Origin of the sequence: Micromonospora sp. NPDC006766, assembly GCF_040636055.1 — a bacterium.
GTDB lineage: Bacteria > Actinomycetota > Actinomycetes > Mycobacteriales > Micromonosporaceae > Micromonospora.
On the sequence record NZ_JBEYIX010000007.1, the window covers coordinates 110,045 to 165,652 of the forward strand.

Annotated in this window: 54 protein-coding genes and 2 pseudogenes (2 of these 56 only partly in view); 17 read left to right on the forward strand and 39 right to left on the reverse strand. The window is 71.9% G+C overall.

All coding sequences use genetic code 11. From position 1 onward, the window contains the following. Both ABZ671_RS10760 and ABZ671_RS10765 read right to left on the reverse strand, forming a co-directional pair. Positions 1–444 carry the 5' portion of an HAD family hydrolase gene (locus ABZ671_RS10760; protein WP_357854666.1) on the reverse strand. Its footprint begins 252 nt before the window's first position, so the window shows 444 of its 696 coding nt (coding positions 1–444); it begins with the start codon at positions 442–444; its stop codon lies off the left edge, out of view. After that, positions 441–1,403 (reverse strand): EamA family transporter, encoded by a 963-nt coding sequence (locus ABZ671_RS10765; protein WP_357854669.1) that lies wholly within the window; start codon positions 1,401–1,403, stop codon positions 441–443. Before ABZ671_RS10765 ends, ABZ671_RS10760 begins: the two co-directional genes overlap by 4 nt. Positions 1,404–1,488: 85 nt before the next feature. Between ABZ671_RS10765 and ABZ671_RS10770 the strand changes: the two genes are divergently transcribed. Beyond that, entirely contained in the window at positions 1,489–2,034 is a 546-nt protein-coding gene (locus ABZ671_RS10770) for a CGNR zinc finger domain-containing protein (protein WP_357854672.1), read from the forward strand. Here ABZ671_RS10770 and ABZ671_RS10775 read toward each other — a convergent pair. The 4 genes and pseudogenes from ABZ671_RS10775 to ABZ671_RS10790 all read right to left on the reverse strand — a co-directional run bounded on the left by ABZ671_RS10775 (position 2,001) and on the right by ABZ671_RS10790 (position 5,528). Beyond that, positions 2,001–2,600 carry a GNAT family N-acetyltransferase gene (locus tag ABZ671_RS10775; protein WP_357854675.1) on the reverse strand — a complete coding sequence of 200 codons (600 nt, stop codon included), beginning with the start codon at positions 2,598–2,600 and terminating at the stop codon, positions 2,001–2,003. The genes ABZ671_RS10770 and ABZ671_RS10775 overlap by 34 nt on opposite strands. A gap of 150 nt (positions 2,601–2,750) precedes the next feature. Then, positions 2,751–2,873, reverse strand: coding sequence for a DUF397 domain-containing protein (locus ABZ671_RS10780; protein WP_357854873.1), 123 nt, complete (start codon positions 2,871–2,873; stop codon positions 2,751–2,753). 35 nt (positions 2,874–2,908) lie between these two features. Further along, positions 2,909–3,622 (reverse strand): annotated as a pseudogene (locus tag ABZ671_RS10785) (helix-turn-helix transcriptional regulator); the annotation flags it as partial. Positions 3,623–4,118: 496 nt separating this feature from the next. After that, entirely contained in the window at positions 4,119–5,528 is a 1,410-nt protein-coding gene (locus ABZ671_RS10790) for a class II fumarate hydratase (protein ID WP_357854678.1), read from the reverse strand. 145 nt (positions 5,529–5,673) lie between these two features. Between ABZ671_RS10790 and ABZ671_RS10795 the strand changes: the two genes are divergently transcribed. After that, positions 5,674–8,106, forward strand: a complete 2,433-nt coding sequence (locus ABZ671_RS10795; RefSeq protein ID WP_357854681.1) for a hypothetical protein — start codon at positions 5,674–5,676, stop codon at positions 8,104–8,106. 66 nt (positions 8,107–8,172) lie between these two features. Here ABZ671_RS10795 and ABZ671_RS10800 read toward each other — a convergent pair whose 3' ends face one another. The 3 genes from ABZ671_RS10800 to ABZ671_RS10810 form a co-directional block, all read right to left on the reverse strand. Then, positions 8,173–9,840, reverse strand: a complete 1,668-nt coding sequence (locus ABZ671_RS10800) for a fumarate hydratase (protein ID WP_357854684.1) — start codon at positions 9,838–9,840, stop codon at positions 8,173–8,175. A 66-nt stretch (positions 9,841–9,906) separates the two neighbouring features. Beyond that, positions 9,907–11,340, reverse strand: coding sequence for a PQQ-binding-like beta-propeller repeat protein (locus ABZ671_RS10805; RefSeq protein WP_357854876.1), 1,434 nt, complete (start codon positions 11,338–11,340; stop codon positions 9,907–9,909). Positions 11,341–11,486: 146 nt separating this feature from the next. Beyond that, positions 11,487–11,972 (reverse strand): Lrp/AsnC family transcriptional regulator, encoded by a 486-nt coding sequence (locus tag ABZ671_RS10810; RefSeq protein WP_357854687.1) that lies wholly within the window; start codon positions 11,970–11,972, stop codon positions 11,487–11,489. A gap of 140 nt (positions 11,973–12,112) precedes the next feature. Here ABZ671_RS10810 and hppD point away from each other — a divergent pair, with 140 nt between their 5' ends. From hppD to hisC, 4 genes are read left to right on the forward strand one after another with little or no spacing between them, the layout of a single operon-like run. Further along, entirely contained in the window at positions 12,113–13,318 is a 1,206-nt protein-coding gene (hppD, locus tag ABZ671_RS10815; RefSeq protein WP_357854690.1) for a 4-hydroxyphenylpyruvate dioxygenase, read from the forward strand. 10 nt (positions 13,319–13,328) lie between these two features. After that, the gene (locus ABZ671_RS10820; RefSeq protein WP_357854693.1) at positions 13,329–13,541 is read left to right on the forward strand and encodes a hypothetical protein; all 213 of its coding nucleotides are present in this window, start codon (positions 13,329–13,331) and stop codon (positions 13,539–13,541) included. A gap of 22 nt (positions 13,542–13,563) precedes the next feature. Beyond that, complete coding sequence (locus ABZ671_RS10825; protein ID WP_357854696.1) at positions 13,564–14,517, forward strand: RDD family protein; 954 nt, start codon at positions 13,564–13,566, stop codon at positions 14,515–14,517. Continuing rightward, positions 14,514–15,617, forward strand: coding sequence for a histidinol-phosphate transaminase (gene hisC, locus ABZ671_RS10830; RefSeq protein ID WP_357854698.1), 1,104 nt, complete (start codon positions 14,514–14,516; stop codon positions 15,615–15,617). The genes ABZ671_RS10825 and hisC overlap by 4 nt, the downstream gene beginning before the upstream one ends. 78 nt (positions 15,618–15,695) lie before the next feature. On the opposite strand, the gene ABZ671_RS10835 is transcribed toward hisC, so the two are convergent. The 5 genes from ABZ671_RS10835 to ABZ671_RS10855 all read right to left on the reverse strand — a co-directional run bounded on the left by ABZ671_RS10835 (position 15,696) and on the right by ABZ671_RS10855 (position 20,060). Next, complete coding sequence (locus tag ABZ671_RS10835; RefSeq protein WP_357854701.1) at positions 15,696–16,946, reverse strand: PQQ-binding-like beta-propeller repeat protein; 1,251 nt, start codon at positions 16,944–16,946, stop codon at positions 15,696–15,698. A gap of 66 nt (positions 16,947–17,012) precedes the next feature. Then, positions 17,013–17,495: an SRPBCC family protein gene (locus tag ABZ671_RS10840; RefSeq protein ID WP_357854704.1), complete on the reverse strand. Its 483-nt coding sequence runs from the start codon at positions 17,493–17,495 to the stop codon at positions 17,013–17,015. A gap of 122 nt (positions 17,496–17,617) precedes the next feature. Further along, positions 17,618–17,827: a DUF397 domain-containing protein gene (locus ABZ671_RS10845; protein ID WP_357854707.1), complete on the reverse strand. Its 210-nt coding sequence runs from the start codon at positions 17,825–17,827 to the stop codon at positions 17,618–17,620. Between the two features lie 176 nt (positions 17,828–18,003). Then, a complete protein-coding gene (gene fahA, locus ABZ671_RS10850) occupies positions 18,004–19,203 on the reverse strand; it encodes a fumarylacetoacetase (RefSeq protein WP_357854710.1) in 1,200 nt (399 codons plus the stop codon). Beyond that, positions 19,200–20,060, reverse strand: a complete 861-nt coding sequence (locus ABZ671_RS10855) for a hypothetical protein (protein WP_357854713.1) — start codon at positions 20,058–20,060, stop codon at positions 19,200–19,202. The genes fahA and ABZ671_RS10855 overlap by 4 nt, the downstream gene beginning before the upstream one ends. 94 nt (positions 20,061–20,154) lie before the next feature. On the opposite strand from ABZ671_RS10855, the gene ABZ671_RS10860 reads away from it, so the two are divergent. Together ABZ671_RS10860 and ABZ671_RS10865 are read left to right on the forward strand one after the other, a co-directional pair. Further along, the gene (locus ABZ671_RS10860) at positions 20,155–21,321 is read left to right on the forward strand and encodes a homogentisate 1,2-dioxygenase domain-containing protein (protein WP_357854716.1); all 1,167 of its coding nucleotides are present in this window, start codon (positions 20,155–20,157) and stop codon (positions 21,319–21,321) included. A gap of 130 nt (positions 21,322–21,451) precedes the next feature. Continuing rightward, on the forward strand, positions 21,452–22,003 hold the full coding sequence (locus ABZ671_RS10865; RefSeq protein ID WP_357854719.1) for a hypothetical protein: 552 nt from the start codon (positions 21,452–21,454) through the stop codon (positions 22,001–22,003). Between the two features lie 45 nt (positions 22,004–22,048). Here the strand turns inward: ABZ671_RS10865 and ispF are convergent, their stop codons facing one another. The 4 genes from ispF to ABZ671_RS10885 all read right to left on the reverse strand — a co-directional run bounded on the left by ispF (position 22,049) and on the right by ABZ671_RS10885 (position 24,817). After that, entirely contained in the window at positions 22,049–22,531 is a 483-nt protein-coding gene (gene ispF, locus ABZ671_RS10870; protein WP_357854722.1) for a 2-C-methyl-D-erythritol 2,4-cyclodiphosphate synthase, read from the reverse strand. 63 nt (positions 22,532–22,594) lie between these two features. After that, positions 22,595–23,032 carry a hypothetical protein gene (locus ABZ671_RS10875; protein WP_357854724.1) on the reverse strand — a complete coding sequence of 146 codons (438 nt, stop codon included), beginning with the start codon at positions 23,030–23,032 and terminating at the stop codon, positions 22,595–22,597. A gap of 549 nt (positions 23,033–23,581) precedes the next feature. After that, complete coding sequence (gene ispD / locus ABZ671_RS10880; protein ID WP_357854727.1) at positions 23,582–24,277, reverse strand: 2-C-methyl-D-erythritol 4-phosphate cytidylyltransferase; 696 nt, start codon at positions 24,275–24,277, stop codon at positions 23,582–23,584. Positions 24,278–24,331: 54 nt separating this feature from the next. After that, positions 24,332–24,817, reverse strand: a complete 486-nt coding sequence (locus ABZ671_RS10885; RefSeq protein WP_007073334.1) for a CarD family transcriptional regulator — start codon at positions 24,815–24,817, stop codon at positions 24,332–24,334. 328 nt (positions 24,818–25,145) lie between these two features. Between ABZ671_RS10885 and ABZ671_RS10890 the strand changes: the two genes are divergently transcribed. Beyond that, positions 25,146–25,868, forward strand: coding sequence for a hypothetical protein (locus tag ABZ671_RS10890; protein ID WP_357854730.1), 723 nt, complete (start codon positions 25,146–25,148; stop codon positions 25,866–25,868). 7 nt (positions 25,869–25,875) lie between these two features. Here the strand turns inward: ABZ671_RS10890 and ABZ671_RS10895 are convergent, their stop codons facing one another. Genes ABZ671_RS10895 through ABZ671_RS10910 form a run of 4 tightly spaced genes read right to left on the reverse strand, consistent with a single transcriptional unit; the run spans position 25,876 to position 29,525 of the window. Beyond that, entirely contained in the window at positions 25,876–26,433 is a 558-nt protein-coding gene (locus tag ABZ671_RS10895; RefSeq protein ID WP_357854733.1) for a hypothetical protein, read from the reverse strand. A 36-nt stretch (positions 26,434–26,469) separates the two neighbouring features. Continuing rightward, positions 26,470–27,519, reverse strand: coding sequence for a type III polyketide synthase (locus ABZ671_RS10900; RefSeq protein ID WP_357854736.1), 1,050 nt, complete (start codon positions 27,517–27,519; stop codon positions 26,470–26,472). Between the two features lie 40 nt (positions 27,520–27,559). Then, entirely contained in the window at positions 27,560–28,726 is a 1,167-nt protein-coding gene (locus tag ABZ671_RS10905; protein WP_357854739.1) for an acyl-CoA dehydrogenase family protein, read from the reverse strand. A 37-nt stretch (positions 28,727–28,763) separates the two neighbouring features. Then, positions 28,764–29,525 carry a methyltransferase domain-containing protein gene (locus ABZ671_RS10910; RefSeq protein ID WP_357854742.1) on the reverse strand — a complete coding sequence of 254 codons (762 nt, stop codon included), beginning with the start codon at positions 29,523–29,525 and terminating at the stop codon, positions 28,764–28,766. 45 nt (positions 29,526–29,570) lie between these two features. On the opposite strand from ABZ671_RS10910, the gene ABZ671_RS10915 reads away from it, so the two are divergent. From ABZ671_RS10915 to disA, 4 genes are all read left to right on the forward strand, one after another. Then, positions 29,571–30,410, forward strand: a complete 840-nt coding sequence (locus ABZ671_RS10915) for a UbiA family prenyltransferase (protein ID WP_357854745.1) — start codon at positions 29,571–29,573, stop codon at positions 30,408–30,410. 142 nt (positions 30,411–30,552) lie between these two features. Further along, complete coding sequence (locus ABZ671_RS10920; protein WP_357854748.1) at positions 30,553–31,299, forward strand: hypothetical protein; 747 nt, start codon at positions 30,553–30,555, stop codon at positions 31,297–31,299. Between the two features lie 105 nt (positions 31,300–31,404). Beyond that, a complete protein-coding gene (gene radA, locus ABZ671_RS10925) occupies positions 31,405–32,856 on the forward strand; it encodes a DNA repair protein RadA (protein WP_357854751.1) in 1,452 nt (483 codons plus the stop codon). Between the two features lie 142 nt (positions 32,857–32,998). Continuing rightward, on the forward strand, positions 32,999–34,183 hold the full coding sequence (disA, locus tag ABZ671_RS10930) for a DNA integrity scanning diadenylate cyclase DisA (protein ID WP_357854754.1): 1,185 nt from the start codon (positions 32,999–33,001) through the stop codon (positions 34,181–34,183). Between the two features lie 25 nt (positions 34,184–34,208). Here the strand turns inward: disA and ABZ671_RS10935 are convergent, their stop codons facing one another. The 3 genes from ABZ671_RS10935 to ABZ671_RS10945 all read right to left on the reverse strand — a co-directional run bounded on the left by ABZ671_RS10935 (position 34,209) and on the right by ABZ671_RS10945 (position 36,169). Continuing rightward, entirely contained in the window at positions 34,209–34,949 is a 741-nt protein-coding gene (locus tag ABZ671_RS10935) for a hypothetical protein (RefSeq protein ID WP_357854757.1), read from the reverse strand. A 150-nt stretch (positions 34,950–35,099) separates the two neighbouring features. Then, a complete protein-coding gene (locus tag ABZ671_RS10940) occupies positions 35,100–35,660 on the reverse strand; it encodes a peptide deformylase (protein WP_357854760.1) in 561 nt (186 codons plus the stop codon). Beyond that, positions 35,657–36,169, reverse strand: coding sequence for an ACT domain-containing protein (locus ABZ671_RS10945; protein ID WP_357854763.1), 513 nt, complete (start codon positions 36,167–36,169; stop codon positions 35,657–35,659). Before ABZ671_RS10945 ends, ABZ671_RS10940 begins: the two co-directional genes overlap by 4 nt. Before the next feature lie 97 nt (positions 36,170–36,266). Between ABZ671_RS10945 and ABZ671_RS10950 the strand changes: the two genes are divergently transcribed. Continuing rightward, the gene (locus ABZ671_RS10950; RefSeq protein ID WP_357854879.1) at positions 36,267–37,172 is read left to right on the forward strand and encodes an A/G-specific adenine glycosylase; all 906 of its coding nucleotides are present in this window, start codon (positions 36,267–36,269) and stop codon (positions 37,170–37,172) included. A gap of 70 nt (positions 37,173–37,242) precedes the next feature. Here the strand turns inward: ABZ671_RS10950 and ABZ671_RS10955 are convergent, their stop codons facing one another. From ABZ671_RS10955 to lysS, 3 genes are all read right to left on the reverse strand, one after another. After that, on the reverse strand, positions 37,243–39,780 hold the full coding sequence (locus ABZ671_RS10955) for an ATP-dependent Clp protease ATP-binding subunit (RefSeq protein ID WP_357854766.1): 2,538 nt from the start codon (positions 39,778–39,780) through the stop codon (positions 37,243–37,245). 521 nt (positions 39,781–40,301) lie between these two features. Beyond that, positions 40,302–40,652 (reverse strand): Lsr2 family protein, encoded by a 351-nt coding sequence (locus ABZ671_RS10960; protein WP_357854768.1) that lies wholly within the window; start codon positions 40,650–40,652, stop codon positions 40,302–40,304. A gap of 112 nt (positions 40,653–40,764) precedes the next feature. Beyond that, on the reverse strand, positions 40,765–42,273 hold the full coding sequence (lysS, locus tag ABZ671_RS10965; RefSeq protein ID WP_357854771.1) for a lysine--tRNA ligase: 1,509 nt from the start codon (positions 42,271–42,273) through the stop codon (positions 40,765–40,767). 93 nt (positions 42,274–42,366) lie between these two features. Here lysS and ABZ671_RS10970 point away from each other — a divergent pair, with 93 nt between their 5' ends. Continuing rightward, a complete protein-coding gene (locus ABZ671_RS10970) occupies positions 42,367–43,107 on the forward strand; it encodes a class I SAM-dependent methyltransferase (protein ID WP_357854774.1) in 741 nt (246 codons plus the stop codon). A 58-nt stretch (positions 43,108–43,165) separates the two neighbouring features. On the opposite strand, the gene ABZ671_RS10975 is transcribed toward ABZ671_RS10970, so the two are convergent. The 7 genes from ABZ671_RS10975 to ABZ671_RS11005 all read right to left on the reverse strand — a co-directional run bounded on the left by ABZ671_RS10975 (position 43,166) and on the right by ABZ671_RS11005 (position 49,844). Continuing rightward, on the reverse strand, positions 43,166–43,924 hold the full coding sequence (locus tag ABZ671_RS10975) for a type III pantothenate kinase (RefSeq protein ID WP_357854777.1): 759 nt from the start codon (positions 43,922–43,924) through the stop codon (positions 43,166–43,168). Between the two features lie 17 nt (positions 43,925–43,941). Next, the gene (gene nadC, locus ABZ671_RS10980; RefSeq protein WP_357854780.1) at positions 43,942–44,838 is read right to left on the reverse strand and encodes a carboxylating nicotinate-nucleotide diphosphorylase; all 897 of its coding nucleotides are present in this window, start codon (positions 44,836–44,838) and stop codon (positions 43,942–43,944) included. Further along, the gene (locus ABZ671_RS10985) at positions 44,835–46,523 is read right to left on the reverse strand and encodes an L-aspartate oxidase (protein WP_357854783.1); all 1,689 of its coding nucleotides are present in this window, start codon (positions 46,521–46,523) and stop codon (positions 44,835–44,837) included. The genes nadC and ABZ671_RS10985 overlap by 4 nt, the downstream gene beginning before the upstream one ends. Positions 46,524–46,584: 61 nt before the next feature. Beyond that, a complete protein-coding gene (locus ABZ671_RS10990) occupies positions 46,585–47,472 on the reverse strand; it encodes a septum formation family protein (protein ID WP_357854786.1) in 888 nt (295 codons plus the stop codon). Between the two features lie 95 nt (positions 47,473–47,567). Beyond that, complete coding sequence (panD, locus tag ABZ671_RS10995) at positions 47,568–47,996, reverse strand: aspartate 1-decarboxylase (RefSeq protein WP_357854789.1); 429 nt, start codon at positions 47,994–47,996, stop codon at positions 47,568–47,570. Between the two features lie 25 nt (positions 47,997–48,021). After that, positions 48,022–48,870 carry a pantoate--beta-alanine ligase gene (gene panC, locus ABZ671_RS11000; RefSeq protein ID WP_357854792.1) on the reverse strand — a complete coding sequence of 283 codons (849 nt, stop codon included), beginning with the start codon at positions 48,868–48,870 and terminating at the stop codon, positions 48,022–48,024. Next, positions 48,867–49,844, reverse strand: coding sequence for a Rossmann-like and DUF2520 domain-containing protein (locus tag ABZ671_RS11005; RefSeq protein ID WP_357854795.1), 978 nt, complete (start codon positions 49,842–49,844; stop codon positions 48,867–48,869). Before ABZ671_RS11005 ends, panC begins: the two co-directional genes overlap by 4 nt. Before the next feature lie 131 nt (positions 49,845–49,975). Between ABZ671_RS11005 and ABZ671_RS11010 the strand changes: the two genes are divergently transcribed. Together ABZ671_RS11010 and ABZ671_RS11015 are read left to right on the forward strand one after the other, a co-directional pair. Further along, the gene (locus ABZ671_RS11010) at positions 49,976–51,046 is read left to right on the forward strand and encodes an SAM-dependent methyltransferase (protein WP_357854798.1); all 1,071 of its coding nucleotides are present in this window, start codon (positions 49,976–49,978) and stop codon (positions 51,044–51,046) included. A gap of 152 nt (positions 51,047–51,198) precedes the next feature. Beyond that, on the forward strand, positions 51,199–52,365 hold the full coding sequence (locus ABZ671_RS11015; RefSeq protein ID WP_357854801.1) for an NADH-quinone oxidoreductase subunit D: 1,167 nt from the start codon (positions 51,199–51,201) through the stop codon (positions 52,363–52,365). 51 nt (positions 52,366–52,416) lie between these two features. Here the strand turns inward: ABZ671_RS11015 and ABZ671_RS11020 are convergent, their stop codons facing one another. The 4 genes and pseudogenes from ABZ671_RS11020 to ABZ671_RS11035 form a co-directional block, all read right to left on the reverse strand. Then, positions 52,417–53,574: a hypothetical protein gene (locus ABZ671_RS11020; protein ID WP_357854804.1), complete on the reverse strand. Its 1,158-nt coding sequence runs from the start codon at positions 53,572–53,574 to the stop codon at positions 52,417–52,419. A 58-nt stretch (positions 53,575–53,632) separates the two neighbouring features. Further along, a pseudogene (locus tag ABZ671_RS11025) lies at positions 53,633–54,761 on the reverse strand (glycine betaine ABC transporter substrate-binding protein). Positions 54,762–54,835: 74 nt separating this feature from the next. Next, positions 54,836–55,558, reverse strand: coding sequence for an ABC transporter permease subunit (locus ABZ671_RS11030; protein ID WP_357854807.1), 723 nt, complete (start codon positions 55,556–55,558; stop codon positions 54,836–54,838). Beyond that, positions 55,555–55,608 carry the end of an ABC transporter permease gene (locus ABZ671_RS11035; RefSeq protein ID WP_357854810.1) on the reverse strand. 633 nt of this gene lie beyond the right edge of the window, so only the last 54 of its 687 coding nucleotides appear in the window; the start codon falls outside the window, past its right edge; it ends in the stop codon at positions 55,555–55,557. Before ABZ671_RS11035 ends, ABZ671_RS11030 begins: the two co-directional genes overlap by 4 nt.

The window sequence follows — 55,608 nt, forward strand, 5'->3', positions numbered from 1 at the left end:
GCCGTTCTCGTGCGCGTACAACTCGAACGAGAACTGGCCGGCGAGCCCGCAGCGCCCGGCGCGGCTGTTGCCGTTGGTGGCGAAGCCCAGCAGGTGGTGTGGGCGCAACGCGGCGAGCGTGGGCACCGCGTCCGAGAACGGCCGGCTCAGCGCGAACCGACGGGCGAAGAAGAGCGCCGCGAACCTCTCCAACTGGTCGTCGAGCCCGGCCCGGGCCAGCGATCGGGCCAGCGCCGCCCGTCGGATCTCCAGCACCGGCGCGGCGCTGAGCGCCGCGAAGACCTCATGCCAGTCCGACTCCAGGTCCGCGAGGGAGATGCCCACCGCCGGGCTCCACCGCCGCATCTCCTCGAGTACGGCCACCAGCGCACCGGTGACCGCTGGCCGCAGGTCGATCAGGGTTTCGTCGGCATCGAAGACGACTGCGGTGCGTGATCCGTTCATCGCTCGACGGTCAGAGCCGGCTCGACCGGGTTGGGCGGGGCCGCCGCCGGCGTGGCGCGCAGCTCGTCCAGCCGGACCAGGGCGACCCCGATCACGATCAGCGCCCCGCCGAACAGTTGAACGACGCTCGGCAGCTCGCCCAGCACCAGCCAGGCGATCAGCACGGCGAACATCACCTCGGTCAGTCCGACGAACGAGGAGAGCCGCGCGCCGAGCAGCCGGGCCCCGGCGACGCCGGTCAGATACGCGACCACGGCCGCGATCAGCGACAGGCCGGCGATCGGCACCAGCCAGCTCACCCGATGCCCGGCGAAGGTCACGTCGGCGGTGGCGGCCCGCAGCGGCAACACCTGGAGCGCGCCGAGCAGGCCCAGCACCAGCGCGCCGACGGCCATGCCCCCGCTGGCCATCACCACGGAGGGCAGCGCGGCATCGACCCGGCCGGCGATGACGTAGTACCCGGCCAGGCCGACCCCGGCGCCGAGCCCCCAGAGCACCCCCACCGGATCGAGCCGCTCGGCGCCGGTCAGGTCCAACACGAACACCAGCCCGCCGAGCGCGGTCAGCGAGCCGGCCACGGTGAGCAGTCGGGGCCGCTGGCCGTGGACGAGCCACATCCAACCCACCACCAGCACGATGCCGAGATATTCCAGCAGGAGCGCCACGCCGACCGGAAGGTAGCGAAGTGCGTTGAAGAAGCACGCCTGGGCGACCGCCACGCCGAGCACTCCGAACACGATGATCGTGCCGGCGTTGCGGCGCAGCACCGGCCGCCGACCGCGCAGCGCCAGCACGGCCGGCACGGCCAGCACCAGCGCCGCGATGCCGACCCGGGCCACCACGACGGCCTCGGCGGACCAGCCGCCCGCGATCAGAGAGCGGGCGAAGGTGCCCGAGGTGGCGAAGGTGACCGCGGAGATCAGGGCCAGTCCGAGGCCGAGGCCGGACCGTTCACGCATCAAGGCTCCTAGATCCGAGCGACCGGTCATCGATAAAACGTGGTTATGCTGATGACGCTAGGCTGGCATCCTGACAGGAGTCAAGTTGCTCTTCGCCCATGACACCGAGTGTGGCCTGGTCGCCACCGCCGGGCTGGTCAATACCGCTGGCCCGGGCCGGGAAGGGCTGCCCGACGTGGCCGCCCTCGACGAGTTCATCGCCGCGCACAGCTGGACCGGCCGGCACGAGCACACCGACGGGGAGTTGCGCGAGGTCCACGCCCTGCGCCCCCGGCTCCGGCGGATCTGGTACGCCGACACCGACGAGGTGGTGGCCACCGTCAACGGGCTGCTCCGCGAGTCACGCGCGCTGCCGCAGCTCATCCGGCACGACGACGAGCCGTACCACGTGCACGCCGTGCCCCGCGACGCGCCGCTGGCGACCCGGATGGCCGTCGAGGCGGCCATGGCACTGGCCGACCTGGTTCGCATGGGCGAGCTGAGCCGGCTACGCATCTGCGACCACCCGGACTGCGACAACGTCCTGGTCGACCTGTCGAGGAACCGGTGCCGCCGGTTCTGCGACGCCGGTTGCGGCAACCGCGCCGCGGTGAGCGCCTACCGGGCCCGCAAGGCGGCGTCCCACCCCTGACGCACCGCAGGCCAGTCCTCCCGGCGCAGCTCGTACTCGACCTCGCCGTGCTCGGTCCCGGGAATCGGGTCGTCGAAGGTCAGGTGGAAGGTGCGTACGTAGCGCAGGCCGGCCTTCGCCATGACGGCCCGGGACGGGGCGTTGACCGTCATCGTCTCCGCCCAGACCCGCCGGACTCCCACGGTCTCGAACGCGTGGCGGACCAGGGCCCGGGAACCCTCGGTGGCCAGGCCGTGCCCCCAGGCCGACCGACGCAGCCGGTAGCCCAGCTCCGCCTCGGTCCCGTCGGCGGACGGATCCAGCGCGAACCAGCCCAGGAATTCCCCGCTCGTGCCGTCGAGTGCCACCCAGCGACCGAGGCCGGGGTGGCGGTCATACTGCGCGAGGATCCGGGGCATCTGCTCGTCTCGGACGGTCGCCTTCGGCGTGGACTGCCCGCCGGTCAGGAAACGCATGACCTCCGGGTCGCTGTCCAACTCGACCAAATGATCCACGTCGGCCGTCGTGAACCGGCGCAGCCGCAGCCGCTCGGTCTCCAGCAGCACCCCACCGTCGTCGTCTCGCACGGTCGGATCATGCCGGTCCCCCGCGCCGCCGGTCGACAGAATTAGAGCCCGAAGCGTGGCAGTTGAGCAGGTCGACACGCCGGGGCAACCACAGCTGAGCTGTCACCGATCGTGGGGCCGGGTGGTCCGCGTCAGCGCGGGGTGGTCACATCAGCGCGGCGGCGCGGCCACAAAAACCCGCCAGGCGTACGCGTCGAAGGTGAGCACCGGACCAGCCGGATCCTTGCTGTCCCGCACCCCGACCCCGACCACCCCAGGAAGATTCGTCGCCACTTCGACGCAGTCGTTGGTCTGGGCGCTACGCCTGCGAGATCCGCCGGTTGATCAAGCTCCTGCCCACCCACCTGCGTGCCGAGGAACGCCAGGTCGATTCCCTCGCGGAGAGTCGCAAGGATGAACGGGCCGCCGAGCCCCGGATACTCCTGCGCGGACAGTGGCACGACGTGCAGCCGGACGCGGGGGTGCTGGGTCGCGATCCGGGCGAGGTGTGTCGTCTGGTCACACATGACCTTGCGCGTGCCAACCTGGCGGCGAAGAGCAGCCTCGTCCACCACCGCCATCAATCGTGGCGGCTGCTCCTCGTAAAGGATGCGCTGGCTCTCCATTCGCTCGTTGAGCCGGCGTTCGACATCCTCTGATTCGAGCAGGCCACCTGCCTCGAAGACGGCACGGGCGTATGCCTCGGTCTGGAGCAGGCCGGGCACGTAGAGCGGCTCGAACCAGCGCAACATCTTCGCTTGCGCGACGATCGCGCCTCTGCCGCGTAGCCAGGGTTGGGCTCGGTCCAGGCTGACCAGGTCGGTGAGCATGCGGCCGAAGAGGCCACCGCTGTCGAGGGCCTGGTCGAAGAGTTCCAGGTATTTCGGGGTGGGTGGCTGCTGACCCAGCTCAACCGCGCTGACCATGGACGGCGAGTAGTTCATCGCCTTCGCCAGTTCCTCCTGACTCCAGCCTCGTCGGGTCCGCGCGCGGCGCAACTCCGCCACCAGGAACGCCGCCGCTGTCATCCGCCCGTCCGCCATCTCCAGCCGCCCTCCAGCCGCACGATGATCGACTCCAGCGCCGTGCCACCGGCCATCCGGCCCGGCCCCACAATGCCTCGGACAGCGCGGACAAACCCTTCCGACCGTAGTCGTGTCGTCAGCAGACTGTGAAGCGCGACGCTCGCCGCTCTTCCCCCGAGCGCGGCGTCGCGGTGGGACCGCCCGCTCCCCCGGCGGGGCGGTTCCACCAGCCGGGGTGATGTCGCAAACGACTCAGCTCCATAGGAGGGACCGTGGACATGCCTCGGAACCAACGCCCGATCCCGCTCGCGCCCCGGCACCGCCGCGTCTGGCGCGGGCTGCGACCGTCCTGCTCCTGCGGCCTGCGCCCTGCCGCTGCGCCCGCTCTGGCTCTGCCGGGTGTGCGCCGCGCCCTGGCCGTGCGCCGCCGCCCGGCTCGCCCTGACCGCCGAGTACGCGGCCGACCCGATCGGGCTCAGCCTGGACGCGGCGACGGAGCACCCGGTGAGCCGGGTCAGGGATGGGTCATCCGGAGCAGGTCGAGGGCCTCGTCGAGTTGGGTTTCGCTGAGTCGGCCCGAGGCGACGTGCCCCCGGGAGATCACCACCTCGCGGATGGAGACCTGCTTGGCCAGCGCCTCCTTGGCGATCGAGGCGGCCTCGTCGTACCCGAGGTGGCGGTTGAGGGGGGTGACGATCGACGGTGAGCCCTCGGCGTACGCCAGGCAGACCTCGGCGTCCGCGACCAGGCCGACCACCAGGCGGTCGGCGAAGAGCCGGCTCGACGCGGCCAACAGCTTGATCGACTCCAGCAGGTTGCGGCCCATCACCGGGAGCATGACGTTCAACTCGAAGTCGCCCTGTGAGCCGGCGAACGCCACTGCGGCGTCGTTGCCGATCACCTGGGCGCAGACCTGGCGCATCGCCTCGGCGACCACCGGGTTCACCTTTCCCGGCATGATTGACGAGCCGGGCTGAAGGTCGGGGATGCGCAGCTCCCGCAGGCCGGCGCGCGGGCCCGAGCCCATCCAGCGAATGTCGTTGGCCATCTTGTACAGGCCGACCGCGATGGTGCGGAGTTGGCCGGAGGTCTCCACCAGCGCGTCCCGGGCACCCTGCGCCTCGAAGTGGTTACGCGCCTCGGTCAGCGGCAGGCCGGTGGAGGCGCGCAGCTTCTTGATCACCTTGCCGGCGAAGCCCAGCGGGGTGTTGATGCCGGTGCCCACGGCCGTGCCGCCGAGCGGCAGCTCGGCCAGCCGGGGCAGCACCGCCGCCAACCGCTCGACGCCGTAGCGGACCTGGGCGGCGTACCCGCCGAACTCCTGACCAAGGGTGACCGGCGTGGCGTCCATCAGGTGCGTACGCCCCGCCTTGACCACCGTCTCGAACTCGGCCGCTTTCTCCTCCAGCGCCCCGGCGAGGTGCTTCAACGAGGGGATCAAATCCTCCACCACGAACTGGGTGGCGGCCAGGTGGATCGACGTGGGAAAGACATCGTTGCTGGACTGTGAGGCGTTGACCTCGTCGTTGGGGTGCACGTCGCGGCCCAGCTCGCGACCGGCCAGGGTGGCGATCACCTCGTTGGCGTTCATGTTCGACGAGGTGCCGGAGCCGGTCTGGAAGACGTCGACCGGGAACTGGTCGTCGTACCCGCCGTCGGCGACGTGTGCGGCAGCCGTGGCGATCGCCTCCGCCACGTCCGCCCCGATCACCTCCAGCTCGCCGTTGACCTGCGCGGCGGCCCCCTTGATCTGCGCCAGGGCCTTGATCTGGGCCGGCTCGATGCTGCGTCCGGAGATCGGGAAGTTCTGCACCGCGCGCTGGGTCTGCGCCCGCCAGAGCGCCTCGGCGGGCACCTCCACCTCGCCCATCGAGTCGCGTTCGATCCGGTAGCCGGTCGCCTCTGGAGTCGTCACGCGTACCATCCTGCCGCGCTGGTCGCCGACGCGCAGGGAAAGCCGCGGTGGGCGGTGCGCCCAGCCGACATGTCCGGCCGAAAGTCGGGGGCACTCAAGACAATCACCTACTTAAGATCATGGGCATTCGGTCGTCCCATCAGGAGGCTTCATCTTGCCCGTCAACGGGGGTTCCACCAGCACGTCCTGCAGTCCCTGGCGGCGTATACCGCGCCGGTTCCTCACCACGGGCCTCGCCGCCCTGCTCGCCACGACAGGCGCCCTGGCGGTCACCGGCCAGCCGGCGTCGGCCGTGGAGGCGTACGTCCACCCGGTCGAAGCGGCCTGGACGGACAAGGCCCAGCCCAACCGCTCCTTCCCGGCTGAAGACGGCAGCTTCCCGGTCGGCACGTGGAAGACCTCCACGGACGGCACGCACACGTCCCGGGCATACTTCACCTTCGATCTCACTCCCTTCCACGGTCAGCGGATCGTCAGTGCCCAGACGGTCACCAGCGAGCGGTCGGTCAACAATTGCGACAAGCCGCGAGAGCTCCAGCTCTGGCGGACCGAGAATCCGACCAGTGCGCCGACCTGGCACAACGCGCCCGCCGCGGTCGAGAAGGTCGCCGACCTCAGCGTGCTCGGCCCGGCCTGCCCCGTGCGCTACCTGTCCACGGTGATCACCGATGCGATCAGCGCGGCGGTCAAGGCCGGGCAGGACAAGATCACCTTCATGCTCCGCATCGGTCAGCACGAGAACGGCGTGCACTGGGGTCGACGGATGAACACTCTCGACGTATCGCTGGAGCACAACCGGGCACCGAACGTCCCCGACAAGCTCAGCGTCGCCGGCCTCATGTGCCGAGACGATCTGTTCATCGGCACGACCCGGCCAGAGCTTCAGGCCGAGGTGACCGACCCGGACCTCAACGAGACCGGCGGCAGCGACCAGGTGAAGGCGACCTTCGCCTGGTGGCCGGTGGACCGGGCCACCGAGCGGACCGAGTACGAGTACCCGTACACGATGCCCTCGGGAACCCGGTTCCGGTACACCGTGCCGGACGGGGTGATGGTGCACGGCGGCACCTACGCGTTCAGCGTCCGCGCCACCGACCAGCACGGCGACACCTCGGACTGGTCGCCGGAGTGCCGCTTCACCGTCGACACCAAGGTCCCGGCAGCGCCGGCCGTGACCTCGACCGACTACCCGGCCGCACCGGCGCAGCCGACCTCCGGCGGACCGGACATCCCCGGAAAGTTCACCTTTTCACCCAACGGCTCGGACGACGTGGTGAGCTACCAGTACGTGAGTTGGGCCGGTGGCTCCGGCACCGTGGCCGCCGACGGCCCGGGCGGCACGGCAACCGTGACGTACACCCCGCCGAGCCCCGGCTACCAGCGGCTCGACGTGGTCAGCGTGGATCGGGCCGGCAACCACTCCCCCACCACCAGGTACGAGTTCTATGTCCGGCAGACCGCGCCACAGGTCGCGGACGGGAACCCGGACGGCGGGATCGGGCAGCCCCGCGAACTGACCTTCACGCCCGGCATGGAGAACGTGGTCGAGTACACCTGGTGGCTCAACGAGGGGGAGCCGGCCACTGTCCGAGCCGACGCCGACGGCACCGCGAAGGTGACCATCACCCCGCGCCAGGGTGGCGGCAACCGGGTCACCGTTACCAGCCAGACCTCCGACGGCCTGCCCAGCGGGACCGCTGAGTACTTCTTCTACCTGGAGAGCGCGCCGACCATCTCCTCGCTGGAGTACCCGCTGGACGGTGGCGACGGTGCCATCGCCGGCACCCCGGGCACGTTCAGCTTCGCCGCCGGCTTGCCCGGGGTGACCGAGTACGTCTGGTCGATCAGCGGCGGCAAGCAGCACACGGTGGCGGCGAAGGAGGATGGCACGGCCAGCATCACGTACACCCCGACGGAGGCTGGCCACCACTGGATCCACGTCTTCAGCCGGAACGCCGACGGTGATGAGTCGGAGACCGCTTACGGGTATTTCATGGTTTTCTCGCACGCTCCCGAGGTGAGCTCGACCGACTACCCGTCGTATCGGGAGGCCGGCGGCCCGGGCGTGACCGGCCAGTTCACCTTCCACCCGGCCCGCGAGGGCGTCACCGGGTACGTCTACGACTTCGGTGACGGCCCGAAGACCACGGCGGCGGCCACCGATGGCACCGCCACCATCAGTTGGACGCCGCAGTCGTACCCGCTGGACACGCGGGGCATGGTCCGGCTCACGGTCCGCGAGAAGATCGGCGGCATCGTCTCCGACGAGACCGAGTACGACTTCTACATCGGCCGGCTCGCCCCCACGGTGACCAGCGACGACTACCCGTCGAACGGTGGGGGTGCGGGCGGCCCGGGGGTCGCCGGCAGCTTCACGCTGACCGCGCACGTGCCGGGCAGCACCGAGTTCGTCTACCGCTACGGCACGGAGGAGAAGACCGTGCCGGCCGGCGCGGACGGCACCGCCACCATCACCCTCACCCCGACGCAGGCCGGCGACAACTACCTGTACGTCTCCAGCCGGACCGACTCGGGCATCACCTCCGGGGACGGCACCTATTGGTTCCCCGTGGCCAACCCGGGCTGACCGACCAGCCGAAAGAAGGGGCGCCAGGCGGGAATCCGCCCGGCGCCCCTTTCGCGTACGCGGATGTCAGCGGCGGCCGACGGTGAGCACCGGCTTGGTGACCTCGGCGAAGAAATCGTCGCCCTTGTCGTCGACGACGATGAAGGCGGGAAAGTCCTCAACCTCGATCTTCCAGACCGCCTCCATGCCCAGCTCCGGGTATTCGAGCACCTCGACGTGCTTGATGCAGTCCTGCGCCAGCCGGGCGGCCGGGCCGCCGATCGAGCCCAGGTAGAAGCCGCCGTGCTGCTGGCAGGAGCGGGTGACCTGGGCGGAACGGTTGCCCTTGGCGAGCATCACCATCGAGCCGCCGGCCGCCTGGAACTTCTCCACGTACGCGTCCATCCGGCCGGCCGTGGTCGGGCCGAACGAGCCGGAGGCGTAGCCCTCGGGGGTCTTGGCCGGGCCGGCGTAGTAGACCGCGTGGTCGCGCAGGTACTGCGGCATCGGCTCGCCCGCGTCCAGCCGCTCGGCGATCTTGGCGTGGGCGATGTCCCGGGCCACGACGAGGGGGCCGGTCAGCGACAACCGGGTCTTCACCGGGTACTTCGACAGCTCGGCGCGGATCTCGTCCATCGGCCGGTTCAGGTCGACCCGGACCACCTCGGACGAGTCGAGCTGTGCCTCGGTGACCTCCGGCAGGTAGCGCGCCGGGTCGGTTTCGAGGCGCTCCAGCCACACGCCCGACGGGGTGATCTTGGCGACCGCCTGGCGGTCGGCGGAGCAGGACACGGCGATCGCCACCGGGCAGGAGGCGCCGTGCCGGGGCAGCCGGACCACCCGTACGTCGTGACAGAAGTAGCGGCCGCCGAACTGCGCGCCGATGCCGAAGTTGCGGGTCAGCTCCAGCACCTCGGCCTCCAACTCCAGGTCCCGGAAGCCGTGGGCGCTCATCGAGCCCTGCGTCGGGAGCGTGTCGAGGTACTTCGCGGAGGCGTACTTGGCGGTCTTCAACGCGTATTCCGCGGAGGTGCCGCCAATGACGATGGCCAGGTGGTACGGCGGGCAGGCCGAGGTGCCGATCAGCCGCAGCTTCTCCTCCAGGAACTGCATCATCCGCGTCGGGTTCAGCAGCGCCTTGGTCTCCTGGTAGAGGTACGACTTGTTGGCCGAGCCGCCGCCCTTGGCCATGAAGAGGAACTTGTACGCGTCGGGGTGCCCGTCCGGGTCCTCGGCGTAGAGCTCCACCTGCGCCGGCAGGTTGCTGCCGGTGTTCCGCTCCTCCCACATGGTCAGCGGGGCGAGTTGGGAGTAGCGCAGGTTCAGCCGGGTGTACGCCTGGTAGACGCCGCGCGAGATGGCCTCGGCGTCGGTGCCGTCGGTGAGCACGTGCCGGCCGCGCTTGCCCATCACGATCGCGGTGCCGGTGTCCTGGCACATCGGCAGCACGCCGCCGGCGGCGATGTTGGCGTTGCGCAGCAGGTCGAGCGCGACGAACCGGTCGTTCGGCGAGGCCGCCGGGTCGTCGATGATCGACCGAAGCTGGGCCAGGTGCGCCGGGCGCAGGAAGTGGGCGATGTCGTGCATCGCCTCGGCGGTCAGCACGGTCAGCGCGGAGGGCTCCACGGTGAGGAACCGACGGCCACCAGGGCCGTTGACGACATCGACGCCCTCGTCGGTGACCAGGCGGTATTCGGTCTGGTCGGGACCGGTCGGCAGCAAGGGGGCGTACGAGAACGCGGCGGCACTGCTCATGACGAAAGAGCCTAGGGCAGAGGCGTCGATCGGTGGCACCCGCCGGGTCGTCCTGGGATGCCGCTCTCACCGGCTGCCGGCACAGAGTTCCTGCTTCGGCCCGCAGCTGCCCTGGCCAGACGGGGGCGGGTGGCCGCCACCCGGATTCGGCCCGGGCGCGCCGCCGGCGGCGGGCGGGGACGCGTCCGAGGTGGCGGTGCCCCAGCGGACGTATCCGATCTCCCGCCCCTCACCGATGATCATGCCGTTCGGGCCGACCGCCAGGGCGTTCGCCGGGGTGCGCAGCGCCGCCAACTCCCGCCCGGTGCGCGGCTCGACCGCGATCAGCCGGGACGGCTCCTCCTCGGCGATCACCGCCGCGTACGGGGTGAGCGCAGCGCTGCTCTTGCCGCCGGCCGGGCGAGTCCACCGATCACGGTCGACGGACAGCTCCCGCCCCAGGATGGTGCGCTTGTCGGCGCTGCGCACCAGCGCGTAACGGTCGTTGACGGCAAGCAGCCGCTGCCCGTCCGCGTCGACCTGGAGCAGCCGACCGTCGTACCCGTCGATCACCACCTCGCGGCCGTCCGGGCCGACCCCGATCAGCACGTTCCGGGCACCTTGCGGGCCCTCCCGCTGCACGCAGCCGGCGTAGTCCGCGGTCCGCAGGTTCACCCCGGACCGCTTCCACACCTCCTGCCCGGTGGCCGGGTCGACGGCGGAGACCACGACATAACAGCTGCCGTCCCGGGAGGTGGCCTGGATCCGCAGCAGCCGGCCGCCGATAACCGCCAGCCGCTCGTCGCGGCCGGGCTGGACGTTCTGCAGCACCCGGCCGGTGGCGGTGTCCACCACGTGCACCCGCCCGTCGGCCGGGAAGCCGAGCAGCGGCGGGACCGGCTCCGGCCCGGCCACCCCACCGTCGATGCGCGACGCGCCCAACCGTCGGGTGCCGAGCAGCTCCGGGTTGTCGGCGAGCAGCCCGGTGTGCACGCCGGGCAGGAACGCGCTCCACAGCGGCTTCGTGCCGCGCGGCTCCCAGGCGTTCAGCGTGCAGTCGGTCGCCTGTACGCAGCGCGCGTCGAGGAGGAGGTCGCGGTACGTCCAGACCGCCACCGCATCGCCGTCCCGGCGGCGGACCGCGCCGGTGGTCGGATCGAGCAGCTCGTACCCCTTGGTCAGGAGCTTGCCCACGGCAACGACCGCGTCCCGGTCGCCGCCGGCCACCGCCGCCCAGTCCGCCTTGCGGTCCCAGAGCTGCGCGCCGGTGGCCAGGCTGCGTGCCTCGACCCGGGTACGCTGCTCGACGACCACCGTCTCGCCGGCGATGGTGACGCTCTTCGGCGTGCCGCCGACCCGCTGCTGCCAGGCCACGTCCGGCTCGGAGATCGGCTTACTCCGGTCGATCCAGTCCCACATTTCCGGAAACGGGTTCCACACCCCCGTGGCCGCGAGCGCGACCACGCCGACGAGCCCCAGCAGCAACCCGCCGCGTACGCCAAGGCCCTTCACACCGCACACGGTACCGACGATCACCACCGCCCTAACCCCCCGCGCGCACGTGTCGCCCCCCATTCGCGCCGATCTTGCAGTTCCGGCCCGCGCTTCGCCCGATCAGCCCGGAATACGGGGGCAGCAACTGCAAGATCGCGGGAAGGGAAGAGGGGCTAGCGGGCGGCGGAGCGGATTAGGGGGAGGGTGCGGTAGGGGATTTGTTCGGCCAAGGCGATGATGGTGGAGGCGCGGCGGATGCCCTCGCAGGCGACGATCTGGTCGATCACCCGCTGAAGGTCGGTGTTCGACCTCGCCACGATGCGGCAGAGCAGGTCGCTGGAGCCGGTGATGGTGTGCGCCTCCAGCACCTCGGGGATGGCGGCCAGGTGGGTGGTCACCGGGTCGTGGCCGTGCCGCTGGCTGATCTCCAGGGTCACGAAGCTGGTCACCCCGAAGCCGATCGCGGCCGGGGAGATGTCCGGGCCGAAGCCGCCGATGACCCCCCGGTCGACCAGCTTGTCGAGCCGGGCCTGAACGGTGCCCCGGGCCACGCCGAGCCGGCGGGAGCACTCCAGCACCCCGATCCGCGGCTCCTCGGTCAGCAACTCAACCAGTCGCGCGTCCAACCCGTCCAGCTGTACATCCTGACCAGCGATCATGGTGCTTCACTTTACCAAATGCACAACCTGACCAGCATTTTGACGAACTGTTGCCCAACCGGCGGCGGCACCGCGATCCTCCCCACATCAGTACAACGACGGCGGCCCACGCGGCCGGCCGGTACGCAAGGGAGGCCATCATGACCCAGGCGATCGACCGACCCGAATCGACCGAGAATGTCGACGTCGACGCCCTCGTCGGCGCGGTCGACCACGACATCACCCGGGACCCGTTCCCGGTCAAGGGGCTCGACCACGTGCACTTCCTGGTGGGCAACGCCAAGCAGGCCGCCCACTACTACTCCACCGCGTTCGGCATGACCTGTGTGGCGTACCGGGGTCCGGAGCAGGGCTACCGGGACCACGCCCAGTACGTGCTGACCAGCGGCTCGGCCCGGTTCGTGCTGACCGGCGCGGTCCGCCCCGACGCCGAGGGCGCCGAGCACGTGGCCAAGCACAGCGACGGCGTCTCCGACATCGCGCTGGAGGTGCCGGACGTTGACGCCGCGTACGCGTACGCCACCGCCCAGGGCGCGACCGGCCTGGCCGAGCCGCACGACATCGCCGACGAGCACGGCACCGTCCGGATGGCGGCTATCGCCACGTACGGCGACACCCGGCACACCCTGGTCGACCGGTCCCGCTACACCGGCCCGTTCCTGCCCGGCTTCGTGGCCCGTGGGCCGATCGTGGACCGGCAGCCGATGATCGACGCCGGCCTCCAGCCGAAGCGGTTCTTCCAGGCCGTCGACCACGTGGTCGGCAACGTGGAGCTCGGCAAGATGGAGGAGTGGGTCGAGTTCTACAAGCGGGTCATGGGCTTCAGCAACATGGCCGAGTTCATCGGTGACGACATCGCGACCGACTACTCCGCCCTGATGAGCAAGGTGGTCGCGAACGGCACCCGCAAGGTGAAGTTCCCGCTCAACGAGCCGGCCATCGCCCGCAAGAAGTCGCAGATCGACGAGTACCTGGAGTTCTACCAGGGCCCGGGTGCCCAGCACATCGCCGTCGCCACCAACGACATCCTGGCCAGCGTGGACGCGATGCGGGCCGCCGGCGTCGAGTTCCTGGAAACCCCGGACTCATACTACGACGACCCGGAGCTGCGCGCCCGGATCGGCAAGGTACGGGTGCCGATCGAGGAGCTGAAGGCGCGCAAGATCCTGGTCGACCGGGACGAGGACGGCTACCTGCTCCAGATCTTCACCAAGCCCGTGCAGGACCGGCCGACCGTCTTCTTCGAGCTGATCGAACGGCACGGCTCCCTCGGCTTCGGCAAGGGCAACTTCAAGGCCCTGTTCGAGGCGATCGAGCGGGAGCAGGAGATCCGCGGCAACCTGTAACACTGTCCGCGTGACGCAGCCTGCCCCGAGCGCGTTTCCGCCGCCCGCCGGACCCCCGCCGGCGGGCGGCGGCTTCGCGCCCCCCTCCGGGCCGCCGTACGTGCCCCCCGCGCAGTACACCCCGCCGCCCTACGACGGCTTCTGGCAGCTCTGGGACAAGCCCTGGCAGCAGTGCCTGCACGACAAGTTCGCCGGAACCGTCGTCGTTAAGGTTGCACCGTGAGCGATCGCAGCGAGGAACGCCCGTGAGCGTGCAGCCCGGCTGGTACGTCGACCCCGCCGACCCGGAGACCCGCCGGTACTGGGACGGCGAGGGCTGGGTCGGCGCGCCGATCCCCGTCGACGCCACACCGCCCGAGGGTCCCCCGCCGCCCGAGCCGACACCCGCCACCGAGCCGGCACCCGCCGCACCCGAGCCACAGCCGGGCCAGCCGGCCGCACCCGAGCCACAGCCGGGGCAACCGGCCGCCGGGCCACAGCCGGGGCCCGGGTGGCCGGCCGGTGGCCAGTGGCCGGGGTACCCCGCCGCGCCGGGACACCCGCAGGGGCCACCGCCGGGCTGGCCGGGACGGCTGCCCGCGCCGCGCCCGCACGGGCTGCCGCTCGCCTCGTACGGTGCCCGACTGGCCGCCCGCCTGATCGACTTCGGCCTGGTGTTCCTACTCAACGCGGTGGTGAACGGCTGGTTCGTCTATCGCTACAGCCAGGAGGTCGCGCCGTATCTGCGCGAAGCGCTACGCCGATCGTTGGCCGGCAACACCTCCACCGAGGGGTTGCCGACCATCGGCGAGCAGGCCGGCGGGCTCATGATCGCCATCCTGGTGATCGCCACCGCGCTCTGGTTCGCGTACGAGGTGCCCTCGATGGCCGCCCGTGGCCAGACCCTCGGCAAGCGGGTGATGCGGGTACGCGCCCTGCCGGTCGAGGCCGACCAGCCGCTCGGCTTCGGTCGGGCCACCCGACGGTGGAGCACCCTCGGCATGCCCACCCTGCTCTGGTACTGCTGCGGCTTCGGCCTGCTGCTGCAGTTCCTCGACGCGATCTCCCCGCTCTTCGACCAGCCGCTGCGCCAGGCACTGCACGACAAGCGGGCGCAGACCGTGGTGGTCCAACTGCCCCGTGAGCACAAGCGCCACGCCACACCGGACACCCGTACCACCCCGCGCGACCGCGCCAATCCCCCGGGAGACACCCCATGACCGAAACCGGACGTCACCAGCCTTCGCTGCGGCTGACCCGCGCCGACCTGGACGCGCTGCCGACCTACGTGCCCGGGCGCAGCCCCGCCGACCTGGCCCGCGAGCTGGGCCTGCCGGAGGCGATCAAGCTGGCCAGCAACGAGGTTCCCTACGGACCGCTGCCGGGCGTGGTGGAGGCGGTCACCGCGGCGGTGGCCGGTTCGCACCGCTACCCCGACATGGGCGTGGTGGCGCTGCGCCAGGCCCTCGCCGAGCGGTACGGCGTGGACGCCGACCGGCTCGCCACCGGCTGCGGCTCGGTGGCACTGGCCGAGCACCTGGTCCGGGCCACCTGCCTGCCCGGCGACGAACTGCTCTACTCGTGGCGGTCGTTCGAGGCGTACCCGATCATCGCGGCGACCAGCGGCGCGACCAGCGTGCGGGTGCCGAACGACGCCGGCCACGGCCACGACCTGGCCTCGATGGCGGCGGCGGTGACCGACCGGACCCGGATGATCCTGGTCTGCAACCCGAACAACCCGACCGGCACCGCCGTCCGCAGGGCGGAGTTGGACCGGTTCCTCGACGCCGTGCCGGACGACGTGCTCGTGGTGATCGACGAGGCGTACCGGGAGTTCGTCACCGACCCCGAGGTGCCGGACGCGCTCGGCTACCTGGACCGGCCCAACGTGGCGGTGCTGCGCACCCTCTCCAAGGCGTGGGGGCTGGCCGGCCTGCGGGTCGGCTGGCTGGCCGCCGCTCCGGCCGTGGCCGCGGCCGTGCGCAAGGTCGTCACGCCGTTCTCCACCAGCATGGCCGCCCAGGCCGGTGCGCTGGCCGCGCTGGCCGAGGCCGACGAGGTCGAGCGGCGCTGCGCGCTGGTCGTCGCCGAGCGGGACCGGGTCACCGAGGCGGTGCGCAAGCTGGTCCCCGACGTGCCGGCCAGCCAGGCCAACTTCGTCTGGCTGCCGTTGGGCGAGCGGGCCGTGGAGTTCGGCAAGGCCTGCGAGGCGCGCGGCGTGATCGTCCGGCCGTTCGCCGGCGACGGGGTCCGGGTCACCATCGGCACCCCGGCCGAGAACGACGCCTTCCTCGCCGCCGCCGAGTCCGCCCTCACCTGAGATGCAAGGAGGGGCCCCTTGTTAACGCCTGGCGTTGTATAGGGGCCCCCTCCTAACACCTGGGCCGGTGCGGGCGGCTTACGTGGCGACGAACAGCACCGGCTCGGGCACCAGGAAGTACGCCTGGTCGCCGTCGCCCGGGACGCTCCCCTCACGGGCCCGCTCCACCGCCACGTAGCCGCCCATGGCGTACGCCCGGCCGGGCTGCCAGTCGATCCCGTCGTGGCCGATGGTCAGGGCGAAACGGGAGCGCTCGGCACCCGTGGCCGGGTCGACGGTGACCAGATCCCGCCGCTCGGTGAGCAGATGCACCCGGCCAGGCTCGACCGCGATGATCCGCACCGGGCCGAGGTCTGCCCGGCGCCACAACTCCGCGCCGGTACGCGCGGACCGGCCGGTCACCACGCCCGCCGAGGTGCCGACGGCCCGATCGCCGTCGAGCGCGGTGTCCGCCCCGTCGAGCCCCGGCGCGGCCTGCGGGGTGCCGGGGCCGACCAGCCAGCCCCGGCCGCTGCCATCCGCACCCGAGATACGCAGCCCACGGCAGCCAAAGCGGCCCTGCTGGCAGCCGACTGGCGTCATGACGAAAACGTCCGGAGCGTTCGGCGGACGCCAGCGGGTGCGGAGGGCCCCGGTGACGGCATCCCGAAACTCGACCGTCTCCGGCCCGGCGCACTTCGCCAGCCCGAGCACCTCGCCGTCGGCGGTGGTGCCCGCGGCACCCACGCAGCCCTGCTCCCGGTCGACCCGCCAGAGACGGCGGCCGTCGACCAGGTCGTATCCGCCGAGCTCCCGGGCACCCGCCACGACCAGCACGGCCCGACCGGTCGGGGTGCGGGCCACGGAGAGGCCGGACGGTTCCCAGACCGTCGCTGCGTAGGTGCGGCGGGGTTCCGGCAGAACGCCCGGGCCCGGCCCGTCGGCCCGCCAGGCGACCCGCCCGGTTCGGGCGTCCAGCGCCACCAGTTTCCCGTCGGACCAGCGGCTGAGCACCGTGGTTCCGTCGGCCACCACGCCACTCAGCCGCGCCGGCCAGCGCCGGTACGACCAGTACGGGGTGACCCGGTGGCCGCGGTCGGCCGGCTGGTCGGCGTACACCTGACGGGCGGCCGCGTAGACGCGGAGCCGGCCGTCCACGATCAGCGGAGCCGCCGGCAACCGGCCCACCACCCCGACGGTCGGCGTGACCGGCGGCGGGTAGTCGGCCCGGGCAACCGTCTCGACCTCGGCCGGAGCGAGCACCCGGTACCCGACGGCCGCGACCGCCCCGGCGCCGAGCAGCGCCGCGACCACTGTCGCGACCACCCGCCGCCTCTTCGGGAACCTCATTGCCGTACCTCCGGTCGGCACCCTACCGACGGCGGCTGCGGTTGGCCTGGTGAGGTCGCGCCGGGCTCAGGCGGCCAGCGCGGAGGCCGGGGGGCAGGCGGCACCGGCGAGGTCGGCAAGGTCACGCCGGAACGCGGCCTCGACCGCGCGGGCCGCCAGCCCGCCGAAAAACAGGGCGAGGACCCGACCGTACGGGGCGGTGGGCGTCGCCTCCTGCCGCACCGTGACGGCGGTGCAGACCCGGCGGCGCCGCTGCGCCGTACGCAGGGTCCAGGTGATCTGGTAATCCATCCCGGCGCCAGCCGAGGTGAGCACCAGGCGCTGGGGCGGGACGGCCTCCAGCACGACGAACTCCTCCGCCTGGGCGCACCCGTCCGGCCGGGTCCGAGTCTCGCGCCAGCTGGTGCCGGTCGCGAGGCTCCCCGGCGTGAGCAGCTCGACCGTGCCGACCGTGGAGAGCCATTCGGCGCGGGCCGGCACATCGACCAGCAGCCGCCAGAGATCGACGGCGGGCGCCTCGATGAACTGGGTGACCGCAACCGTCGACATGGCACCTCCTGTGTCTCCCACCGTACGGGGAGTGAGGGCACGACGGGACCCCGGCGGCGGAAATACCGCCGCCGGTGGCCACTTCAGCGAGGTGGCGGGTCGTCTGCTCCCCGGCCACGAGGTCAGACCCGGAACCGACCGCCCTGGATCGCCTCGACAAAGGCGGACCAGCCCAGCGGGCTCACGGCCAGCGTTGGGCCGGACGGGTCTTTGGAGTCGCGTACCGCGACCACGCCGGCCGTTCGAACCAGGTTGTCCGCCACCTCGACGCACAAGCCCTGATCGTTCGAGCGGCTGCTGGTACGCCAGATGGCGCCCGTGAGATCGGTCATGCTCGGTGCCTCCTTCTCCGCTGGGACGTTCCCGATGACGGGCCGGCGGCACCGTGCCGCGCCGCCGGCCCGGGCCGCCGCGCAAGCCGGCGACGGACCCGGCACGCTCAACGCGGATGCGCAGAACCCCGGTCGCACAGCGGGTGCGACCGGGGTTCCGCGTACGGGAGGCCGGTTCAGCGGGGCGGGAGAATGGTCCCGGTAACCTCGCCGAGGGCGATGGTGGAGCCGTCCGCGCCGGGGGCGGTGGCGGTGATGGTGACGGTGTCGCCGTCCTCCAGGAAGGTCCGGGTGCCCCCGTCGGCGAACTTGACCGGCTCGCTCCCACCCCAGGTCAGCTCCAGGAACGAGCCGACCTGGCCGCGCTGCGGGCCGGACACGGTGCCGGAGGCGTAGAGATCACCGGTACGCAGCGACGCGCCGTTGACGGTGAGGTGGGCGAGCTGCTGGGCGGGCGTCCAGTACATGGTGGCGAAGGGCGGCTCGCTGACCCGTTCGCCGTTCCACTCCACGGCCAGGGCCAGGTCCAGCCCGAGGTGCGGGACGTCGCGCAGGTAGTCCTGCACCGGCGGGTCCTGGTCGGGGGCGGGTACGAAGGCTTCGGCCAGCGCGTCCAGCGGGGTCACCCAGGCTGCGATCGAGGTGGCGAAGGACTTGCCCAGGAACGGGCCGAGCGGCTGATATTCCCAGGCCTGAATGTCCCGGGCGGACCAGTCGTTGACCAGCACCACACCGAAAACGTGGTCGGCGAAGTCCGCGATGGCGACCCGGTCTCCGAGCCGGCTCGGCACCCCGACCACGAAGCCGACCTCGGCCTCGATGTCCAGGCGTACGGAGGCGCCGGTGGTCGGGCCCTGCGCGGTGGCCCGCTGCCCGGTGGGGCGGACCACCGGGGTCCCGGAGACCACTACCGTGCCGGCCCGGCCGTGGTAGCCGATCGGCACGTGCTTCCAGTTGGGCAGCAGCGGCGGCTGGCCCGGTCGGAAGATCTGCCCGACGTTGCCCGCATGGTGCTCGGACGAGTAGAAGTCGACGTAGTCGGCCACCTCGAACGGGAGCAGCAACTCCACCTCGCGCAGCGGCACCAGCAGCGGCTCCACCGCCGGGCGGTGCGCGGCGTCGGTGAGCAGCTCGGTGACCCGCTGCCGGACGGCGGTCCACTGCGGTCGGCCGAGCGCCATGAAAGCGTTGAGCGTGGGACGGCCGAGCGTCCCGGCGGCCGCTACCAGCCCGCCGGCCTCCGCCCCGGCCAGGTTCAGCACGAAGTCGCCGATGCGTACGCCGATCCGCGGTTCGCGGTCGCCGTGCCGGAACACCCCGTACGGCAGGTTGGTCACCCCGTACGGCGAACCGTCAGCACCCGTCACCCAGGTCATTTCTCAAGGCTCCCGTTCATCAGGCCAAGCCGGATCAGGTCGGTCAGTGGTTCGGAGATGCTGCACGAGCCGTACCCGACCCAGAGGGGGCGCTCGGCGTCCCGGTGCGCCCGGACCAGCTCGACCACGCGTACCGCGTCGGTGGCGGCGAGCAGGTCGGCGACGGCGTCCACCTCCGCACCCCCGGCGGCGGCCAGGGCCGCGGCGAGCACGTTGACGAAGCCGTGGTGGGTGAAGCCGGTCTCCGGGTCCCGGTGGCGGATCGCGTGGTGCAGCCCGGCGGTCAGCTTGAACGGCAGCTCCCGATCGCGGCAGGCGCAGATCACCGCGGCCAGCTCGACCGGGGTGGGAAAGAGCTCGGCGGCGAGCCCGCCGGTGCGGAACTTGGCCGCGATCGGCAGCCCGCCGGCCCGCGCCTGTGCCACGGCGTCCAGGGCGCCCATCAGCCCGAAGGTCAGCGGGATCTCCGCGTAGACCGGAATGTCGCCCAGCCGCTCGGCGAGGGCGACCAACTCGGCCAGCCCGGGCTGCGGATCCTCGCCCCGCTTGGCGACCGGCGCCTCGACCTGCCTGGCGATTACGCCGTCCGGAGCCAGGACCGACAGCGCGGTCGGCAGCCGCTCGATGCCGGTGTCGCCGATCAGCCCGATCACGAAGCCCGCGCCGAGCAGCCCGCTCAGCCTGCCGGCGGCGAATGCGGAGGCGGGCAGCAGCAGCGGGCCGACCAGGTCGGAATACCAGGCGGCGCGGTGCCGGTGGTGGGCGGTCACCGCGTCCGGCGGCGACGCGCTGCCGGGCGGGAAGACCGCAGCGTCATCGACCAGGCCGGAGAGGAGGCGGGGCACCTGCGTTGACACGAGACAAGAATGTACGGGACGCTACGAGGAACGGACAACAGCGTCCGATTATCGGACGCCACCGCCCGGAGAACGGGACATATCGGGAGGCGAAATGCCGTACTACCGCAATTTCGGCGAAGTGCCACGCAAGCGCCACACCCAGTTCCGTCAGCCCGACGGCAGCCTCTACGCCGAGGAACTGGTCGGCCAGGAGGGCTTCTCCTCCGACTCGTCGTTGCTCTACCACCGGTACGCGCCGACCGCGATCGTGGCCGCCGAAGAGTTCACCCCGCCCGCCTTCACCCGGGTGCCGAACCTGCCGCTGAAGCCGCGCCACCTGCGTACCCACAAGCTCGACGGGGCCGGCGCGGACCCGGTGCTCGGCCGGCAGTACCTGCTCGCCAACGACGACGTACGGATCGCGTACGTGCAGGCCGACCGGCCGTCCCCGCTGTTCCGGGACGCCACCGGCGACCACTGCCTCTATGTGGAATCGGGGTCGCTGCGGGTCGAGTCGCCGTTCGGCGTGCTGGACGCGGTGGCCGGCGACTACGTCATCATTCCCACCTCGACCATCCACCGGCTGGTGCCGACCGGCGACGAGCCGACCCGACTGCTCGCCATCGAGGCGGCCGGTCACGTCGGCCCGCCCAAGCGCTACCTGTCCGTGCGCGGGCAGTTCCTGGAGCACTCGCCGTACTGCGAGCGGGACGTACGGGGGCCGGACGTGCCACTGCTGGTCGACGACGAGGACGTCGAGGTGCTGGTCCGGCACCGGCGCGGATGGACCCGCTACACGTACGCTCACCACCCGTTCGACGTGGTCGGCTGGGACGGGCACCTCTACCCGTGGGCGTTCTCCATCCACGACTTCGAGCCGATCACCGGGCGTATCCACCAGCCGCCGCCCGTGCACCAGACCTTCCAGGGTCCGAACTTCGTCATCTGCTCGTTCGTGCCGCGCAAGGTCGACTACCACCCGGACGCCATCCCGGTGCCGTACAACCACCACAACGTCGACTCGGACGAGATGCTCTTCTACACCGGCGGCAACTACGAGGCCCGGCGCGGCTCCGGCATCGAGCAGGGCTCCATCTCGCTGCACCCGTCCGGCTTCACCCACGGCCCGCAGCCGGGAGCCGCCGAACGCTCGATCGGGGTGGACTTCTTCGACGAGTTGGCGGTCATGGTGGACACCTTCCGCCCGCTCGACCTCTGCGACGCCGCGTCCACCTGTGAGGACGACGCGTACGCCTGGACCTGGGCGCGGCGCGGCTGACGGCACACCTCCTGCCGTCCATGTCGGACAGCCGACTCCGCAGCACCTTGATGCTTCAGCCAGTGACCTGGATCATCTTCGCCACCAACCCCACCAAGGTCCGACCCGGACCGGTTGACGGAGGAGAAGGATGGAACGAGGCAGGGCAGTGCAGGCTGGTGCGACGGCGCTCGTGGTCGCCGTACTGCTGACCGCGTGCGGGCCGGAGGACGTCGACCAGGGCACCCGGGAGGCGGTGGACGGGGCCGCGTCGGCCGGCGTCAAGCCGGACGTAAAGCCCGCCGGTGCAGGCACGATCGACATGGTGATCACGGGCGACCTCCCCCGGACCGAGCTGCGCGAGTCGATCACGGACACCTTCGGGGAGCACTGCCGGCTGGGGCGTACCCCGCCGTTCACCGGCGGGCGGGGCGCGGACGTGGTCAAGTCGACGGTGGCCATGGGCAACGAACCCGCCGTGGCGCTGAAGGTGTGGTCGCCCCGGCAGGCCGAGGCCGGCGAGTTGCAGGGCGACCCCCAGGTGATCGTCGAGCTCGACCTGGAAACCGCATTCGTCACGACGCTGCCCGCCGGGGCGGTCGAGGGCAGCACGCTCCGGCTCGACCTGGACCTGCCCGGCGTCGACGCGCACGCCGGAAAGACCGCTCACGTGGCCGGCACGGTCACCTGCGCCGCCGGCTGAGACCGGCCCGGACAGCGGCCGGGCACCACGAAGCAGCGGACTCGGCTAGTCCGCCGCCGCCTCGTACAACAGGGCCACCGCGATGCCGGCCAGCCCCTCGCCGCGCCCGGTGAAGCCAAGGCCGTCGGTGGTGGCGGCGGAAACCGTGACCGCCGCCCCCACCGCCGCCGAGAGCACCCGCTGCGCTTCCTCCCGGCGCGGGCCGATCTTGGGCCGGTTGCCGATCACCTGGACCGACACGTTGCCGATCCGGAAGCCGGCCGCCCGGACCCGCCGGGCGCTCTCGGTGAGCAGTGCCACGCCCGAGGCCCCCGCCCACTCCGGCTGGTCGACGCCGAAGTTCGCGCCCAGGTCACCCAGCCCGGCTGCGGAGAGCAGGGCGTTGCAGGCGGCATGCGCCGCCACGTCGGCGTCCGAGTGACCGGCCAGGCCGTCCTGGCCCGGCCAGTGCAGCCCGGCGACCCAGCACGGCCGCCCGGCCTCGAAGGCGTGCACGTCCGTGCCGATGGCCACCCGAGGAACGATCATGACCCGAGCGTACGCGGCATGCGCGCTCCTCCTCACCGAGTGCGCCCCTGGCACCCGCCCACCTCACGAAAAGAGCGTCCTTACACAGTCTTTCACCATGTGTTTCCGTTTTTCGGTATAGTCACTCTCGACAGCGCCAGTATTTTCGTCGAAATAACTGCAACCTTGTTGGATCTGCCCGCCTTCTCGCTGGACATACACATATTTTTCTTCCGGCTCGTCCCTGAAGATGACATAAGCGCGCGTTCTCTTTATGCCAGCATCCTTCTTCATTGAGTAGAACGCCTCGACGTCCAGCAACTCATCCGAACCGTAGCCAAGGTTGAGAAGGTGTTTCTCGGTTGCATTTTCCATCCACATGGAGCGCACCGGGTTTCCGTAAAATGCGTCATACGCGACCAAAGGGACGCCAAAGGCAACTCCAAGTAACGGCACAAGGAGCAAGCACCCGGCCCCGAAGGCGCGCACGTCCGCGCCGCTGACCACCCGAGAAACGATCATGACCCGAGCGTACGCGGCAACCCGTCGAGGGGCCAAGCTTCGGATTCTGGGTCGCACCGCTCGGCATTCCTCTGGCAAGCGGCACGATGTCGCCAGCGCGCACAACGCCCTGCGAGTTTCCGAAATCGTCTCGCGCACCACGATTCACTCCTCGCCGTGGACGTGCCGTTCCGTCTCGCTCAGATGATCGACATTCGTCAAATAGAACGATCATGATGCCGCCGCCTAGTTAATTGCGAACGAACGAGTCACAGAGATACATGGTCGCCGACCAGCGGCACGCATGTCGTGGTGCCTGCCCGACACTGGGGGCTCGCTTTTTACTCGCAGCGTCAAATCCCACCCGGAGGCACCGAAGATGCTCTTCGGCTGGACAACGTTGGCTGCACGACTGGTGAGGTGAACCGACTCCAGCGGTACGCCGTTCGCGACCGCCTTCGGCGGGCAACCGTGTCAACGACCGACCTCTGATCGGTGACGGCTCAACTGGTCGACACGCCGAGAAAGGCGCAGCCAGACCGTCACGAATCATGGCGGTCACCGCGCAGGTCAGGCGCCGGTGGTCAGCAGGTGCTCGGCCAGGGCCAGGTCGAACGGGCGGGTGACCTTGAGCGCGTACTCGGAGCCGGGGACGCAGACCACCGGCACCCCCTGCTTCTCCACGAGGCCGGCGTCGTCGGTGAGTAAATCCCCGGCGGCCTCGTGCGCGGCGGCCAGCACGGACCGGCGGAAGCCCTGCGGCGTCTGCACGGCTCGCAGGGCGGAGCGGTCCACCGTGCCGAGGACCACCTCGCCGGTGCCGACCTCCTTGATCGTGTCGACCACCGGCAGCACCGGGATCACCGCGTCGTGCCCGGCGCGGACCGCCCCGGCCACCGACTCGATCAACTCGGGCGGGGTGAGCGCGCGGGCGGCGTCGTGCACCAGGACGATCTCCGGCCCGGCCGGAACGGCGGCCAGCGCGGCGGCCACCGACGCCTGGCGCTCCGCGCCGCCGGCCACCACGGTCACCGGGGCGACCGGCGCGAGCATCGCCCGGACCGTCGTGACATCGGCGGCCGGGGCGGCCACCACGATGGTGTGCACCGAAGGTGCCGCCGCGATCCGGCGTACCGCGTGCACCAGCAGGGGCTCCCCGGCGAGCGGGCGGAGCGCCTTCGGGGCGCCGGGGCCGAGGCGTACGCCGGCACCGGCCGCAGGAACCAGGACCGCGACGTCACCGCGCGGATTGAGCTGCGCGGTCACGTCGCGGTCCTCGGATTTCCTTGCTATGGGATGGGTACGACGATGCGGTGCGGATCAGGCCTCGGTCAGCACCTTGTCGAGCAGCGTCTCCGCCTCGTCCTTGGTGCTCTTCTCAGCCAGCGCGACCTCACCGACGAGGATGTCGCGGGCCTTGGCGAGCATGCGCTTCTCACCCGCGGACAGACCCCGCTCCCGCTCCCGGCGCCACAGGTCGCGAACGACCTCGGCGACCTTGAGCGGGTTGCCGGAGGCCAGCTTCTCCAGATTCGCCTTGTAACGCCGCGACCAGTTGGTCGGCTCCTCGGTGTGCGGTGCGCGGAGCACGTCGAAGACCTTGCCCAGGCCCTCTTCGCCGACCACCTCACGCACACCCACGATCTCGGCGTTCTCGGCGGGCACCCGGACCGTCAGGTCACCCTGCGCGACCCTCAGGACGAGGTACTGCTTGGGCTCGCCCTTGATGACCCGAGTCTCGATTGCCTCGATGAGTGCGGCCCCGTGGTGGGGGTAAACAACGGTCTCGCCGACACTGAAAACCATAGGTTCGAAACCCCTTTCGCTGTGTCTAGGGTAACACGCTCAGGCACCGATGTCTCACGACTGTCCTGACCGTTGGCGCAGCTCAGGGGCCCTGTGAGAGGTATTTCTTCAGCTTGACAGGCAGTCAAATTGATGGTTTGAACACGCTCCGTGACTGATACGTGACAACCAGGCAAGGGCGACAGGAGAGTCGATATCTAGGGCGATGCGCTCCTTCCATGGTAGCCCTGGAAACCCGAGCGCGCCCAGGTGTGGCGGTACGCCGGCCGGTGCGGGACGCTGGAGGTGGACACGACGTCCGCTCACCGCGACGGTTCCTGGGGGTCCGATGGGCATGCCTGACGCTGAAGGCCAAGGGCCGCCGGACGGGCTGCCCGATCTCCCCCCGGAGTGGGGTCGGGTGATCGTCCCCGACGACGCCTCGGCGCTCGCCCACGAGGCCCGACAGGTCCGCCGTGAGCTGCGTCGCCTCCGCCGGCGGGCGGTGTGGCGCCGCCGGCTCGGCCGCACCCCCCGGCCGGACGGTCGCCCGCCGCTCGGGCTTCCGGCGCTGATCCTGCTGATGTCGGTGCTGATCACCCTCGCCGGTCTGGCCGCGGTCACCTGGCCCCGCTCGGCGCGCTCCGGTGACGGTCCCACCGTCGTCCCGTACCCGACGGCCGCCCCGGCGGCGGTCGGGCCGCTGCCCGCGTTCGACCTGGTCGACGTCGCGCAGGCCCCGGTGCCGCTGCGCAGCCTGCTGCCGGCGATGATCGTCCTGGTGGACGCCTGCGCCTGCGCCGAGCAGGTGGCCCAGGCGGCGGTCGCCGCGCCACCGGGCGTCACCGTGATCACCGTCGCCGGGGGCCGCAAGGTCGACGCCTCGCCCACCCCCGGGGTACGCGCCCTCGCCGACCCGGCCGGCGGGCTGCGCGACTATCTGCATCTTGCCGCTCACCCCGGCACGGCGCCCGCCCTCCTCGTCGACCGGGAAGGCACCCTGGTCCGGCTGGTGCCGGAGCTGGGCCCGGTCGAACAATATCGCGACGACCTGGCTCGCATCGCCGCCTGACCGCGGATCAGAGCATTGACGCGAGTCGCGCGTTCAGGTCGACCTCGTCGCCGGACACGGTGAATCGCACCAGCATCGGCCCGCCGCTGGCGGTGAGCGCAAAAGGCTGTGCGGCAGTGGGACAAGCGATCAACGGTTCCGACTCGTCCCCGTAGGCGCCGGAGTACGTCACCGTCACCGTGCCCTGACCGTTGCAGCCGATGGTAAGCAGAAAACGGCCATCCGGTGCCGCGTCGACCTGCCGGACCAGCGGATCGGCATCGGGGCTCAGGTGAGAGCGGTCCTGCCAGACTGTTCGTGCTGGGTTCACCTGGGCAGCGCCGGCCCCTTGGTGGGGGATCACCGGATCCTCCCGGTCCGTCTCCAGCCGGTCGACCACCCGTCCGGTCGCCGGGTCGACCAGGACGACCTGGCCCACCATCGACTCGGCCGGCGACGGGCTCGGCAGCGGACGGACCGGCCCGATGGCTGGGGCGGCCTCGCGCCACCACCAGCCACCGACAACCAGTGCGGCCACGGTCAGCCCGGCCAACAGCAGACCCCGTACCCGGTCGTCGGCAGCCATGGAGGTGAGCCTAACCAACAGCGCCCGCGGAGTGGCTCAGCCGACGCACTCGAGCAGGGCCGCGTACAGGGTCAGACCGGGCCCGAAGGCGAGCATCACGATCCGGTTCGGCGGCGCCCCCGCGCGGCGTAACCGGTCCAGGATCAGCAGCACGGTCGGCGACGAGCAGTTGCCGTGCGCGTCGAGGGTGGCCCGGGACGGCGCGAGTGCCTCCGGCGGGAGGGACAGTTCCCGGTCCACCACGTTGAGGATGCGCGGGCCGCCCGGGTGCACCGCCCAGCCGTCCACCTCGGCGTACGTCCGTCCGTGCCGGGCCAGCAGATCGTCGACCAGTCCTCGGACGTGGTGCGAGAGCACCTGCGGGACCTTCGGCGACAGGCCCATCCGGAAGCCGGTGTCGGTGACGTCCCAGGTCATGTGGTCTGCGGTCGAGGTGTCGGTGACCGAGGCGACCTCGCGCAGCGCGTACCCGGTGCCGCCGGGGGTGAGCACGACAGCGACCGCGGCGTCCGAGAAGAGCGCGTGCGACACGATCTGCTGGGTGTCCACCCGGGCCCCGGCCGGTTGGATGTGCAGGCTGGTCAGCTCCGCGCAGAGCAGCAGTGCGGGGCGCCCCCGGGCGGTGACGAAGTCGCTCGCCGCGCCCAGCCCGGGCAGGGCCGCGTAGCAGCCCATGTGGCCGACGAACATGCGCTGGGTGTCCGGAGCCATGCCCAGGTCCCGGGCGAGCAGGATGTCCAGCCCCGGGGTGGCGTACCCGGTGCAGGAGCAGACCACGAACAGACCCACGTCGCGGGCGTCCAGCCCGGCGGTGGTGAGCGCCCGGCTCACCGCCTCCTTGCCGAGTGGCAGCGCCTCCACCTGGTAACGCCGCATCCGGCGTTCGGTCGGCCACTCCGAGACGTCCTCCAGCAGCGGGTTCACCGCGGCCTGCCGACGGGACACGCCGGAGTTGGCGAAGATGCGTTCGGCCAGCGCCCGGGTGCTCCCGGAAAAGTGCTTCGCGAAGAAGCCCTCCCACAGTTCGTCCTGCGCGGCGGCGGGCGGCTGCGCCGTACCCAGACCCGCGATCACCGGCACGGCCATGTCCCCCACCTCTCGAACCCGATCCCCACGCATCACCAACTCACCAACGAGGGGCCGAGCCGTCTCGGTCCGGGTCGCCGCCCAACACGGCGACGCCGAGCCAGTCGGCGCAGACGTCGGAGGTGGCCGGATGCAGCGAGCCGCACCGGGCGTCCCGGTAGAGCCGTTCCAGCGGATGGCCCCGACGGGTGGCCGAGGTGCCGGCGGCCTCCAGCATGGAGGCCGCCACGTCGGCGGCGGTGGTGCCGGCGAGCAGCTTGGCCCGCCACACCCAGCGGTTGGTCTCCGCGTCGCCGGGCGCCTCGTCGACCCGGCGGGCCGCCTCGGCCACCACCAGCTCGGCCGCTGCGACCGCCGCGTCCGCCCGGCCCAGCCGGGCCCGCACCGCCGGCAGGCCGGCCAGGTTGCGCGCGTTCAGATGCTCGGCGGCGGCGTCGATCGCCGCCCGGGCCACCCCGACGTAGACGGCGGCGTAGCTGGCCACCAGCCAGTGCGGCATGAGCTGGGCGACCACCAGGGCCAGCCCCTCCACCCCGCCGAGCAGCCGGTCGGCCGGGACGGTGACGTCCAGGTGCAGGTCGTGCGAGGAGGTGGCGCGCATGCCGAGCGAGTCCCAGGTGGGCTCCACGGTGATCCCGTCGCCGGCCGGGACCAGGAACTGGGAGACCACCGACTGGTCGGCGGCGCTCCGCGCGGCCACCAGATAGCCGTCCGGGTGCCCGGCACCGGAGCAGAACGTCTTGCTGCCCTTGATGTGCCAGCCGCCCTCGACCGGCTCGTACACCGTGCTGAGCTGCGACAGCCGGGCACCGGCCCCGCGTTCGCTCATCGCCACCGCATACCAGGCGCCGTCGGCCGCCGCGCGGAGCAGCCGGTCCCGGGCGGCCAGCGCTTCGTCCGGTACGCCGAGCGCCTCCGCGAGTTCCTCGGTCACCGCGCCGAGCGCCCCGGTGACCGAGGCGTGCATGTTGAACACCAGCGCGGTGGCACCGTTGCCCCGGGCCAGCTCGGTGGCGACGGCGGCGTACTCGGCGAAGCTGGCCCCCGCCCCGCCCAGTTCCCGGGGCACCATCAGCCCGAACAGCCCGGCCTCCCGCAGGTCGGCGAAGTCGTCGACCGGAAAGGAGCCGTCCCGGTCGTGGTCGGCGGCGCGGGCGGCCAGTCTCGGCGTCAACCGGCGGGCCGCCTCCAGCGCGTGCACAGTCATGTAGGTCCCTTCTCGGCGTTCGCTCCGGCCCCGGCTCCTATCCGCTCCGGCGCCCATGGCCCTGGTAGAGCACGGCGGTGGACCGGGTCGACACCATCCGCGGCTGTCTCCCGCCCGACCGGCCGGCGGCACCGGAGCGCATCCGGCGCAGCAGCCAGGCCAGCGTCCCGCCCAGCTCGGGGCGGATCCCGCGCAGCCTCAGGTCGACGCCGTGCCGGGCGCACTCGGCGACCAGCGCGCGGGCGTCCACGAACAGCCGTGGATCGTGGATGCCCCGCGGCACGGTGGGCAACCGTTCGCCGATCTCCACCGCGATCAGCCGGGCCAGCAGCGTGTCGTTGAGGGTGTCCAGCACCAGCAGGCCGCCCGGACGCAGCAGACGACACGCCTCGGCCACCGCGCGGCGCCAGTCCGGCACGTGCTCGAGCACCTCACCGGCGGAAACCACGTCGGCGCAGCCGTCGGCGAGCGGAACCGCGGTGACGTCGGCGTTGATCACGGTCACCCCGTGCGCGGCAGCCTGATCGAGGGCCGAGCGGGTGAGGTCCACCCCGACGTGCCGGTAGCCCTTGTCGGCCAGGTGCGGGGCGAGCAGGCCGGCGCCGCAGCCGAGGTCGACCAGGAGCGCGTCCCTCCTGGAGGCCGGCGGCACCAGCGCGGCGCGGGCCCGGGCCAGCCAGTGCAGCATCGCGAACGCGCCGTCCGGTCGCCACCACTCGCCGGCCAGGTCGTCGTACTGGCGGGGGTCGTTGGGGGGCAGCACCCGGTACGGAGTGGACACCGGGGCCACTTCTCGCATGAACCGAGCGTGGCACGACTCCCCGATAACGACCAGACTTCCCTTATGCCATCTTCGGTGTTAGGGCTGGTCAAGGCGAGCCATCCGGAACCGGCCGCCGCGGTGACGGTAGTGGCCGGGCTGCTGGCGGCCGGGGTCGGGCACCGGCCGGCCGGGGTGACCGCCGTGGTGCTCACCGTGCTGGCCAGCCAGCTGGCCGTGGGCTGGAGCAATGACGCGCTCGACGCGCACCGGGACGCCGCGGTGGGGCGTACCGACAAACCAGCCGCCAGCGGAGTCGTCCGGCGGCGGCACCTGGCGTACGCGGCCGTCGCGGCCGCGGTCGCCACCCCGCTGGTGGCGCTGTCCACGGGCGGCGTCGCGGCGGCGTGCGCGACAGTCGGGCTGGTGTCCGCGCTGCTCTACAACTGGCCGCTGAAGTCGACCCCGGTCTCCGTGCTGCCCTACGCGGTCTCCTTCGGCTCGCTGCCCGCCTTCGTGGTGCTGGCCCTGCCCGGCGCGCCGTCGCCCCCGGTCTGGCTGGTGGCCGCCGCCGCCTGTCTGGGCGCCGGGGCGCACTTCGCCAACGTGCTGCCGGACCTGGCCGACGACGCGCGTACCGGCGTGCACGGGCTGCCGCACCGGCTGGGGTCGGCGGGCAGCCGACTGGCCGCCGCCGGGCTGCTCCTCGCCGCCACCGTGATCCTGGTCGTCGGGCCGCCCGGGCCGCCGTCGTGGGCGGGCCTGTCGGCGATCGCGGTCGCCGCCGTGGTGCCGGTCATCGGCTGGTACGCGGGACGCGTCGCGGCCCGGGCCGGCGGCCGGCCGGTGGCCGCCTTCCGAGCGGTGCTGGTGGTGGCCCTCATCGACGTGGTCCTGCTGGTGGTGAACGGCCGGGTGGTCTGACCGGGCTCTCGGGAGGGTGGCATTGCCGGGTCGGCGTGCGGGCCCGGATCAGGCCCAACTACCCTGGAGCGCGGTCTGCGCGGGTATGGCCAACCCGTGCCCGGCGTACGGCCGGGTAGGGATCGTGACGAGGAGGACCGACGTGACGCGCTCGATGAGGGGTTCCGGGCGGGCGGCCCTGGTGCTGGCCGGTACGGCGGCGGCGGCGAGCCTGCTGCTGTCCGGGTGCGGCACCGGCCAGGTGGCCGAGACCGCCATCAAGGTCCCGTCGGTGCAGGGCGCCAACGTCCAGACTCCGAACAACCTCTACCTGGTGCGCGGCCTGTACGTGCAGTACCCGGGTACCGAGGGGTACCAGCCGGGCAGCAACGCCCCGCTCAACGTCGTGATCTACAACGACAGCGAGGAAGCGGTCACCGTCACGGTCACCACCGACAGCGCCCGCGAGATCCTGCTCAGCGGCAGCGACGCGAGCGGCCCGCAGGCGAGCCCGACCAACTCGCCGACCGAGCCGGCTTCCGCGTCGCCCCTGCCGACCAGCCCCAACCCCTCGCCGAGTGAGGCGCTGGGGTCGGGCGAGCCCTCCTCGGCCAGCCCGTCGGCCTCGCCGAGCGAGTCGGCCGCGACCGGCCTGCCGGCCCGGCTCGAGATCCCGGCCAAGGGCTACGCCCAGCTCAGCCCCAGCAGCAACCGGTTCCTGCAGCTCGTCGGCCTGAACGACCGGCTGCTCAGCGGCCAGGAGGTCAGCCTGACCTTCGACTTCGGCAACGGCCAGATCATCCGGACCGCGGCCCCGATCGGTGTGCCGTTCACGCCGGCCCCGGCCCCCACGGCGATCGTCCACCCCCGCGAGGAGGCGGGCCTCGAGAGCGGTGGCTCGCACGGCTGACCCGCCGACTCATCTCCGTCGACACCGCCGGTGTGGTTACCGCCACCCGGCGGTGTCGCCGTTTCCGGGTGGGCTTTCGTCGTACCGTCCGGTTAGCGTCCTGGGGTGAGCACGTCCCGATCGACCTCCCCCCGCGCCACCACCACCGGCCGTGGCCGTGGCACCGCCCGCGAGCCCCGTCCGGCGTACGAGTGCGACGCCTGCGGCCACCAGCCGCCCAAGTGGGTGGGGCGCTGCCCGGAGTGCGGCGAGTGGGGCTCGGTGGTCGAGTGCACGGTGACCGGGCCGCTGGTCTCCGGCCGGGTGGTCAGCTCCCGGATGCCCGCCGAGCCGGCCCGCCCGATCGCCACCATCAGCGCCGCGCCGGCCCGGGCCCGGCCCACCGGGGTCAGCGAGCTCGACCGGGTGCTCGGCGGCGGCCTGGTCCCGGGCGCGGTGGTGCTGCTCGCCGGCGAGCCCGGGGTCGGCAAGTCCACCCTGCTGCTCGATGTGGCTCAGCAGTGGGCGGCCGGTGCCGGCAGCCCGTCGCTGGTGGTGAGCGGCGAGGAGTCGGTCAGCCAGGTGCGGCTGCGCGCCGAGCGGATGGGCACCCTGCATGAGCAGCTCTACCTGGCCGCGGAGAGCGACCTCTCGGCGGTGCTCGGTCACCTCGACGCGGTCAAGCCGGGGCTGCTGGTGCTCGACTCGGTGCAGACCATCTCGACCACCGGCACGGAGGGCGTGCCGGGCGGGGTGACCCAGGTCCGCGCGGTCACCGCGGCCCTGGTGGCGGTCGCCAAGGAGCGCGGCGTCGCCACCGTGCTGGTCGGCCACGTGACCAAGGACGGCCAGGTCGCCGGCCCTCGCGTGCTGGAGCACCTGGTCGACGTGGTGCTGCACTTCGAGGGCGACAAGCACTCGTCGCTGCGCATGGTCCGGGGGGTGAAAAACCGGTTCGGCGCAGCCGACGAGGTGGGCTGCTTCGAGATGCACGAGGGGGGCATCAGCAGCCTGGCCGACCCGTCCGGGCTTTTCCTCACCCGCTACTCCGAGCCGGTGCCGGGCACCTGTGTGACGGTGGCGATGGAGGGGCGGCGGGCCCTGGTCACCGAGGTGCAGGCGCTGATCGGGGCCACGGTCGCCGGCTCGCCACGGCGTACGGTCTCCGGGCTGGACGGGGCCCGGCTGGCGATGGTGCTGGCGGTGCTCCAGCGACGCACCGAACGGCTGACCCTGCACGACCGCGAGGTGTTCGCCGCCACGGTCGGCGGCATCCGGGTGGTGGAGCCCGCCGCCGACCTGGCCGTGGCGCTCGCGGTCGCCTCCGGCGGGCTCAACCTGGCCATCGCCCCGCACCTGGTGGCGATCGGCGAGGTCGGGCTCACCGGCGAGGTCCGCCGGGTCGGGGCGGTGCCGCGCCGGCTGGCCGAGGCGGCCCGGCTCGGCTTCCGGCTGGCTCTGGTGCCGCCCGGCTGCGGCCCGGGCAGCAGCGGGGTGGCCCCGGAAAACATGCGAGTGATCGAGGTCACGGACGTGCGCGGAGCACTCCAGGCTGCCGCCCGCGCTTCCGCCGAGTGACGCACGGTGAGCGCACGCCGGGATCGGCCAGGCGATTCCGGGCAGCGAGCGCAGCCGCCAAACGATCGGGAAAGCCGGGCATCGTGACACATCACAGTAACCACGAGAGCACCCACCGCAGGCCAGTCCGTAGACTGTGCCCGTGCCGATCGACCGCGATGCCACCAAGTCCGCCGCGGCGACGCCGCACGCCCGCACGGGCGCCGTGGGCTCGTCCGCCCGTCCGATCAGCGTGAGCGTCACCGGGGCCGGCGGCGGGGCCGGCGGGGACCCGCTGCGGGCCAATCTCGCCCTGATGGCGCCGGGCACCGCGCTGCGGGACGGTCTGGAGCGCATTCTGCGCGGTCGCACCGGCGCACTGATCGTCCTCGGCTACGACAAGGTGGTCGACTCGATCTGCACCGGCGGCTTCCCGATGGACGTCGAGTTCTCGGCGACCCGGGTCCGCGAGCTGTGCAAGATGGACGGCGCGGTGGTCCTCTCCAGCGATGGCACCCGGATCGTGCAGGCGGGCGTGCACCTGATGCCCGACCCGTCCATCCCCACCGAGGAGTCCGGCACCCGGCATCGCACCGCCGAGCGGGTGGCCCGGCAGACCGGCTACCCGGTCATCTCGGTCAGCCAGTCCATGCGGATCATCAGCCTCTACGTAAACGGTCAGCGGCACGTGCTGGACGACTCCGCGGCGATCCTGTCCCGGGCCAACCAGGCCCTGGCCACCCTGGAGCGCTACAAGCTCCGCCTGGACGAGGTCTCCGGCACCCTGTCCGCTCTGGAAATCGAGGACCTGGTCACCGTACGTGACGCGGTGGCGGTGGTGCAGCGGCTGGAGATGGTCCGCCGGATCGCCGACGAGATCGCCGGGTACGTGGTGGAGCTGGGCACCGACGGCCGGCTGCTCGCCCTGCAGCTCGACGAGCTGATGGCCGGCGTGGACGCCGACCGCACCCTGGTCATCCGCGACTACCTCCCGGCCGGCCGGAAGTCACGCACGCTCGACGAGGCGCTGGTCGAGCTCGACCTACTCAGCGCCACCGAGCTGATCGATCTGGTCGCGGTGGCCAAGGCGATCGGCTACCCGTCCGCCTCGGATGCCCTCGACGCGGCGGTGAGCCCGCGCGGCTTTCGCCTGCTGGCGAAGGTGCCCCGGCTTCCCGCAGCCGTGGTGGACCGGCTGGTGGTGCACTTCGGCAGCCTCCAGCGACTCCTCGGTGCCACGGTGGAGGACCTTCAGGCCGTCGAGGGGGTGGGCGACGCCCGGGCCCGGGGCGTCCGCGAGGGGCTGTCCCGGCTCGCCGAAGCGTCCATCCTGGAACGGTACGTCTGATCCCAACGCCCCGGCCGGGTGTTGGTCAGTCGGTGATGGTCAGCTTCACCGGTTCGCTGATCTTGGTGCCCACCCGGGCGAACACCTGGTACGTGCCGGCGGGGACGACCTCCCCAGCGGCGACCTGGCCCGTGCAACGATTGCTGTTCCGCCCGTTCCATTCCAGCCGGTAGGCCCGCTCGAAGTTCGGGGTGAACGACTGCACGTCCGAGTCTCTGGCGGTGCCGCAGGTGTCCGACGACCAGACCCGATCCGCGCCCGCCTTGAGGTATATCTCCTGCGGACCGGAGCCGACGTCCCGACTGCACGTGCGTCCCGACACATTCTTGATCTTGAGGCCCAGGGCGACCACAGTGCCCCGCTGCGCCATGGCCGGCTGCACCACCGGGGTAACCCGGATCTCGGAATCGGCACAGGTTCCGTCGTCGGCCCCCGGGGCGGCCGAGGCGTCGTCCGCTGCGCTGCCTGCCGGATCGCCCTGCCCACCCGCCGGACCGCCCCGACCACCTGCCGAGCCGTCATCGGAGTCTTCCGACGTCGGGGACGGGCTGCCGGACGTCGGGGTCGGCACTGAGCTGGTCGGCTGCGGGGCCGAGGCGGCGGAAGGCGTCCCCGAGGGAAGTGTGCCGCCCGCGCGGGTCTTGTTACGCTCCGTACCGGTGCAGGAATAGAGCAGCACGATCAGGAGCAGCAACCCCGCTCCGAGTACGACGGCACGACGCCGCCAGTACACAGCGGATGGCAGGGGACCGACCGTCAGACGCATGATGCGTTCACCGTAGCGGCGTGGCGTACGGCACGGAAAACGACGCGCCGGTGGCGATTCGGCCAGCTATCCACAGTCGACCTCCCCTGCTCACCGAGTGGCTCTGGACGGGCGCGCAGCGCCACCACGACCTCCCTGGGTTCAGACTGATCAGAGGTAGACCTTGCGCTGGTAGACGGCGTGCGCGCCGGCCACCCGGTCGAGGAAGAGCCGGCCCACGCAGTGGTCGATCTCGTGCTGCAGGGCCCGCGCCTCGAAGCCGTCGGTGACCAGCCGCACCTGCACGCCGGTGCCGGGGAGCGCCCCCTCGACCACCAGCCGGCTGGCCCGTTTCACGTCACCGGTCAGGTCGGGCACCGACATGCAGCCCTCCCGGCCGGCCTTCCAGCGGGTCGCCTCGATCACCCGCGCGTTGCAGAGCACGAAGGCTCCGTGCACCGTGACCGCCTTCGGGTGCCCGGTGACGTCCACCGCGAACACCTGGGCGCTCACGCCGACCTGCGGCGCGGCCAGGCCCACGCAACCCGGCGACACCCGCATGGTGGCGACCAGGTCGGCGGCGAGGCGAATCACCTCGTCCGAGGTGGGGTCGACCTCCGGCCCGGGCCGGCCGAGCACCGGGTCGGGGGCGGTCACCACCGGCCGTACCTCGCCCGGCGTTCCCAGCGCCGCCGGCGTCCAGCCGCCCAGGCCGACGTATTCCGCCGTCACAGCAGGTCCGTGTCCGCCGGCCGGAGGCTGACCCCGACGCCCAACTCGGCAGCGGTACGGGCGAGCCGGCCGGCCACCTCGTCGGAGCTGCCCGGCGGCAGCTCCACCTCGGCGACCACCACATAGAGGGAGCCGGTCAGCCGAGTGCTCAGATCGGTCACGTTGCCACCCGCAGCGGCCAGCACCCGGGTCATCGCCGCGACGATGCCCATCCGGTCCGCGCCGTGCACCGCCATCACGTACGGCTCGCCGGCCGTCGGCGTCCGCCCGTCCGGGGTGACCGCGCGTACGGTGGCCAGCAACTGGCCGTCGGCGGCGAGCGGCGCCAGCGCGGCCTCGACGTCGGCGGCGGCCGGGCCGACGCAGATCAGGGTCATCGCGAAGTGCCCCCGCAACCGGGTCATCGTGGAGTCGGTGAGGTTCGCGCCGAGCCGCGCGAGCGCCCCGGCGACGTCGGCCACGATGCCCGGCCGGTCCCGGCCGATGACGGTGATCGCGAGCTCGTTCATCCGGACATTCTGCCCCGTCGCTTCCGGGCGGCCCGGTCGACCCCACCCCGCCCGCCCATCCTGCGGGAAAGGTGCTCGTGACATGATCGGCGGTGCGATGTCCGAGTCCACCTTCGCCACCCTGGTCAGCCGCTGGTACGAGCGCAACGCCCGCGACCTGCCGTGGCGCGAGCCGGGCGTGGGCGCGTGGGCGATCCTCGTCAGCGAGGTCATGCTCCAGCAGACGCCGGTGGTCCGGGTGCTGCCCGCCTGGGCAGCCTGGCTGGACCGCTGGCCCACCCCGGCCGCGCTGGCCGAGGACACCCCGGCCGAGGCGATCCGGATGTGGGGGCGGCTCGGCTACCCCCGCCGGGCCGTGCGGCTGCGGGACTGCGCGGCGGCGATCGTGGAACGGCACGGCGGCGAAGTGCCGGACCGGCTGGACCAACTGCTGGCGCTGCCGGGAGTCGGGACGTACACGGCCCGGGCGGTGGCGTCCTTCGCCTTCGGGCAGCGGCACCCGGTGGTCGACACCAACGTCCGCCGGGTGGTCTGCCGCGCGATCGCCGGGCAGCCGGACGCCGGCCCGGCCACCCGCCCCGCCGACCTGGTCGCCACCGAGGAACTGCTGCCGGCCGAGCCGGCCGCCGCGGCGCTGGCCAGCGCGGCGTTCATGGAGCTCGGCGCGGTGGTCTGCACCGCCCGAACGCCGCGCTGCGTGGTGTGCCCGGTGGAGTCGAGCTGCGCCTGGCGGGCGTCCGGGCAGGAGGTACCGGCCGGTCCGACCCGCCGGCCCCAGCGCTACGCCGGCACCGACCGCCAGGTACGCGGCCTGCTGCTCGCGGTGCTCCGCGAGGCGACCGGCCCGGTGCCGCTCCAGCGGCTGGACCAGGTCTGGCACGACGACGTGCAACGCGCCCGGGCCTTGGCCGGGCTGGTCACCGACGGTCTGGTGGAGCCGGATGGCGAGGAGTCCTTCCGCCTGGCCGGCGACGGCCCGCCGATTCCCCGCCCCCGGCCCTGAACAGGGAAAGGCGATGGCCCCGGCAGGCTTTCGCCTGCCGGGGCCATCGCCCTGTCACATCTGCCCGGCGTTACGCCGCGTCGTCGGCACCTGCGGTGGCGGCGCCACCGAGGTCCGCCGGGACGGCGTCCGGCACGGTCACCGGCCGCTCGGCGCCCCGGAAGACGAGCTTCGACTTGTCGATGTTCTCCGGGTCGCCCTCGCAGTCCACCACCACGATCTGACCCGGGGTCAGCTCGTTGAAGAGGATCCGCTCGGAGAGGTTGTCCTCGATGTCGCGCTGGATCGTGCGACGCAGCGGCCGCGCGCCCAGCACCGGGTCGAAGCCCTTCTTCGCCAGGTACTTCTTGGCGTTGTCGGTCAGCTCCAGGCCCATGTCCTTGTTGCGCAGCTGCGTCTCGATCCGGGCGATCATGATGTCGACGATCGACAGGATCTCGTTCTCGCGCAGCTGGTGGAAGACGATGGTGTCGTCGATCCGGTTGAGGAACTCGGGCCGGAAGTGCTGCTTGAGCTCGTCGTTGACCTTCTGCTTCATCCGGTCGTAGTTGGACTCGGAGTCCTCAGAGGCCTGGAAGCCCAGCGAGACCGCCTTGGCCACGTCGCGCGTGCCGAGGTTGGTGGTCAGGATGATGACCGTGTTCTTGAAGTCCACGATCCGACCCTGACCATCGGTGAGCCGCCCGTCCTCCAAGATCTGGAGCAGCGTGTTGAACACGTCCGGGTGGGCCTTCTCGATCTCGTCGAAGAGGACCACCGAGAACGGCCGACGGCGCACCTTCTCGGTCAGCTGCCCGCCCTCGTCGTAGCCGACGTAGCCGGGAGGGGCACCCACCAGCCGGGAGACCGTGTACCGGTCGTGGAACTCGGACATGTCCAGCTGGATGAGGGCGTCCTCGCTGCCGAAGAGGAACTCGGCGAGCGCCTTGGACAGCTCGGTCTTACCGACACCGGACGGGCCGGCGAAGATGAACGAGCCGGACGGGCGCTTCGGGTCCTTCAGGCCGGCCCGGGTACGCCGGATCGCCTTCGAGACCGCCTTGACCGCGTCCTCCTGGCCGATGACGCGCTTGTGCAGCTCGTCCTCCATGCGCAGCAGACGCGAGGTCTCCTCCTCGGTCAGCTTGTAGACCGGGATGCCGGTCCAGTTGCCGAGCACCTCGGCGATCTGCTCGTCGTCGACCTCGCTGACGACGTCCAGGTCGCCGGCCTTCCACTCCTTCTCCCGCTGGGCCTTCTGGCCGAGCAGCTGCTTCTCCTTGTCGCGGAGCTGGGCGGCCCGCTCGAAGTCCTGCGCGTCAATCGCGGACTCCTTGTCGCGGCGCACCTGGGCGATGCGCTCGTCGAAGTCACGCAGGTCTGGCGGCGCGGTCATCCGGCGGATCCGCATCCGGGCACCGGCCTCGTCGATCAGGTCGATCGCCTTGTCGGGCAGGAAGCGGTCGGAAATGTACCTGTCGGCCAGGGTCGCAGCAGCCACGAGAGCGGCGTCGGTGATGCTCACGCGGTGGTGCGCCTCGTAGCGGTCGCGCAGGCCCTTGAGGATCTCGATGGTGTGGGCCAGCGACGGCTCACCCACCTGGATCGGCTGGAAGCGGCGCTCGAGCGCGGCATCCTTCTCCAGGTGCTTGCGGTATTCGTCGAGGGTGGTGGCACCGATGGTCTGCAGCTCGCCACGGGCCAGCATCGGCTTGAGGATGCTCGCCGCGTCGATCGCGCCCTCGGCGGCACCCGCACCCACCAGGGTGTGGATCTCGTCGATGAACAGGATGATGTCGCCGCGGGTGCGGATCTCCTTGAGCACCTTCTTGAGGCGCTCCTCGAAGTCACCGCGGTAGCGGGAACCGGCCACCAGGGCACCGAGGTCGAGCGTGTAGAGCTGCTTGTCCTTCAGCGTCTCGGGCACCTCGCCCTTGATGATCTTCTGGGACAGCCCCTCGACCACCGCGGTCTTACCGACGCCGGGCTCACCGATCAGGACCGGGTTGTTCTTGGTACGGCGGGAGAGCACCTGCATGACCCGCTCGATTTCCTTCTCGCGCCCGATGACCGGGTCGAGCTTGCCCTCACGGGCGGCCTGGGTCAGGTTACGGCCGAACTGGTCCAGCACGAGGCTGGTCGACGGCGCTGCCTCGCCCGGCGCGGTGCCCGCCGCAGCCGGCTCCTTGCCCTGGTAGCCGGAGAGCAGCTGGATCACCTGCTGGCGGACCCGGTTGAGGTCGGCGCCCAGCTTGACCAGCACCTGGGCGGCGACGCCCTCACCCTCACGGATCAGGCCGAGCAGGATGTGCTCCGTGCCGATGTAGTTGTGGCCGAGCTGCAGCGCCTCACGCAGCGACAGCTCAAGCACCTTCTTGGCCCGCGGCGTGAACGGGATGTGCCCGCTCGGCGCCTGCTGGCCCTGGCCGATGATCTCCTCGACCTGCTGGCGGACGCCCTCGAGGGAGATGCCGAGGCTCTCCAGGGCCTTTGCCGCGACGCCCTCACCCTCGTGGATCAGGCCCAGCAGGATGTGCTCCGTACCGATGTAGTTGTGGTTGAGCATCCGGGCCTCTTCCTGGGCCAGGACGACAACCCGTCGCGCTCGGTCGGTGAACCGCTCGAACATGCCCTCGTGCTCCTCACGTGCCGTGCGCCTTGATGGTCTAGATCTTGGCGGGGCCGGTGCGCGGACGCCCGGGGCGGGCGTCCGTGCCTCCTTACTCTATCGCCGCGGACCGGCTCCGCTGAGGTCGTGTGTCCCCGCGAAAGGCCGTTCCCACGTCGTTTCTGACAACCGTCCACGCTCAGGAGGTGTTCCGGTACCCCTGTCTGTACGCGTAGAGCGAAATTCGACCGTCGGTGGAAAAGCCCGGTCGGGGCTTCCCGGTAGGTCTCCGGGCCAGGACGGGCGGCATCGGTGCCACCGTCGTCATCCACAGCCTGTGGACAGCATCTCCACCGCCTGTGGACAACCTGCCCCGAGCCCGATTTCTTCCCGCTCCCGGCCCGGCCGGTGACCCGCCCAGCCAGCGCGTTCGGCCCACCCCCGCACGGGCCGGACAGACGGCGCAGCCGGGCGAAAACGGCGACGCCGGCCCGGAGTGGCACTCCGGTCCGGCGTCGGTGTCGCCCGTACGGCCCGTCGGATCAGTGACCCGCCTTCGCGTGGTACTCGTCGACGATCTCCTGCGGGATACGACCCCGGTCGGAGATGTCCTTGCCGACCCGCTTGGCCCAGGCCCGGATGGCCTTGTTCTGCTCACGGTCGGCGGTCGCACCGCCCCGGCCACGCGCGGCCCGACCACCGACGACCACCCCGCCGCGACCGACCTTGGTCCCGTGCGCGATGTACTGAGTGAATACGTCACGCAATTTCTCGGCGTTCGCCGCCGAGAGGTCGATCTCGTACTGCACGCCGTCGAGCGCGAACTTGACGGTCTCGTCAGCGTCCCCGCCGTCCAGGTCATCGACCAGCTTGTGAATGATCTGCTTGGCCACGTCCCACATTCCTTTCGAGCAGGGTTGAACTCCTGCAATACAGGAGCACAATAACCCGACCGATGCTTGCCTCGTCAATAGGATGCGGTTACGACCCGCGGGAGGCCAGCGGCTACTCTGGTCGGACCAACGGGAACAGGATCGTTTCCCGAATTCCCAGGCCGGTCAGCGCCATCAGGAGCCGGTCGATTCCCATTCCCATGCCACCGGCCGGCGGCATTCCGTACTCCATCGCCCGGAGAAAGTCCTCGTCCAGTCGCATCGCCTCGTCGTCACCGCGGGCGGCGAGCTGCGCCTGGGCCACCAGCCGCTCCCGCTGCACGACCGGGTCGACCAGCTCCGAGTACGCGGTGCCGAGCTCGAAACCGAGGACGTACAGGTCCCACTTCTCGGCCAGTCCCGGCTCGCCGCGGTGCGCCCGGGTCAGCGGGCTGGTCTCCTCCGGGTAGTCGCGCACGAAGGTGGGCGCCTGCAGCGACGGCACGACCAGCTCCTCGAAGAGTTCCTCGGCCAGCTTGCCGGGACCCCACTTCGGGTCGACCGCGAGCCCGACCTTGTCGGCGTACTCGACCAGGCGGGACCTTTCGGTGCGGACGGTGACCTCCTCACCGAGCGCCTCGGAAAGCACGCCGAACAGCGTCACCGAGCGCCACTCGCCGCCCAGATCGAACTCAGACCCGTCAGCGTGCGTGACCACGGTCGATCCGCTGACCGCGATCGCGGCCTGCTGCACGAGATTTCGGGTCAGCTCGGCCATCGTGTTGTAGTCGCCGTACGCCTGGTAGGCCTCAAGCATCGCGAACTCGGGCGAGTGCGACGAGTCGATGCCCTCATTACGGAAGTTGCGGTTGATCTCGAACACCCGGTCCACGCCACCCACCACGGCGCGCTTGAGAAACAGTTCCGGCGCGATTCGAAGATACAGATCAGTGCCCAGGGCATTGCTGTGGGTCACGAATGGGCGGGCCGCCGCGCCACCGTGCAGCAACTGGAGCATCGGGGTCTCCACCTCGATGAAGTCCTGCCCGTGCAGGGTGTCGCGGAGGCTGCGCACGGTGGCGGCCCGAGTGCGCACCATCTGCCGCGCCTGCGGCCGGACCACCAGGTCCACGTAACGCTGGCGGACCCGGGCCTCCTCGCTCAGCGGCTTGTGCGCCACCGGTAGCGGGCGCAGCGCCTTGGCGGTGACCGCCCACTCCTGCGCCAGCACCGACAACTCGCCGCGGCGGCTGGTGATCACCTCACCGGTGATGCCGACGTGGTCGCCGAGGTCGACCAGGCGCTTCCAGTCCTCGAGCCGCTGCGCGCCGACCCGATCCAGCGAGAGCATCGCCTGGAGTTCGGTGCCGTCGCCGTCCCGCAGGGTGGCGAAGCAGAGCTTGCCGGTGTTACGCACAAAGATCACCCGACCGGTGACCGAGACCCGGTCGCCGGTGGCCGTGTCGGTGGGCAGGTCTGCGTACTGCTCGCGGATCCGGGCCAGGGTGCTGGTCCGGGGATAGCCGACCGGGTACGGCTCGACGCCCTCGGCGAGCATCCGGTCCCGCTTCTCCCGGCGGACCTTCATCTGCTCGGGAAGGTCGTCGGCGGGGTCTACTGGCAGGGCGTTCTGCTCGGTCACGGCACGCTTCCTCAGGCCTTGGGAATATCGGCGGGGTCGACCCATGAGCGTACTCAAGCGACCCGGCGACTGTTACCGGATAACCTGCCGCCCATGACGGACCCCACTCACGCGCTCTCCTTCGGCGCCGCCGCCGCCGCGTACGACCGGTTCCGGCCCCGCTATCCGCAGGACGCGCTGCGCTGGGCGCTCGACGGGCTCGCCGCGCCCGCCCGGGTGGTGGACCTCGGCGCGGGCACCGGCATCCTCACCCGTGGCGTGCTGGCGCTCGGGTACCAGGTCGTACCCGTGGAACCGGACCCTGGGATGCGGGCGCAACTGGCGCTCGCCACGCCGGGTACGACGGCGCTGGCCGGCAGCGCGGAGGCGGTGCCGCTGTCGGACGGATCGGCGGACGCGGTGCTGGTGGGACAGGCCTACCACTGGTTCGACCGGGAGCCGGCGCACGCCGAGATCGCTCGGGTGCTGCGGGCCGGCAGCATCTTCGCCCCGATCTGGAACTTCCGCGACGAACGGGTGGATTGGGTGGCCAAGCTGAGCCGGATCGCCGACCTCCGCGACAATGCCGGCAACGTGATCGAGAAGCACGGCGACTTCGGCCCGGCGTTCGAGCCGGTCGACGTGGGCGAATTCGCCCATTCGGCCACGCTCACGCCCGACGAGGTGATCGACATGCTGCACACCCGCTCGTACTGGCTGACCGCCTCGCCTGAGGAGCGGGACCGGGTCGACCGCGGGCTGCGGGAACTGTTCGCCACCCACCCCGACCTGAAGGGCCGGGAGACCGTCGAGCTGCCCTACCAGACGCTCGTTCTGCGCTCCCGCCGCCGCTGAGCACGAATGTTAAGAGGGGGCCCCTGCTCTACCGGAGGCGTTAACAGGGGGCCCTTCCTTACACATTCCGGTCGTAGACCATGCGGAGGCCGATGAGGGTGATCATCGGCTCGTGGTGGGTGATCGTGCGGCACTCGTTGAGGACCAGGGCGGCGAGTCCGCCGGTGGCGATCACCGCCTTCACCTCGCCCAGCTCCTCGGTCATCCGCTCGACGATCCGGTCCACCTGGCCGGCGAAGCCGAAGTAGAGGCCGGCCTGGAGGCACTCGACGGTGTTCTTGCCGATCACCGAGCGGGGCTTCGTGGCCTCCACCTTGCGCAGCTGGGCAGCGCGGGCGGCGAGCGCGTCGAAGGAGATCTCGATGCCCGGCGCGAACGCGCCACCGAGGAACTCGCCCCGGTCGCTGATCACATCGAAGTTGGTGGTGGTGCCGAAGTCCACCACGATCGACGGCCCGCCGTAGAGGGTGTACGCGGCCAGGGTGTTGACCACCCGGTCCGCGCCGACCTCCTTCGGGTTGTCGATGGCGAGCTGCACCCCGGTGCGTACCCCGGGCTCGACGACCACGCTCGGCAGGTTCGCGTAGTAGCGGGCCAGCATGGTGCGCAGCGAGCGCAGCGCGGCGGGCACGGTCGAGCAGGCGGCCACCCCGGTGATCTCCACGGCGTCACCGGCCAGCAGCCCCCGGAACATCAGACCCAGCTCGTCCGCCGTGGACCGGGCGTCGGTCTTGATCCGCCAGGAGTGCACCAGCTTGTCGCCGTCGAAGGTCGCCAGCACGGTGTTGGTGTTTCCGATGTCGATGCAGAGCAGCACGCTGGCAGCCTAGACGCTCATTCCGCCCGCAGATCCAGGGCGATGTCCAGGATCGGCGAGGAGTGGGTCAACGCGCCCACCGAGATGAAGTCGACCCCGGTCGCCCCGTACTCGGTCGCCACCGACAGGGTCAGCCCCCCGGTCGCCTCCAGCTCGGCCCGGTCACCCACCGCGGCGACCACCTCGCGCAGCTGCGCCGGGGTCATGTTGTCCAGCAGCAGGAAGGCGGCACCCGCCTCGACCGCCTCCACCGCCTCGGCCAGCGTGTCCACCTCCACCTGCACCGGCACGTCGGGGAACGCCTCCCGGACCCGGCGGTAGGCGGGGGCGATCCCGCCCGCGGCGACCTTGTGGTTGTCCTTGATCATGGCGACGTCGTGCAGGCCCATCCGCTTGTTGGTGCCACCGCCGGCCCGGACCGCGTACTTCTCCAAGGCGCGCAGGCCGGGGGTGGTCTTGCGGGTGTCCAGCACCATCGCCTTCGTGCCGGCCAGGGCGTCGGCCCAGGCCCGGGTGTGGGTGGCCACCCCGGACATCCGGCAGAGCAGGTTGAGCGCCGTCCGCTCGGCGGTGAGCAGCAGCCGGGTCGGGCCGGTCACCGTGGCCAGCACGTCGCCGCGTGCCACCCGCTGCCCGTCGTGGGCCACCAGCGACACCTCGACCGTACGGTCCGCCCCGGTGACCTCGCCCACCAGCTCGAAGACCGCCGCGGCCACGGGCAGCCCGGCGACCACCCCGTCGGCGCGGGCGACCAGGTCACCGGTGTCGTTCTGCCCTGCCCGGATGGTGGCGACGCTGGTGACGTCGAGGAAATCCTGGCCCAGGTCCTCGGTGAGCGCGTCGACGATCACCCGCCGTACCCGCTCCGGGTCCAGGCCACCGGCCCGCAGGGCCCGCTCCGTCGACTCCCTCATGACAGCTCCTCCCACCGCTCGTCCAGAACGCCCTCCGTCCCGACCCCCGCGACGAGGTGGCCCAGCCACCGGTCGTCGGCCGTCGGGAAGTCCTCCCGCCAGTGGCAGCCCCGGGTCTCCCGGCGGGCGTACGCGGCGGCGACCAGCATCGACGCCACCGTGATCAGGTTCGTCGCCTCCCAGTCGGCGGTACGCGGGATGCCCCGGCCCTGACCCAGCTCGGTAAGGGTGGCGGCGGTCCCGGCCAGGCTCTCCGCCGAGCGGAGCACCCCCGCGCCCCGGGTCATCGCCCGTTGCAGGGCCGAGGTGGCCTCCGCCGGCACCACCCAGCCCTGGCCGCCCACCCAGGCACCGGTCTCGGCCGGTTTTGCCTGCTCGGGCAGCCCGGCGGCGATGTCCTCGGCGATCCGGCGGGAGAAGACCAGCCCCTCCAGCAGCGAGTTGCTGGCCAGCCGATTGGCACCGTGCACACCGGTGCAGGCGACCTCGCCGCAGGCGTACAGGCCGGGGATGGAGGTACGGCCGCGCAGGTCGGTACGAACCCCGCCGGAGGCGTAGTGGGCGGCCGGGGCGACCGGAATCAGTTCGGTGGCCGGATCCACCCCGATGGCCAGGCAGGACGCCACGATGGTCGGGAAGCGCCGGGCCAGGAACTCCCCGCCCAGGTGGCGCGCGTCCAGCCAGACGTGGTCCGTGCCGGTGGCCAGCAGCACCCGGTGGATGCCCTTGGCGACCACGTCCCGGGGGGCCAGCTCGGCCAGCTCGTGCTGGCCGACCATGAACCGCTTGCCGTCGCCGTCGACCAGGTGGGCGCCCTCACCGCGCAGCGCCTCGGACACCAGCGGCTGCTGGGCCCGCGTCGCGCCCGCCGCCCCGGCCGGCACGATCAGCGCGGTCGGGTGGAACTGCACGAACTCCACATCGGTGACCGCCGCGCCGGCCCGCATGGCGAGCGCCACACCGTCGCCGGTGGACACCGCCGGGTTGGTGGTGGCCGCGAAGATCTGGCCCATGCCGCCGGTGGCCAGCACCACGGCCCGGGCCAGGATCGCGCCGACACCTTCCTCGCTGCCCTCGCCGAGCACGTGCAGGGTGATTCCGCAGGCCGGGCCGAGCCCGTCCGGCCCGTCGCCGGGTGCGCGCAGCAGGTCCAGCACCAGGGCATGCTCGACCAGCCGGATCCACGGGTCGCGGTGAACCGCCGCGTGCAGGGCCCGTTGCACCTCCGCCCCGGTGGCGTCGCCGCCGGCGTGCACGATCCGGTCCGCCCGGTGCCCGCCCTCCCGGGTGAGCATCAGCGAGCCGTCCGGGTTACGGTCGAACTCCGCCCCGATCCGCATCAGCTCGCGCAGCCGGGTCGGCCCCTCCTCCACCAGCACCCGGACCGCCGCCGGGTCGCACAGGCCGACGCCGGCGATCGCGGTGTCGTACGCGTGCGCCGCCGGGGTGTCGGCCGGGTCGAGCACCGCGGCGATGCCGCCCTGCGCCCAGCGGGTCGACCCCTCATCCATGTTGACCTTGGTGACCACGGTGACGTGCAGGCCCGCCTCGCGCAGGTGCAGCGCGGCGGTCAGGCCGGCGACCCCGGAGCCGACGACGACCACGTCGGTGGTCTCCACCCAGCCGGGGGCGGGCGCGGCGAGCAGCCTGGGCAGGGCCGGCAGGTCGACGGTCGGAAGGTCCATGAACACAGTCAACCCGAAGGCACCTCACCCGGGGCAGCGGGGGCGGGACGAGTGGTTCCGGCTACTTCGTCCGGACCGGCAGGCCCGCCGTCCCGACCCCCTTCAGCGAGGCGGTCACGGTGCGGTCGCTGAGCCAGAGATAGCAGCGAACGCCGCGGTCGCCGACGGCCCACCGGCCGGTGCCGGGCGGGCGGACCACCACCCCGCTCCGGAACCGGAGCACTGCGTCGTCCGGCACCCCGGCGTACCTCGCCAGGATGCTGTTACAGCCGGCGTAGAGCGGGGCCCAGTCGGCGGTCTTCGTCGGGTACGGGCGCTCCGGCGCCGGCCACACGCCGACGAACTCGGCGTCGTGCGGGGTGCCGCAGTCGATCGGGGTCAACTTCTGCACCCGGATGTCGCCGCTGGTGCGCTGGCAGCCCAGCCGCAACGCGGACGCTCCCTTGAGCGCGTCGCGCAGGCTGCCCGTCCGGGTCACCACCTGCGCCGCCGCCTCGACCGTGGTCAGCTCGGTCAGGTCGCAGCGGTACCAGCGCAGGCCGGTCGCCCAGCCGGACCCGGTGGGCAGGGCCACCGCCAGCCGCAGCCGCCCGGCCCGCCAGTTGTCACCGACGTATCCGCTGGCCTGGCTGTCACAGTCGGCGAACGCCGTACGCAGCTCGGTGGAGCCGAGAGCGGGTGGGGCGGGCCGGTCGACGGTGAAGGCACCCACGTGCACCGTCTCCACCCGGTGCGGCAGGTCGCAGCCCACCGGGTCGTACCCGTCGAGGGCGACCGTCGGGGTGAAGTCGGCGACCTGACAGACCCCGGCCGCCGGAGTGAACGGACCGGCCGGCGGCAGCGCTGGCCAGTCGTCGGTGAGGTCTCCGTCCAGCCCGGAGCTGGCACAGCCCGTCAGCACGGCCCCCACGACCAACGCGGCGACCAGAACCTTCATCGCACCACGCATCGCGGCCTCCCCCAGCCGACGACCGTCAATCCGACGGTGCGCCCAGGGTAGCCGGAACCGGCCTTCCGGTGACAGACCGTGCTGCCCGTATGGGATCAGCGCAGGGCGGCGGCGAGCGGGTTGGGGACGGGGGTGCCGGCGGTGCCGGGGGCGGCGGCGGTCGGGTCGGTGGTCAGGTCGATCACCTTGTTGTCGGCGTCGACGTGGACCACGCGGGGCTGGTACGTCCGCGCCTCGGCGTCGTCCATCTGCCCGTACGAGATGAGGATGACCAGGTCACCGGGGTGCACCAGATGCGCGGCGGCACCGTTGATGCCGATCACACCGCTGCCCCGCCGCCCCGGGATCACGTACGTCTCCAGCCGGGCCCCGTTGGTGACGTCCACGATCGCCACCTGCTCGCCGGGGAGCAAGTCGGCCGCGTCGAGCAGATCCTCGTCCACGGTCACCGAGCCGACGTAGTGCAGGTCGGCCTGGGTCACGGTGGCCCGGTGGATCTTCGACTTGAGCATGGTCCGGAGCATCAGATGCCTCTCAGCAAAGGAAGAGTCAGGAACGCGGGGCGAGGAAAACCGCCGCATTGTCGATCAGGCGGGTGGTGCCGACCCAGGCCGCGATCAGCAGCCGCGCCGGGCCGGAGACCGGCCCCGGCTCCAGGTCGACGTCGGTGAGCACCAGGTAGTCGAGGCGGACGCCCGGCGTACCCGAGTCGAAGGCGCGGTGGGCGGCGGCCAGCACCGCGCCCGCGTCCGCACCCTGCTCGGCGGCCTCGACGCCGGCCCGCAGCGCGGCGGAGAGGCTCAACGCCGCCTGCCGCTCCTGCGCCGACAGGTAGCGGTTCCGGCTGGACAGGGCCAGGCCGTCCGGCTCGCGTACGGTCGGCACGCCGACTATCTCCGTCGGCACGTCCAGGTCGCGGACCATCCGCCGGACCAGGGTGAGCTGCTGATAGTCCTTCTCGCCGAAGAAGGCCAGGTCGGGACGGGTGAGCTGGAGCAGCTTCAGGACCACGGTGAGCACCCCGTGAAAGAAGCCGGGCCGGCTCAGCCCCTCCAGGTCCGCGCCGAGCGGGCCCGGGTCGAGCCGGACCACCGGCTGGCCGTCCGGGTACATGTCGGCCACCGCCGGGGCGAACACCACGTCGGCACCGGCCCGCCGGCAGATCTCCAGATCGGCGCCGAGGGTGCGCGGGTAGCGGTCGAAGTCCTCGTTCGGCCCGAACTGGAGCGGGTTCACGAAGATCGTGACGAGGACGTGGTCGGCCCGTTCCCGGGCGGCTCGCAGCAGCGTCTCGTGCCCGGAGTGCAGCGCACCCATGGTCATCACCACGCCGACGGTGCCGGTCAGCCGCTCCCGCGCCGCCGCCAACTCCTTGCGCGTGTGTACCAGCTCCGTCATGCGGCCACCTCCGGATGGATCCCGCTCAGCACGTCCAGCAGCGACTCCGCGTCGGCCGGGCGCAGCCGCCCGGCCGCGATGGCGCGGTCCGCCGTCCGTCGGGCCAACGCCAGATAGGGGGGCAGGGATTCCGGCGCGGTCGCCGCCAGCCTGACCAGGTGCCGGCGTACGGTGCCCGCGTCGCCCCGGGAGACCGGGCCGGTGAGCGCGTCGTCACCGAGCCGCAGCGCGTTCTCCAAGGCGGCCCGCAGCAGCGGGGCGAGCACTTTCTCCGGCCGGTCCACCCCGGCGTCGCGCAGCCGGTCGGCTGCCTCGTTGATCAGGGTCACCAGGTGGTTCGCGCCGTGCGCCAGCGCCGCGTGGTAGAGCGGGCGATCGTCCTCGGCCACCCACTCGGGCACGCCGCCGAGGTCGGCGACCAGCCGGGCGGCGAACGGGCGCAGCTCCGCCGGGGCGGTCACCCCGTACGAGCTGCCGGCAAGGCGGGTCAGGTCGTCCGGCGTACCGGTGAAGGTCATCGCCGGGTGCAGCGCGAGCGGCCGTGCGCCGACGGCGGCGACCGGGGCGAGGACGGCCAGCCCGTGCGCGCCGGAGGTGTGCGCGACCACCTGACCGGGACGCAGCGCGTCGGCCTCGGCCAGCCCGGCGACCACGCCGGCGAGGGCGTCGTCGGGGACCGCCACGATCAACAGGTCGGTGGCCGCGCGGGCGACGGCGGTCGCGGTGCGGGTCGGGGTCTGCGGCAGCAGCAGCGCCAGCCGGGCCTGCGCGGCACCGGACCGGCCGGTGGCGGCGACCACCCGGTGGCCGGCGGCGACGAGGGCCGCGCCGAGCACGGCACCGACCCGGCCGGCGCCGATCACGCCGACGGTGAGGGTACGGGGGAGGGCGAGCGGGGCGCCGTTCGAGGCGCCGCCCGACGGTACGGCGGCCCCGGGCGGGGCGGCCGGACGCGGGCGCAGCGGTGCGCTCATGGCAATCGATCCAGTCCTCGACGGGGGTACCGGTCGATCGCAAGTATGCGCCGGGGTCACGGAGCTCGAACAAGAGTGTGTGAAAACCTTCACCAAAGGCTCGAACCGGGACCTGAGCGAGGAATGAAGTAATGGCACTCCACTGGCGGGTGGCGATGGAACGCGCTTTGTACGGCCCGGACGGCTTCTTTGTCACGGGTACCGGGCCGGCCGCCCACTTCCGCACGAGCGTGCACGCCTCTCCGGTGTTCTCGTCCTGCCTGCTTCGCCTGCTCACGTCCCTCGATCTTGCTCTCGGACACCCGGCGCGGCTGGACGTGGTGGACGTGGGCGCCGGCCGGGGTGAGTTGCTGCGGGCGCTGCTCGCGGGGGTTTCCGGGGAGCACGCCGCCGGGTCGGTTCCGCTCACCGACCGGGTACGCCTCACCGCCGTCGAACGGGCACCCCGACCCCACGACCTACCGGCGGGCATCGACTGGACCACGGAGATCCCGGCGGGGATCACCGGCCTGCTGATCGCCACGGAGTGGCTGGACAACGTCCCCCTCGACGTGGCCGTGCGCACCGCCGACGGCTGGCGCTACCTGCTGGTGGACCCGGCCACCGGCGCGGAGCGCGAGGGTGACCCGGCAACCGCCGACGACGTCGCCTGGCTGACCCACTGGTGGCCCACCCCCACCCCCACCCCCGATGCGATGGAGCGGGCTGAGGTTGGGCGGGTGCGGGATGAGGCCTGGGCGGGGGCAGTCAGCAAGGTTGAGCGGGGGCTCGCGCTGGCCGTGGACTACGGACATCTGAGGGACGGGCGGCCGGCGGGCGGGACGTTGACCGGATACCGGGCTGGGCGGCAGGTGCCGCCGGTGCCGGACGGGTCGTGTGATGTCACCGCACACGTCGCCATCGACTCGGTCGCCTCCGCCGGTGAGCGAATTGCCCGGTGTGCGTACACCATGGTTTCGCAGCGGGAGGCGCTGCGGGCGCTCGGGGCCGACGGCGGGCGACCGCCGCTGAGCCTGGCCTCACGCGACCCGGCCGGCTACCTGCGGGCGCTCGCCGCCGCCTCGGCGGTGGCCGAACTGACCGACCCGGCGGGCCTGGGCGGACACTGGTGGCTGATCCAACCGATCGGCATCGCCGGGTCGCTCGTGATCGATTCGGTAGCGACGGACGCTCCTTCGACGCCTACGAACTTGATGACGTAAACGATTCATCTCGATCGCACTGTCCGCCGGCCTCGCGAGTCATCCACGTCATCAAGTTTGTAAGCGTTGAAAGGGGATCGGTCGGACCTGCATCCGGACGCGCCGTCAACGATCACGTCGGCATTGCCGGGCTGAGCGGCGCTCGTGGCACGATGGCGGGCATGAGCACGGACGCGGACCTCCGCGAGCTGACCGTCGGCACCGGCGCCGGCGGGGAGCAGCTCGGCACCGACATGGTGCTAAACATCGGCCCACAGCATCCGTCCACACACGGCGTGCTGCGGCTGCGGCTGGTGCTCGACGGCGAGCAGGTGGTCTCCGCCGAGCCGATCGTCGGCTACATGCACCGAGGCGCGGAGAAACTTTTCGAGGTACGCGACTACCGACAGATCATCGTGTTGGCCAACCGACACGACTGGCTCTCGGCGTTCGCCAACGAGCTGGGCGTGGTGCTCGCCGTCGAGCGGCTGATGGGCATGGAGGTGCCCGAGCGCGCCGTCTGGCTGCGCATGGCCCTCGCGGAGCTGAACCGGGTGCTCAACCACCTGATGTTCCTCGGCTCGTACCCGCTCGAGATCGGCGCGATCACGCCGATCTTCTACGCCTTCCGCGAGCGGGAGACCATCCAGGCGGTGCTGGAGGAGGTCTCCGGCGGCCGGATCCACTACATGTTCAACCGGGTCGGCGGGCTCAAGGAGGAGGTGCCGGCCGGCTGGACCGGGCGGGCCCGGGCCGCCATCGGCGAGGTCCGCCGCCGGATGCCCGACCTGGACAACCTCATCCGGCGCAACGAGATCTTCCTGGCCCGCACGGTCGGGGTGGGCGTGCTGTCGGCGGCGGACGCCGCCGCGTTCGGCGCGTCCGGGCCGGTGGCGCGGGCGTCCGGGCTGGACCTGGACCTGCGCCGGGACGAGCCCTACCTGGCGTACGACCAGCTCGACGTGCCGGTGGTCACCCGGAGCACCGGCGACTGCCACGCCCGCTTCGAGGTGCTGCTCGACCAGGTGTACGTCTCGCTCGACCTCGCCGAGCAGTGCCTGGACCGGGTGGACCGGCTCACCGGGCCGGTCAACACCCGGCTGCCCAAGGTGGTCAAGGCCCCTGAGGGGCACACCTACGCGTGGACCGAGAACCCGCTCGGCATCAACGGCTACTACCTGGTGTCGCGGGGCGAGAAAACCCCGTGGCGGCTCAAGCTGCGCACCGCCTCGTACGCGAACGTGCAGGCCCTGGCGACCCTGCTCCCCGGCTGTCTGGTGCCGGACCTGATCGCCATCCTCGGCTCGATGTTCTTCGTGGTCGGCGACATCGACAAATAGGTCGGCTTCCACAAGATCTTGGCAGGAAACGGCCCCTGGAGGGGCCTGTCCCTACCAAGATCTCCGCGAGGGCGGGGGTGGGTAGTTGTATGGCTCGTCGTTGGGGTGCTCGGGTTGGCCGCTGCGCTGCTCCGCCCAGCCGGGCCCGGCTGCCCTGGACGCACCATGGTCCCGGCGGGGCTCGCGGACGGACGCCCAGCGGTCCTCGACCCGATATTCGGCACCCGCTTCGGCGGCGTGAACGGCGGCGTGCCGCTCACCGACCCGAATCTCCCGGCCCCGTTCGTCGTCCCGGACCGAGGCCCAGCGGTTGCCGGCGCGCAGCTCCGACCAGTAGTCGCCGTCCGGGTCGTCGGCGTGCCCCGAGGGCTCGGGCGCGGTCCGGGCGCGTACGTCCGGCGGGGGCCAGCCCGCACCGCTGCGGCCGTGGACGGGCCGGTCACGGTCGACGCCGGACCGGTCACGGTCGCCCATCGGCTCCCGGTACCCGAGTCGGGGGCCACCGTCCACGATGGTGTGCCGGGTGGTGACGTGCACGGTCTCCGTGTGGTGCACCACCCCGACCGGACGGGCGTCCGGATCCGCCGCGCGCGAGGCCCCGTGGCCGCCGGGCCGCGGGCGGTCGGCACCGTAGTGGGTGCCGGGCTGCGGGCGGCGGGGCGAATCGTCCTCGCCCCAGCCGGCGGGCTGCCCACCGGCGATCGGCGCCGACTCCGGGGCGGCGCGGTGACGAGACCGCCCCTCGTCGTACGTCTCGGCGGCGGGCACCCGGGCGCGGCCGCCGGCCGGCACCTCCGCGACCGGCGCGGCGCTGCCCGCGGCGGCGGCCATCCCGGCGGCTGCGACATCCAGCCGGCGGCGCAGCGCGGTGACCGTCTCCTGCGCACGCCGGGCCTGGTCGAGCGCCTCGTTGCCCCGGTGCGCGGCGGCCACGATCTCGCTGTGCAGCTCGTGGCGGAGCTGCGCGATCTCCTCGCGCAGCTCCTCGGTGCCGGCCGCCCCGTCACCGCTCTCGGACCGCAACGCGATGGACAGACCGATCAGCACCACGGCGAGGATCGCCAGCACCGCCCCGATCCGCAGCGCCCCACCGTCGTCGACGACCAGGAGGATCAACGCGGCCAGGGGCGCGAGCCCCACACCGACCCAGAACAGGACGGTCAGCAGCGAAGGGGTGCGCTTCTCGGCGGGAGCGACCGGGGCCGGCATGGCTGTGCAGCCTATCGAGAGTTGCCCCGGTAGGGAACGCTTCCAGGTTCAATGCAGGTCAGCTCGCGGCGAGCGCCGCGTCGGAGGAGAACACCAGGCCGACGCTTGCCGCGCCGGTCTTCAACGCGTTCTTGGTCTGCGGGCCACCCGCGTCCAGCGTGCTGAACGAGCCGGCCTTGAAGTCGTAGACCTGGACCAGACCGGCCTGGCACTTCGGCCGCTGCGGGCACTCCGGCGGGCCGGCCAGCACCGTGGCCTTGCCGGAGCACTTGGCGGCCAGGTCGGAGAGCGTGACGACCTGGTACTTGTCGGCGAACGCCTGGGTGACCGCGAAGGCGTTCTGATCCTGGGCCTGCGACGGCTGCCCGAAGGTGATGCCGGCCTTGTCGCCCTCAGCCTTCAGGGCGCTGACCGTCTTGTCCAGCTCGGGCGAGGAGACGGGCTCGGCGTCCTTGCCGTTGGCCTTGGTGTTGAGGAACTCGGCCATGGTGGCCGCGTACTCGGGAACGATCTGGATCTCACCCTTCTCGAGGGCCGGCTCGTAGAGCTCGCGGCTGCCGATGGTCTGCACCTTGACCTGGTAGCCGGCGGAGGTGAGCGCGATCTTGTAGAGCTCGGCGATGAGCTCACTCTCGGTGAAGTTTCCCGCGCCGACTGTAATCGACCCGCCCGAGCCCTTCTCGATCCCAGCGGTTATCCCGTTGGCGTCGGCAAATTCCTGCGCCGCCACCTTGGACGTCTTGCGGTCGACGTCGACCATTCGGTTCAGCTCGATCAGCTTGGTGGTGTCGAGTGCTGCCGAGACCTTGTCCAGCGCGGCGACGAGCTGCGGGGTGGCCGCCTTCGCGTTGATCGCGGGAATGACGTTGTCGGTGTTCTGGAGCTTCTTGTCGTCGGTGAGGACGACCAGTTTGTCGCCCGCGACCGGGGCGCAGCCGGCCCCGGAGGCGCCCTGCGCGGGGGCCTCGGTGCCGGAGGAACCGGCGTCGCCGCAGCCGGCGAGCAGACCCGCCGCGGTCAGAATGCTGAGGGCTCCGACGACCTTTCGTGTGCGCGCGCGCATCTGTGCCCGCCTTCCGTGTCCCGGCGCGACCCGCTCGGGCCGGCCGCGTGTCCGACGGGCGATCCGGTCGGCCGCCCGCTTTGTCCGTGGGCGGCTCGATCCGCCGCCCGCGACTCCAGCCAATATCCTCCGGACCGGACCGACAAACCCGAAGCGGATTTCGTCACCGGATCGTCACCCGGTGCCGATTCGCCCGGTTCACGCACTCGCCGTGGCGTCGGCCGGACGACTGTTGGCCGCCCGCCGCGCCCGCCCCAGCGGACGTGGGGTGACCACCCGCTCCAACAGCGCCAGCAGCCCTTCGACCAGCAGGGCCAGCCCGGCGACCAGCACGCCGCCGGCGAGGATCTGCCCGCCCCCGGCCGCGATGTCCAGCCCGAAGCCGGCCCGGATGATCTGCCCCAGCCCGCCCCCGTTGACGAAGGAGGCCAGGGCCGCGGTGGCGACCACCTGCACCGCGGCGGTACGGAAACCGGCGGCCAGGTACGGCACCGCCAACGGCAGTTCGACCCGGCGCAGCACCTGCCCGCCGGAGAGGCCCATGCCCCGCGCCGCGTCCCGGGCCTCCGGGTCGGCCTGCCGCACCCCGGTGTACGCGTTGGCGAGCAGCGGCGGCACCGCGAACACCGCGAGCGCGACCACCACCGCCGGCCGGCCGAAACCGAGGAAGGTCAGGGGCAGGATGGTCAGCAGCGCCAGGGTGGGGACGGCGAGGGTGACGTTGGAGACCAGCAGCACCAGCCCGCCGCCCCGGCCGGTGTGCCCGAGCCAGAGCCCGATCGGCCAGGCCACGAGGCAGCCCAGCAGGACCGCCAGCGCGGACATGCTCAGGTGCTCGCCGAGCCGGTCAAGAATGCCGCCCGGGTTCGTCCAGTTCAGCGGATCGTTCAGCCAGACGACCGCTTCGCGGAGGTGGTTCATGAGGCGCGCCCCCGCAGCCAGGGAGTGAGCAGCCGGCCCACCCCGGCCAG

Excerpts from the sequence above, each read along its gene's own strand:
- ABZ671_RS10765 (WP_357854669.1), bottom strand. The coding sequence starts at position 1,403 with ATGCGTGAACGGTCCGGCCTCGGCCTCGGACTGGCCCTGATCTCCGCG.
- ABZ671_RS10790 (WP_357854678.1), bottom strand. The coding sequence starts at position 5,528 with ATGGTACGCGTGACGACTCCAGAGGCGACCGGCTACCGGATCGAACGC.
- ABZ671_RS10800 (WP_357854684.1), bottom strand. The coding sequence starts at position 9,840 with ATGAGCAGTGCCGCCGCGTTCTCGTACGCCCCCTTGCTGCCGACCGGT.
- ABZ671_RS10810 (WP_357854687.1), bottom strand. The coding sequence starts at position 11,972 with ATGATCGCTGGTCAGGATGTACAGCTGGACGGGTTGGACGCGCGACTG.
- hppD (WP_357854690.1), top strand. The coding sequence starts at position 12,113 with ATGACCCAGGCGATCGACCGACCCGAATCGACCGAGAATGTCGACGTC.
- hisC (WP_357854698.1), top strand. The coding sequence starts at position 14,514 with ATGACCGAAACCGGACGTCACCAGCCTTCGCTGCGGCTGACCCGCGCC.
- ABZ671_RS10835 (WP_357854701.1), bottom strand. The coding sequence starts at position 16,946 with ATGAGGTTCCCGAAGAGGCGGCGGGTGGTCGCGACAGTGGTCGCGGCG.
- ABZ671_RS10840 (WP_357854704.1), bottom strand. The coding sequence starts at position 17,495 with ATGTCGACGGTTGCGGTCACCCAGTTCATCGAGGCGCCCGCCGTCGAT.
- ABZ671_RS10845 (WP_357854707.1), bottom strand. The coding sequence starts at position 17,827 with ATGACCGATCTCACGGGCGCCATCTGGCGTACCAGCAGCCGCTCGAAC.
- fahA (WP_357854710.1), bottom strand. The coding sequence starts at position 19,203 with ATGACCTGGGTGACGGGTGCTGACGGTTCGCCGTACGGGGTGACCAAC.
- ABZ671_RS10860 (WP_357854716.1), top strand. The coding sequence starts at position 20,155 with ATGCCGTACTACCGCAATTTCGGCGAAGTGCCACGCAAGCGCCACACC.
- ABZ671_RS10865 (WP_357854719.1), top strand. The coding sequence starts at position 21,452 with ATGGAACGAGGCAGGGCAGTGCAGGCTGGTGCGACGGCGCTCGTGGTC.
- ispF (WP_357854722.1), bottom strand. The coding sequence starts at position 22,531 with ATGATCGTTCCTCGGGTGGCCATCGGCACGGACGTGCACGCCTTCGAG.
- ABZ671_RS10875 (WP_357854724.1), bottom strand. The coding sequence starts at position 23,032 with ATGATCGTTTCTCGGGTGGTCAGCGGCGCGGACGTGCGCGCCTTCGGG.
- ABZ671_RS10885 (WP_007073334.1), bottom strand. The coding sequence starts at position 24,817 with ATGGTTTTCAGTGTCGGCGAGACCGTTGTTTACCCCCACCACGGGGCC.
- ABZ671_RS10890 (WP_357854730.1), top strand. The coding sequence starts at position 25,146 with ATGGGCATGCCTGACGCTGAAGGCCAAGGGCCGCCGGACGGGCTGCCC.
- ABZ671_RS10895 (WP_357854733.1), bottom strand. The coding sequence starts at position 26,433 with ATGGCTGCCGACGACCGGGTACGGGGTCTGCTGTTGGCCGGGCTGACC.
- ABZ671_RS10900 (WP_357854736.1), bottom strand. The coding sequence starts at position 27,519 with ATGGCCGTGCCGGTGATCGCGGGTCTGGGTACGGCGCAGCCGCCCGCC.
- ABZ671_RS10905 (WP_357854739.1), bottom strand. The coding sequence starts at position 28,726 with ATGACTGTGCACGCGCTGGAGGCGGCCCGCCGGTTGACGCCGAGACTG.
- ABZ671_RS10910 (WP_357854742.1), bottom strand. The coding sequence starts at position 29,525 with ATGCGAGAAGTGGCCCCGGTGTCCACTCCGTACCGGGTGCTGCCCCCC.
- ABZ671_RS10915 (WP_357854745.1), top strand. The coding sequence starts at position 29,571 with ATGCCATCTTCGGTGTTAGGGCTGGTCAAGGCGAGCCATCCGGAACCG.
- ABZ671_RS10935 (WP_357854757.1), bottom strand. The coding sequence starts at position 34,949 with ATGCGTCTGACGGTCGGTCCCCTGCCATCCGCTGTGTACTGGCGGCGT.
- ABZ671_RS10945 (WP_357854763.1), bottom strand. The coding sequence starts at position 36,169 with ATGAACGAGCTCGCGATCACCGTCATCGGCCGGGACCGGCCGGGCATC.
- ABZ671_RS10950 (WP_357854879.1), top strand. The coding sequence starts at position 36,267 with ATGTCCGAGTCCACCTTCGCCACCCTGGTCAGCCGCTGGTACGAGCGC.
- ABZ671_RS10955 (WP_357854766.1), bottom strand. The coding sequence starts at position 39,780 with ATGTTCGAGCGGTTCACCGACCGAGCGCGACGGGTTGTCGTCCTGGCC.
- ABZ671_RS10970 (WP_357854774.1), top strand. The coding sequence starts at position 42,367 with ATGACGGACCCCACTCACGCGCTCTCCTTCGGCGCCGCCGCCGCCGCG.
- nadC (WP_357854780.1), bottom strand. The coding sequence starts at position 44,838 with ATGAGGGAGTCGACGGAGCGGGCCCTGCGGGCCGGTGGCCTGGACCCG.
- ABZ671_RS10985 (WP_357854783.1), bottom strand. The coding sequence starts at position 46,523 with ATGGACCTTCCGACCGTCGACCTGCCGGCCCTGCCCAGGCTGCTCGCC.
- ABZ671_RS10990 (WP_357854786.1), bottom strand. The coding sequence starts at position 47,472 with ATGCGTGGTGCGATGAAGGTTCTGGTCGCCGCGTTGGTCGTGGGGGCC.
- panD (WP_357854789.1), bottom strand. The coding sequence starts at position 47,996 with ATGCTCCGGACCATGCTCAAGTCGAAGATCCACCGGGCCACCGTGACC.
- panC (WP_357854792.1), bottom strand. The coding sequence starts at position 48,870 with ATGACGGAGCTGGTACACACGCGCAAGGAGTTGGCGGCGGCGCGGGAG.
- ABZ671_RS11005 (WP_357854795.1), bottom strand. The coding sequence starts at position 49,844 with ATGAGCGCACCGCTGCGCCCGCGTCCGGCCGCCCCGCCCGGGGCCGCC.
- ABZ671_RS11010 (WP_357854798.1), top strand. The coding sequence starts at position 49,976 with ATGGCACTCCACTGGCGGGTGGCGATGGAACGCGCTTTGTACGGCCCG.
- ABZ671_RS11015 (WP_357854801.1), top strand. The coding sequence starts at position 51,199 with ATGGCGGGCATGAGCACGGACGCGGACCTCCGCGAGCTGACCGTCGGC.
- ABZ671_RS11020 (WP_357854804.1), bottom strand. The coding sequence starts at position 53,574 with ATGCCGGCCCCGGTCGCTCCCGCCGAGAAGCGCACCCCTTCGCTGCTG.
- ABZ671_RS11030 (WP_357854807.1), bottom strand. The coding sequence starts at position 55,558 with ATGAACCACCTCCGCGAAGCGGTCGTCTGGCTGAACGATCCGCTGAAC.